Here is a 57,671-nt window from a genome sequence, read left to right as displayed (position 1 = left end):
GAAGTGAACCAAGTTTTAAAGTACAAATATCCTAATTAAAATCCTTATTGTATTACGTTTCGCTTAAAAAAAGAAAATGAATTAAGAACCAATAATCTTTTTATAAATTCATTAAACTTTTGTTAAGTAATTACTTAAAAATTTGGCAAAACTAAAACATGAATTTGTTGGACTCCTGCCATTATTGGGCTAATGACAAACTGTTTATACGGTCCTGAATCCGTTTTAAAGCGGTTTCGTTCCTTTCTAATTCTTTTAAAATAGAAGTTCTGGTGTTCTCTAACAAGTTATTCATATGGTTAAATAACCCTTTGTAATATGCTATGCCCTCCTGCATATTATTTACAAATGTGTGTAAATACCTTTCTTCTTTTTTGTTGAACGTATGCTTTATTGTGTCTATTCTGTTTTTCAAAAAATCGATATAAATATTTAGTTCTTTGATAAACATATTGGGCCTGTCATTTCCTGAGATCATATTATCTCTTCCATAAATATGATCGGTAATATTTTTCAGGCTCATAATCCTAGAATAGTATGCCATATTTGGACCGGGGCAAATAGAAACGCCTTTCCCTTCAACTTTGGTATCTAAATCATAGGATAACAGTGCAGAAGTCCCTAAGCCTACACAAGTACAAGACTTTTCAGTTATCTTTTTAAACTGAACCTGATACACTTCTGATGGCAGGTTTTTTGATTTTAACTCTTTCAGTTTTAAATATTGATATTCCCTTGATGCTGTGCAAATACCCTTTTCGCTAAACTCTTTATTCAGAGCCACAAATTTTTTAGGGCAGGAACTGCCAGGTCTTCCCTTAATTATGTAATTTTCCTTTTCCACATCTTTGGTATTGCTTTTAAGGTTATTAAAAGGCACTCCCAGTGGTGAAATATCACTTAAATATAAATCCTCTTCCTTAGCTTTAGCCAGTTTTTCTAAGGTGTCTTTATCTACTGTTGTAGCTTCGGGAACCAGTAGAAATGGGCTCCCCCAGCCTACAGAATCTAAAGAGTACTCATCCATTAAAAATTCATGTTCCTGATGGGTGCCAACACCTCCCTGGGCAGAAATGGTTAGGTTAAGCGGCTCTTTAGGAACCACCCGTCCGGTTCGTTCCAATTCCTGAATTAGCAATTCATGAATTAAATCTCTTAAAGTTTCTCTTTTTTCTTTAAATTCTGCCAATACAGGCCCCAAAAGATAACCGTCTGTTGCGAAGGCATGACCTCCACAATTAAGCCCGGACTCAATTCTGTACTCAGACACCCATAATCCTTTTTTTGCCAAGAATTTTCCCTGTATTAAGGCCGATCTATAATCGCTTACTTTTAAAATAATCTTTTTATTAAAACCGCCATTTATGTCAGGATAAAAGTCATCAAACTCTGCCATATAAGCGAACAGCCTGGGATTCAATCCTGCCGAAAGAATAACCGAAGCATTCAACTTACTTTTTGCAAAACCTCTTAAAGCAGCATGGGCATCATTATATTCTGCAGGTAATTTTTCTTTTTTAGAATAATTGTCCTTGTCAACCTTAGTCATAATATTAACATCAATACTACCCTTTTTTAAATTTTTAAAGACCCAGTTTTTAATTTCAGAGGTATTAAGCCCATTTTCAGTGAGCCTTGTAAATTCCTCTTTCAGGGTTTCTCCATTTGGGAGCATATTTAAATAGGCCTTAATAGCTTCCCCTTTATCCATTGAAAAGCTTTTAAGCAATTCAAATTTCTTATCAACCAAATCGTGCATCAGATTCAAATAAGAAGTAATCCGTTTAGACCTAAAATCAGTTACTTTATTGGTAATTTCGGTATAAGGGATCTCAAATTTTTCACAATACATCTTTCTTAGCTTCTCCAATAAAATATCATCTACTAAAGAAATAACTGAATCTATACCGTATTGCGCCACTTTAAACGGCGTATCTATCGTAAACCCGATACCCATGACCGGTATATGAAAAGAGTGTGAATGTTTCATTTAAAAAGTTGCTTTTATAAAATGGCTAAACCAAAAAAGCGTAAATGTATACTTTGAACTTTTGCTACAATATGATATTTATCATGCGGATTGGGAAACGACCTCCTCGCTTAAACAAAAAAAATGACATGGAGAGGCAAAAACCGGTTATGAAAATTGAACGATATACACTGTTTCTTTAATTTTTCATAATTCCTTCTTGTTAAACTACAGAAATCCGTAAAATTTCAAGCCGCCTAGGGTCTTTGATAATCCTTTATTATTTTTACGGTCAATTTATATTTGAGCAAAGAATGTCTATAGAACCAAAATTAAAACGATTTAACCAAAGCGTATTGTCTAAATATCAAATATACAACAGTATATTTATGACATTGCCTTTTGACAGTGTTACCAAAACAGGGGTTTTACTTCCGTTATTTCATGAAACTTGTGTAAAAGGGTTTGCAAACGGAGATGACCCAACTACTATAGTGGATACCTTCTTTAAAAAGTACCAGGCCAGGCGTTCTGAGCCAAGTCAGATAAACTTGTTGTTCCGTTTCATTCAATATATTGAACGGCAAGTTGTATTATTTGACGCTATTGAAGATGCTGCTTTCTCCAGGGTAAATAATATGGAAGGTGTTGGTACCTTAAGGTATTTAAAGGGGTTTGCCAGGTCTAATAACCAACTGGATGAGCTTAAACAATATCTTGAAGAGTTTAAGGTACGTATTGTATTAACGGCACATCCAACACAGTTTTATCCCGGTTCAGTTTTAGGTATTATTACAGACTTAACTAAAGCTATAGAAGAAAACAACCTGTCTGAAATAAATAACCTGTTCGGGCAGTTAGGGAAAACACCTTTCTTTAAACGTAAAAAGCCAACGCCTTACTTTGAAGCAAAGAGCTTAATATGGTATTTAGAGAATGTGTTCTATCATTCGTTCAGTGACATATACAATTACATTCAGCAGAATATTTTTGACGACGGCAAAAAACATAACGACATCATCAATATTGGGTTCTGGCCAGGTGGTGACCGGGACGGAAATCCATTTGTAAAACCAAACACGACCTTAAAAGTGGCGAGAAAATTAAAGCAGGCCATTTTAAGAAAGTACTATGCCGATCTAAAATATTTAAGACGTAAACTCACTTTTAGAGGCGTTGAAGACAGGATCATCAAGTTAGAAACTATTATTTACAAATACAGTATCAACCTGGATGCTAAAGAAACTATTACTGCCAGAGAGCTTTTATTAGAGCTGTTAAGCATTAGAAAAGTCATAGTAAATGAGCACCAAAACCTGTATGTTAGTGAGATTAACGACTTGATAAACCGGGTGCATTTATTTGGATACTACTTCGCTACCCTGGATATCAGGCAGGACAGTAGAATACACCACTCTGTATTTACTACTGTTGTTGATTATTTAATTGAAAAAGGCAGTAAATCGATCCCGAAAAATTATCATGATCTGTCTGAGGCCGAACAGGTAAAAATACTTTCTGAAGTTAGCAATGAGCATATAGACTTTGAAGATTTTGAAGACGAAATGGTTTCAAACACTTTAAGAACTATTGAAGTTATTAAAGAAATTCAGGAATTCAATGGCGAAAAAGGCGCTAACCGATATATTATCAGTAACAACCAAACCGCATTAAATGTGATGCAACTGTTTGCCATGCTTAAAATGGTTGCTTTTGATGACGATTTAACGGTTGATATTGTTCCGCTTTTTGAAACTATTACCGACCTTGAAAATGCGCCTGCCGTTATGGAGCAATTGTACACGAATCCGGTCTACAAAGCGCATTTAGAGAAACGCGGAAACAGGCAAACCATTATGCTTGGTTTCTCAGACGGCACCAAAGACGGTGGTTATTTAATGGCTAACTGGGGTATTTTTAAAGCCAAAGAGCAATTAACGGAAATGTCCAGAAAATACGATATCACAGCTATTTTCTTTGATGGCAGAGGTGGACCACCAGCGCGTGGCGGTGGAAAAACACATAATTTCTATGCGTCTTTAGGCCCAACAGTTGAAGACAAAGAGGTACAGTTAACTATTCAGGGGCAAACGATCAGTTCTAATTTCGGAACAAAAAATTCATCGCAATTCAACCTGGAACAATTGATCAGTTCCGGAATTTTTAATAGAATAGGAGAAAGCGATAATGCTTTATCTGATGAAGACAGAGCGGTCATGAATGATCTGGCCGAAACCAGTTATCAAGCCTATAAAGACTTTAAGAGTCATGAGAAGTTCATCCCGTATTTAGAACACATGAGTACTTTAAAGTACTATGCTAAAACCAATATTGGCAGTAGGCCTTCAAAAAGAGGCAACTCTGATAAATTAGTATTCTCGGATCTTAGAGCCATTCCTTTTGTAGGATCGTGGAGCCAGTTAAAACAAAATGTTCCCGGATTCTATGGTGTTGGTACAGCCATAAAAAAGTATGAAGACAGAGGCGAATTTGATAAAGTACAGCAACTTTACAATAACTCTAAATTCTTTAAGACCTTATTGGAGAACAGTATGATGTCATTAACCAAATCGTTCTTCGATTTAACCAAGTATATGGCAAAAGATGAAGAGTTTGGTGAATTCTGGACTATTATTTATAACGAATACCTGGAAACAGAACGTTTATTATTAAAAGTAACGGGTTACGAAGAGTTGATGGAACATGAACCCGCGAGTAAAGCCTCTATTCAGGTCAGGGAATCTATTGTATTACCACTATTGACCATTCAGCAGTACGCCCTTAAAAGGGTACAGGAACTTAATAAAGAAGCAGTTAAAGACGAGGAGAAGATCAAGATCTTCGAAAAGATTGTGACCCGTTCTTTATTTGGTAATATCAACGCCAGTAGAAATTCGGCATAAGCCACTATAGATTACATTGCGCAATTATTCTTATCTTTTATGGGAATTAATTGCGCTTTGTAGTTTATTATGAAAATATTACCTCTTATTACATTTTTTCTGGGCATTGGAACATTAACTTCACAGACCAACCTTTCTCAGGAAACAAAGTCTTATGTATCTCACGAACGCGGGCTTTACGTCCTTCAAAACCTGACCATTGTTGATGGTACCGGAAATCCGCCCAAAACCAATCAGGATATTATTATTGAAGGCGAAACCATCAAATCCATCGGTACTGATCTAGCCATCCCCGAAGGCGCAACCGTAATAAATATGGAAGGCAAAAGTGCCACTCCTGGTCTGGTGATGCTTCATGAACATTTGTTTTACCCAAAAGCTACTCCGGATAAAAGGTTTGGTGTAAACCAAATGAGTTATTCATTTCCTAAACTGTATTTAGCCGGTGGCGTTACTACCATGCGAACCGCCGGCAGTATCATGCCTCAGGCCGATGTTAATCTTAAAAAAGCCATAACGAAAGGTATGCTTCCGGGCCCGAAAATGGATGTTACCAGTCCGTTTTTAGATAGAGAAGGCACAGGTTTACTTGAATTAGGCACCTTTTCATCCAGTGAACAAGCCTCCAATGCTGTAAACTTTTATGCCAACATGGGCATAACCTCTTTTAAAGTTTACAATTTCATAACTAAAGACGACCTGAAAGCCATTTGTGATGCAGCCCATGCCCGAGGCTTAAAAGTCACCGGGCATCTATGTTCCATTACTTATAAGGAAGCTGCCGATATAGGCATCGATAATCTGGAACATGGTTTTTTTACAAGCAGTGATTTTATAAAGGATAAAACGGAAAACGAATGCCAGCCTTTCGATATGAGAAAGTCGTTGCTGGAACTGCCGGTTGATTCAAAAGCCATGAAAGACCTTATTAGTTATTTGGTTAAAAAGAACGTGGCATTGACATCCACCATCAATGTATTTGAACCTTATACCGGTCGTGAGGTCGTTCCCGGAGGTGGTTTAGATGCTCTATATACTCAGGCTAAAGAAAAAGTTTATAACCGATGGGCCAGTAAACAAGGAAAAGATTCTTTGGATTATGTCATGTTCAATAAATCCAAAGTTTGGGAAAAAGCTTTTTATGATGCCGGAGGCCTTTTAGTTGCCGGCACCGACCCAACTTATGACGGAAGAATCGTTGCAGGTTATGCTAATATGAGATTAGTGGAACTATTTGTTGAAATGGGTTTCACAATTCCCGAAGCTGTGAAAATTTGCACCCTAAATGGAGCCATATATTTAGAGCAGGATGATTCCATAGGAACATTAGCCCCTGATAAAACAGCTGACTTAATTATTTTAAATAAGGATATTAGTCAGGATATTTCTGCCATTAGAACCATTGCAATTGTATTTAAAAACGGTATTGGTTATAATTCAAAAAAACTATTTAAAGCTGCTGAAGGTGTAGTAGGCATTCGATAGCATTTAAACCTCAATTATTGAGTAAACAATAACCCCCGGGCAAATGCCCGGGGGTTTTTAATACTTCTAGGTTAGGGATTAATTAAAAGTATTAAGAAGATCAAAAAAAAGGTGTCTTAATATGTTAAGACACCTTTTTTACTAACTATAAACTAATATTAATATTAGTGCTCATTCATACGGAAATCAGCATAAGCACTCATACCATGCTCATGACCGTCAAGTCCTTCCAATTCTTCTTTTTCAGAAACTCTAATTCCAACTGTTTTCTTCAATACGAATAGAATTAAGAACGAAGAAGCAATACATATGGCAGCATAAGAAGCCACACCTACTAACTGACTAATGAACTGATCCATTCCAGCTAATTCACCAAAGATTCCTACTGCTAAAGTTCCCCAGATACCACATGCTAAGTGAACAGCAATGGCACCTACAGGGTCATCTAATCTTAATCTATCAATAAAGCTAACAGCAAATACTATAATAACTCCTGCAATAGCACCTATAAGAACAGCATCTTCCGGGCTCATTTGGTCCGCTCCGGCAGTAATACCAACTAAACCTCCTAAAATACCATTTAAGAACATGGTTAAATCTAAGTTCTTGAACTTTATAAATGATACCAAAGCAGCAATAACACCACCAGCAGCCGCAGCCAAACAAGTAGTAACTAAAGTTAAAGATGTTAAAGATGGGTCAGCAGATAATACAGAACCACCGTTAAATCCGAACCATCCTAACCATAGGATTAAAACGCCGGCAGTAGCCATTGGTATGTTATGACCTGGTATAGCCTGAGGCTTACCTTCTTTAAACTTACCAATTCTGGCTCCAAGTAACCAAACAGCTACTAAGGCAGCCCAACCACCTACGGAGTGTACTAATGTAGAACCGGCAAAATCATAAAATGGAGTTTCTCTCATATCCAGGAATCCGCCACCCCATTTCCATGATCCGGCCAATGGGTAAATAATACCTACATATAAAACTACAAATATCATGAATGGTCCAATTTTAATTCGCTCAGCAACAGCTCCTGATACAATAGTGGCAGCAGTAGCGGCAAACATGCCCTGGAATAAGAAATCGGTCCACCAGGTATAGCCACCATCGGCATATTCCGGTGTCATTCCTCCTTCAGGAGGTGCAATTCCAAACCCGGCGAATTCAAAAAACCCTGAAGATCCTTCACCGAACCCTGGGTACATCAAGTTAAATCCTAAAATATAATATAATAAAAGACCAACTGTAATAATAAAGATATTCTTAAATAAAATATTGATTGTATTCTTTTGTCTTGTCAACCCAATTTCTAAGAATGCAAAACCAGTGTGCATGAAGAAAACGAGTGCAGTACAGACCATCATCCATACGTTATTTGCTGTAAATAATCCTTCCATAATTAAATAATTTTTTAAGTGTTATTATTTTAAAGTGTCTCCACCCTTTTCTCCTGTTCTTATTCTGTAACATTCTGAAATATCAGAAACAAAGATTTTTCCATCACCCACTTCGCCTGTAGCAGCAGAATCAAGAATCGCTTTAATTGTTACCTCTTCAAAATCATCATTTACAACGATTGATAAATATCTACGCTGAATGTCACTCGTACTATATGATACACCTCTGTACACATGGCCTTCTTTTTCATTCCCTAAACCGGTAACATCCCAGTAAGAGAAGAAGTTTACTCCAACAGCGTGAAGCGCTTCCTTCACAACACTGTATTTGGATTTTCTAATAATTGCTTCAACTTTTTTCATAATTGAAATATATTTTATTGGTTAGACATTAAACCAAAAGCATTGCTTAGGCAATGCTTTTGAATTTCTTTATTTATTTAAAATGCGTAGATTGCGGCTAAAGTAAAGGCTGCTAAATTATCTGCTGCAGCACCATCATTGTCTATATAGGGCATGCTGTTACTCCAGGAGTCTAATCTAACTTCTGGCTTGATAATTAAGTTATCAACAGTGAAGCTTCCTGTAAGTGTAGCAGCAAAAACATTTGGTAAATCATCTCCATCACCATGTAATCCAAAGTACTCACCTCTTAAACCTAAAGAAAAGCTATCAGAAGCAGCTACTTGAGGATAAAGTGCAGCACCATAGAAACCAGCACCATCATTATCATTGTATGCAGCATTGATTCCTAAGAAGAAAGAGTCAGATAGATCAAAACCACCTGTATAGTCAATTTCAAAACCTAAACCTCCATTGTTACCACTATCGTAGTATAAGTTCAGGTATTGACCGTAAAAACCTAACTGAGCTCCTAAACCATATTCACCGGTCATAGAAACGTTGTTGGTATCCCAAGGGTTGGTAATTGCTAACATTAAGCTAACATCATCAGATAAAGTGAAATCTGCTTTCAATCCAACATGAGAAAAAGGACCGTTAGAAAATAAATAAGAACAGCTATAGTTAAAGTTTGCTGCCGGAGCAATAACTTCATAACCTAAAAAAGTATTCCATCTACCAAGTGTTAAAGTAGTACCCTCAGAGACATTCCAGTAAACGTATGCCTGATTTACGATACCATCAACAATATCAGTGTTAAAGGTAGCGCCTGCACCTCTTGGTCCAGTTACTAAATCAATAACAGCACCTACTTTTTCACCTTCATAGCTGGCAATAATGTTAGCCATACCTAAAGCAAAACCTGTTTGGTCGGCAAAAGCAGTTCCAAAAGACACACCTTCATTATCCGGTGCAGTAAAGTATGTTTGGAAATAAGCATCTACAGAACCACTAATAGTCAATTTTTTAGATTCCTCTTCTTGTGCAAATAATGCAGTTGCTACAAAAAGCATTGTAAGAGTAAATAATTTTTTCATGATTGTTTTCAATTTTTAAGATTAATTTTTATTAGTTAATTTTCCTTAAGAATGAGCCAAAACTATGTTAAAAAGTTTTAACCCCCATAAAAAAAGGGGGTCATTGATTCATTTTTATAGATATTTTAATTTTTACCCTGTTTTTTTATAGGTATTCTGTTATTTTTTTGATTTTTTGATTTTTCAACAATGAAATTATTTGAATTATTGTCAGGTTTTTCAGTTTTTTCATGTTATTATTTTTAATAATTTCAACTTTTGTTATTATAAATTCAGATATCTGCATTTATCATTAAATTTTAGTGATTGAATATTTATTAAAAAACCCGGGGAATATTGATATATAATTATTTTTAGCTGCACTTCGTTTCTAAAATCGAAATAATGATTTGCCCATTATTATTAATTTAAAATCTATACCTATCTTCGCTTACTTAGTCACGTTTTAAACCAATATAATTAGTTGATTATGCTGAAGAAACAAGGAATGTATTCACCGGAATTTGAACACGCTAACTGTGGTGCCGGTTTTATTTGTAACCTTAAAGGGGAAAAGACAAATCAAATCATCCACGATGCATTAGAGATTCTGGTAAAGTTAGAACACCGGGGTGGTGTAAGTGCCGATGGAAAAACAGGTGATGGTGCTGGTTTATTAATTGATATCCCTCACGATTATTTTAAACGTGTTTGTGATTTTGAATTACCTGCTCCAAGAGCCTATGCTGTTGGTATGGTTTTCTTACCAAAAGTTGCAAACCAATACCAATATTGTAAAGACACTTTTGAGCGCGAAGTAAAGGCTCAGGGACTTACCATTTTAGGATGGAGAGAAGTGCCTGTAGACTCTTCGCAATTGGGAGACATTGCCAAGGCCTCAGAGCCTAATATAGAGCAATTATTTATTGGCAAAACAGATGATATAAGCGAAGCTGATTTTAAAGCAAAGCTGTATGCGGCCAGAAAAATAGCAGAACATGAAATCAGGCTATCTAAAATATCACAATGTGACTATTTTTATGTGCCTAGTTTATCTACAACTACCTTGATATATAAAGGTATTATTATGCCCGAAGATATTGGGCCGTATTATACCGATTTACAACAGAAAGATCTGGTTACCAGGTTAGCTTTGGTACACCAGCGTTTCTCTACAAACACCATGCCGGCATGGGAATTGGCACAACCGTTCCGCTTTATGTGTCAGAATGGGGAGATCAATACGCTACGTGGTAACGTGAGTAGAATGCGCGTACGTGAAGAGATTATGAAAAGTGATGTCTTTGGTCCGCAAATTGAAAAATTGTTTCCGATTGTTCTTCCCGGAAAATCCGATTCTGCCTCTATGGATATGGTGGTTGAATTATTAACACATACAGACCGTTCTTTACCTGAGATCATGATGATGATGATCCCTGAAGCCTGGGAAAAGCATAAAACCATGAGCGCGGAGAAGAAAGCATTCTATGAATACAACTGCTGTATTATGGAGCCCTGGGATGGCCCTGCCTCTATACCGTTTACAGATGGTGATTATATTGGTGCTTTATTAGACAGAAACGGTTTAAGACCATCCCGATACACTTTAACTAAAAGTGGTAAATTAATTATGTCTTCTGAAGTAGGTGTGGTTGATATTGATCCGGAAGATATTGAAATGCACGGTAGATTGGAACCTGGAAAAATGTTCCTGGTAGACATGAATGAAGGGCGTATTGTAGGTGATGAAGAAATTAAGAACAAAATAGTTTCCGAAAGACCCTATAAAGCCTGGTTAGATAAAACAAGACTGCACCTTAGAGATGTTCCTTATACCAACGAGACTTGTCCTATAGAGACCATCGATATTAAAACACGTCAGCGTTTATTCAACTATACTATTGAAGATATCCAGGAGGTTATCACACCAATGGCTCAAAAAGGGAAAGAAGCTCTTGGTTCCATGGGTATAGATACGCCTTTGGCTGTGTTGTCTGACAGACCACAATTAATTTCAAATTATTTCAAACAATTATTCGCTCAGGTAACCAATCCACCATTAGATGGTATCCGTGAGGAAATTGTAACTGACATTAGTTTGAATCTTGGTAAAGACCGCAATATTTTCAGTATCACAGAAAGACAATGCAGAAAACTACGTATTCAAAACCCTGTGATCTCTAATGCGGATCTTGAAAAGATCAGAACCATTCAAATAGAAAGTTTTAAGGCCGAAACCATCCATATGCTTTATCCAAAAGCACAAGGGTTAAATGGTTTGGAAGATGCTTTAGAAGATATAGTAAGACAGGTTGAAAAGGCTTTAGACAGAAAAACGAATATCATCATTTTATCCGATAGAGGGGTCAATAAAGATTTTGCTCCTATTCCGGCGCTTTTAGCTTGTTCCTATGTAAACCATCAATTGAACCGTTTGCGTAAGCGTTCTTATTTCGATATTATCATCGAATCTGCTGAGCCTCGTGAACCGCATCATTTCGCAACCTTATTTGGTTATGGTGCTTCAGCAATTAATCCATATATGGTGAATGAAATAATCAGAATGCAGGTGAAGGAAGGGTTCATTACAGGTATGGATGAGCAACAAGCAGTAACCAACTTTAATAGGGCAATTGGAAAAGGAATTTTAAAAATTATGAACAAGATTGGGATCTCAACATTGCACTCGTATAGAGGTTCTCAAATTTTCGAGATTGTTGGTTTCAACTCACAATTTGTTGAAAAATACTTCCCGTATACCGCTTCCAGAATTGAAGGTATCGGATTATACGAAATTGAAAAGGAAATTAACGAGCGTTATAAATACGCTTATCCCGATAAACAAATTAAAAACCGTTTAGGTCTGAACATTGGTGGTGATTACCGTTGGAGACGTAATGGCGAACGCCATATGTTTAACCCAACCACGGTTGCCAAGTTGCAACAAGCCGTTCGGTTAAGTGATCAGAAAAGCTACGATGTTTATGCAAAAACCATCAACGAACAATCTGAAAATTTAATGACCATCCGCGGGTTGTTTGAGTTTGATAACTTGGACCCCATTCCTATTGAAGAAGTAGAGCCCTGGACAGAAATTGTAAAGCGTTTTAAAACAGGTGCCATGTCTTACGGGTCTATCTCACGGGAAGCACACGAAAATCTTGCCATTGCCATGAACCGTATTGGAGGTAAATCCAATTCCGGTGAAGGTGGAGAAGACAGACGTCGTTTCCAAAAAGATGTGAATGGTGACAGCAGAAACTCGGCTATTAAGCAGGTGGCTTCAGGACGTTTTGGAGTAACATCGCATTACCTGACCAACTCTCAGGAGATACAAATTAAAATGGCCCAGGGTGCTAAACCGGGAGAAGGTGGACAATTACCGGGTGAAAAGGTATTGCCATGGATTGCAGATGCCAGAAACTCCACACCGTTTGTTGGTTTGATCTCGCCGCCACCTCATCACGATATATATTCTATTGAGGATTTGGCACAATTGATCTTCGATCTTAAAAATGCGAATCGCGATGCCAGAATCAACGTAAAATTAGTATCAGAAGTTGGTGTTGGTACTATTGCTGCCGGTGTTGCTAAAGCGAAAGCAGACGTAGTATTGATTTCCGGATTTGACGGTGGTACCGGAGCCTCGCCGTTAACCTCATTAAAACATGCCGGATTACCATGGGAGCTTGGTTTATCGGAAGCGCAACAAACACTGGTATTAAATGACTTAAGAAGTAGAATAGTTGTTGAATGTGACGGCCAGTTAAAAACCGGTCGTGATGTGGCTGTAGCGGCTTTATTAGGTGCCGAGGAATTCGGATTTGCAACAGCACCGTTAGTAGCTTCGGGTTGTATCATGATGCGTAAATGTCATCTGAATACTTGTCCGGTAGGAGTTGCCACACAAGACAAAGAGTTACGTAAAAACTTTAAAGGAACACCGGAACACGTTATTAATTTCTTCTACTATGTGGCAGAGGAATTAAGAGGTATTATGGCCCAGTTAGGGTTTAGAACGGTTGCCGAAATGATTGGTCAAACTCAGAAAATCAATGCCAATAAAGCTATAAAGCATTATAAGGCCAAAGGTCTTGATCTATCTAATATTTTACACAGACCCGCTGAATACCATCAGCTTACTATTAGAAATACGGAAGCGCAGGATCACAATTTAGATGAGGTGCTGGATTTCACAATTCTCAAAGACTCACACAGAGCTTTATACAGAAAAGAAAAGATGAATCTGGCCTATCCAATCAGTAATGTTGACAGAACTGTTGGTGCCATTGTAAGTAATGAGATTTCTAAGATCTACGGACATTTAGGCTTACCTGAAGATACCTTAAATATTAATTTTACCGGGTCTGCCGGACAAAGTTTTGGAGCTTTTGGAGCATATGGGTTAACCTTCACTTTGGAAGGAAATACCAATGATTACCTCGGTAAAGGTTTATCCGGTGCTAAATTAATTGTGAAGAAACCTGCTAAAGCCGATTTTGTTGCAGAAGATAACATCATTGTTGGTAATGTATGTTTATTTGGTGCCGTTCATGGTGAAGCTTACATAAACGGTATAGCCGGTGAACGTTTTGCAGTACGTAACTCAGGAGCTACAGCAGTAGTTGAAGGTGTGGGAGACCATTGTTGTGAATATATGACGGGTGGTAAAATTGTGGTTTTAGGAAAAACCGGAAGAAATTTTGCAGCCGGTATGAGTGGTGGCTATGCTTTTGTTTTGAATGAATCAGGACAATTCACTAATGGTTTATGTAACGAAGAAACTATTGATTTCGATCCGATCGACGAAGCTGATGAAGCAGAATTAAAAGGGTTGATTGCCAACCATGTAGCCTATACAAATAGTAACAGAGGTAAAGAAATTTTGGCCGACTGGAACAACTACCTCCCAAAATTCGTGAAGGTAATGCCTAAAGAATATAAAATAGCATTGGAAAGAATTGCTAACGAAGAACCAATGGTAGAAGAATTAACAATAGCATAATGTCATGGGAAAAGTAACAGGATTTAAAGAATTTGACAGACAGGATGAAGCTTACAAACCGGTTGAAGACCGCTTGAAGCACTATAAAGAGTTTACGGTTCCTTTATCTGAGGAAGAAATCACAAAACAGGGATCTCGTTGTATGGATTGTGGCATCCCGTTTTGTCATAGTGGTTGCCCGTTAGGGAACTTAATTCCGGATTTCAACCATATGGTACACCAGGGGGAATGGCAAAAAGCATCGTGGATATTACACTCTACCAATAACTTTCCGGAATTTACAGGACGCTTATGTCCTGCGCCTTGTGAACAATCGTGTGTTTTAGGTATTATTGAAGACCCTGTTTCTATTGAGAATATAGAGAAAAACATTGTGGAGCGTGCTTTTCAAGAAGGTTGGATAAAACCACAACCTCCAAAGGTAAGAACTGACAAAACCATTGCGGTTGTAGGTTCCGGGCCTGCAGGTTTGGCTGCAGCTCAACAATTAAACAGAGCCGGACATACCGTTACTGTCTTTGAAAGAGATGATGAGATCGGTGGTCTGTTACGTTATGGTATCCCTAACTTTAAAATGGAAAAGGAAATCATCGATCGAAGATTAGCCATTTTAGAAGCTGAAGGTATCACGTTTAAAACCAACGTAAATGTTGGCGTAAATTACGATGTTGAGCAGTTAAAAGCATTTGATGCTGTAGTGTTATGTGGTGGTGCTACCGAAAGACGTAGCTTACCAACTCCGGGGATTGATGCCGAGGGCGTAGTACAGGCTATGGATTTCTTAACCCAACAAACTAAAGTGTTGTTTGGTAAAGAGGTAAAAGACCAGGTTATGGCTACCGGGAAGGATGTGATTGTTATTGGCGGTGGTGATACAGGATCTGACTGTATTGGAACCTCAAACCGACATGGTGCAAAGTCAGTTACCAATTTTGAGATCATGCCTAAACCTCCGGGGCATCGTTCGCCTACCACACCATGGCCCTTCTGGCCATTGCAGTTAAAGACCTCTTCTTCTCATAAAGAAGGTTGTGACAGAAACTGGTTAATCAATACAAAGGAGTTTATTACCGATAAAAGCGGAAAACTGACGGCTTTAAAAACGGTTAATGTAGAATGGAAAATGGTTCCGGGTGAACGCCCGCAATTAATAGAAATTGAAGGTACCGAAAAAACATGGCCTTGTGATTTGGCTTTATTGGCTCTTGGGTTTACCGGACCGGAAAGCACCTTAGCTGACAAATTAGGTATTGAAAGAGATGCCCGTTCTAATTACAAAGCGGAGTACGGAAAATACCAAACCAATATTCCGAATATCTTCACTGCCGGTGATATGCGCCGCGGACAATCCCTAATTGTTTGGGCCATTTCCGAAGGTAGGGAAGCCGCCCGTCAGGTTGATATTTACTTAATGGGTAAATCAGATCTGCCTACAAAGAATGAAGCCGGCGATTTAGTGGCATTATAGAAAGAATAGACTTTTATGTATAAAAAAATGCGAACCAAAAGGTTCGCATTTTTATTATTTAATCTTCTCTATTGAGCATTCCTCATAAACTCTTCAGCCTTTTCAACCATATTTTTGCTCCCGCAAATAAAAGGCACGCGCTGGTGCAATTCGGTGGGTTCAACATCCAAAGTTCTTATAAATCCATCACTTGATTTCCCATTGGCCTGTTCTGCTAAAAATGCCATAGGATTACATTCATATAGTAAACGCAATTTACCATTAGGATTCTTAGAACTTTGAGGGTACAAATAAATCCCGCCTTTTATCATATTTCTATGGAAATCAGACACCAAAGAACCAATATACCTGGACGTATACGGCCGGTCTTCCTCTTCCAGCTGACAATATTTAATATAATCTTTTATCCCTTGCGGAAAGTGAATATAGTTGCCTTCGTTTACGGAATAGATGTTACCGTCTTCGGGAAACTCCATGTCAGGATGTGACAGATAAAAAGACCCTATAGCCGGATTTAAAGTAAATCCGTTCACGCCATGTCCGGTTGTATAAACCAGCATGGTAGATGTCCCATAAACCACATAACCAGCGGCTACTTGTTCACTGCCTTTTTGCAAAAAATCTTTAAGTTGAACCGGGGTTCCTATAGGTGTTACTCTTCGGTATATTGAAAAAATGGTTCCTACCGAAACATTCACATCAATATTTGACGACCCGTCCAAAGGGTCTATCAATACAACATATTTATTTTGGTGATTTTCATCCTGGCTGTTAATAGTTATGAAATCGTCTTCTTCTTCACTGGCAATCCCACAAACTATATTTCTTTTAGTAAGCGTTTGAATGAATTTTTCATTAGCATAGACATCCAGTTTTTGCTGATCTTCACCTTGTACATTGGTGTCACCAACCGCACCGATAATATCCACCAATCCTGCTTTGTTCACTTCATGGTTTACAACTTTTGCTGCCAGTCTGATGGAATTAAGAAGGCTTGATAATTCTCCTGAAGAATACTTAAAAGATGCCTGATTTTCAATAATAAACTCGCCTAAAGTTTGCTTTTTGTGGGCCATAAATAAGAAGTGTTTTAGTTTGTGCAAATATCCATAATTTTCAATGAACTACAACGTTTTCGTGAAAGAATATTAGGTAAAAATAATGTACTTTTGATGACACAATTAAAATTATGGATTTTACTATTAGAGAAGCCACTAAAGATGATATGCCAGAGGTGTTGGCATTAATTAAGCAATTGGCTGAATTTGAAAAAGAACCTCATGCGGTAGAGGTTACCGTAAGCGACCTGGAAAATGATGGTTTTGGAGAACATCCTGCCTTCTTTTGTTACGTTGCCGAAGTAAACTCGAAAGTAGAAGGTATTGCATTGGGGTATCACCGTTACTCCACCTGGAAAGGGAAAGCCATTCACCTTGAAGATCTAATTGTGAACAAACGCTTAAGAGGTTCCGGAATTGGCTCGGCATTGTTAGATGAGTTTATAAAACACGGGCATCGCTTAGGCGTTAAACGCATTAATTGGGAAGTGTTAGATTGGAATGAGCCTGCTATTACCTTTTATGAAAATAAAGGTGCCAACGTCATGCGAGATTGGGACGTGGTTCAAATGAATGAAGAAGGCATAAAAAACTATATAGCAAAACTTAACAATGCAGGTATTTAAGTTTGGCGGTGCTTCTATAAAAGATGCTGAAGGCGTAAAAAATTTAGCTTCGGTTTTAAAAACCATAGGCTATAAAAACACCCTGGTAGTGGTTTCTGCTATGGGTAAAACCACCAATGCTTTGGAGGTTGTTATTTCAAACTATTTTAATAATAAAGCAGAATTACAAAGTTCGCTTCAGGATGTCATTAAGTATCACAATGATATTCTATTCGATTTGTTCGAAAACGAAAATCATCCCGTATTCAAAAAAGTAAGATCTTTTTTTGATGAACTCAATGGCTTTTTAAAGATCAATAAATCGCCTGATCGCAATTTTGTTTACGATCAGATCGTTGGCTTTGGCGAATTGGTTTCAACAACCATCATTAGCGAATATTTAAATACTATTGGCATAACAAATCATTGGGTTGATTCCAGGGAATTCATTAAAACAGATAATTATTACAGGCGTGCGAATGTGAACTGGAAATCCACACAAACAGCCATTTCATCGTCCTTAAACACATCTGTTTTAAACATTACCCAAGGCTTTTTAGGAAGTGATTCCAATAACTTTACTACAACCCTGGGAAGGGAAGGAAGTGATTATACTGCTGCTATTTTTGCCTATTGTTTAAATGCCCAAAGTGTCACCATTTGGAAAGATGTACCCGGCGTGTTGAATGCTGATCCAAGGTATTTTGAAAATGCTCAATTACTTCATAAAATATCCTACAGAGAGGCTATTGAATTGGCTTTTTATGGGGCTTCGGTTATTCATCCAAAGACACTTCAACCTTTGCAGCATAAGGAAATTCCGTTACAGGTAAAATCGTTTTTAAATCCGAAAAAACCAGGTACAAAGGTTGGAAAAGGCATCCCTATCGAGCCTAACATTCCTTGTTTTATAGTGAAGAAGCATCAGGTATTGATCTCACTATCATCCTTAGACTTTTCATACATAGTAGAAGAAAACATTAGTGACATTTTCGGTTTGCTTCATACTTATAAAATGAAGGTAGATGTGATTCAGAATTCAGCCATTAGCTTTTCGGTATGCGTAGACAATATCTATAATAATTTAGAAAAGTTGCTTCAGCAATTAAAAGCTAAATTTAGTGTAACTTGCCATGAAAATGTATCGTTGTATACCATCAGGCATTATACCGAGGCCACTTTGAACCAATTAGAGCAGGATAAAACCGTATTACTGAAACAATTAACACAAGAAACCGTTCAAATAGTAACTAAGTAAAGTATTTAGTACATTTACGCTCATGAGCAAACAACAAGATTTAGGACTTGTAAGCGCCAAAGAAGTAGCTAAAGCCATTCAATTGGATAAATATGGCTTTATTGGTACGTTTATTGGCTGGATTTTGATGAAGGTGCTTAAAATTTCTACGCTCAACAAGATTTATAAACGCAATAAGCATTTAAGTGAACTTGCCTTTTTGAATGGTATTCTGGGTGATTTCCAGATTAAATTTGAAATCCCGGAAGCAGATTTAAAGCGCTTACCAAAAGATGGGGCTTACATTACGGTTTCTAACCATCCGCTTGGAGGTATTGACGGTATTTTACTTTTAAAATTAATGTTGGAACAACGCCATGATTTTAAGATCATCGCCAACTTTTTACTGCACAGGATAGAGCCTTTAAAGCCTTATATCATGCCGGTAAACCCTTTTGAGGACAGAAAGGATGCTGCTTCCAGTATTTCCGGCTTTAAAAATTCCATTTTGCATTTACGCGAAGGGCATCCGCTTGGTATTTTCCCTGCTGGAGAAGTATCTACTTACCGGGACGGAAAATTAGTGGTAGATAAACCCTGGGAAGAAGCTGCCATGAAACTGGTTAAAAAAGCCGAAGTACCAGTAGTACCGATATACTTTCACGCCAAGAACAGCAAACTTTTTTATAAGCTTTCTAAAATTAGCGATACGTTCAGAACTGCTAAGTTACCTTCGGAGTTGCTTACCCAAAAACGCAGAACCATAAAGGTCAGGATTGGAAAACCTATTTCGGTAAAGGACCAAAAGGAGCATGATTCACTTGAAGATTTTTCGGAATTCATCAGGAAGAAGACCTATATGCTTTCCAATTCTTTTGAAAAGAAATCCAAAATACTGGATAATCTTTCTTCAACTTTAAAAACGCCTAAGCCGCCCAAACGTATCGTGACTCCTATTGAAACCTGCGTTATGGAAAGCGAGGTTGAAGTTTTGAGAAAAGAAGATTCAAGATTGCTGGAAAGTAAGAATTACGAGGTGTTTTTGGCTGCAGCCGATAAGATCCCCAATATACTTCGGGAAATTGGTCGCCTACGTGAAATCACCTTTAGGGAAGTAGGTGAAGGCACCAATGAAGCTATAGATCTTGACACGTTTGACACTTACTATCACCATATGTTTTTATGGGATCGGGAAAGTAAGCTTATTGTCGGTGCCTACCGTATGGGGCTAGGGTCCAAAATATTTGCGCGCTATGGTATCAACGGGTTCTATTTACAGGATCTGTTCAGGTTTGAACCCGAACTTTATAAAATGATGAGCGAATCTATTGAAATGGGTCGTGCCTTTATTATTGGAGCTTATCAGCAAAAACCCATGCCCCTATTTTTACTTTGGAAAGGTATTGTTCATACGACCTTACGTTATCCTGAACACAATTATTTAATAGGTGGTGTGAGCATTAGTAACCAGTTCTCAAACTTCTCCAAGTCACTTATGATCGAGTTTATGAAATCGCATTACTACGATCCCTATTTGGCGCAATATGTTCGCCCTAAAAAAGAGTTTAAAGTGAAGCTTAAGGATGCCGATAAAGATTTTGTTTTTGATAAAACCGAAGCGGATCTGAATAAATTCGACAAAATTATCGATGAAATAGAACCTGGGGCTTTACGCTTACCGGTACTTCTTAAAAAATATATCAAACAAAATGCCCGTTTAGTGGCCTTTAATGTAGACCCGCTGTTTAATAATGCCGTAGACGGGTTGATGTATATTAAAATAGCAGACTTACCCGAAAGCACCGTTCGTCCCGTTATGGAAGAGTTTCAGGCAGAATTGGAAGCCAAATTTTCGGCTACTAAAAACGGTTAATTACTTTATTCAAAACCATCACCAATAGGCGCTCTTTCTTTTCTATTTACTTCAATCAAAAGCTTATCAAAATTTGTTTATATTTGCCAGATAATAATTACAAATAAATAACGTTATAATAAGACATTTAATGTAAGAAAAGTTTTTGTTTTGGCATGCTTTTTGATAAATGTTTTTGATAAAACTAATTAATACTCCCCCTATGAAACTATTTAAAATCTTAACCCCAAAAATTATCCTGTATCTAATATTAATACTAACCGCGTTTACTTATTATTCATTTGTTGGTGTAGATGCAGAAAACGAGACTGATTTCCTTATTACTTTGATTGTGATAGCTATTTTGTGTGTATTTGCTATCCATGATATAAAAGACAAAATTAAATTTTTGAAAGGACAAAAAGACAGCCTTTAAGGCTTTATTTCCGGTCAACAGTAATGAAGGGATTATATTTATCTTAAAAAATTATTGGGCATTTTGAGTAAAATGCATAAGCATTAATAAAGTATAATCCTTTTTTAAATTTCAGACAAAGAGATAAACCATAATATCCTATTTCAAATCAGAAAACACAAACTTCATCTCAGTAGCTATTTCCAAACTTCTGTTAAAATAGGTTTCTGTTTGTTGTGATGTCCCATCGGATTTCTTAGGATCTTCATAGGTGATGGCGATACGTTTATCACAACCAAAAACCATGGGACAACCTTCATCTGCCGATGAACAGGTCATAATGGCTGCAAATTCTGAAGCTGGGTTAAAATCATCACCATATTGTTTTGAAAAAGCAATAATTGAAGGGTCATTATCCGAATACCTAATACTATAAACCGGGTTATTTCCTTCAGATAATTTAGCCATTTTGAACCCTTGGTTAACTAAAGTCTCACCCACTTTGCGAAACATAGCTGTAGCTTCGGTTCCTCCTGAATAACAAGACACATTTTCAATATTAAAATAAGCCGCCATGGTTTGTGCCCAAATTTGAGATAAATGACTTCTTCTTGAATTATGTGTACAGATAAAATTTAATCTGACGGGTGCTCTAGCCTCAATCTTCTCTTTTAAATAATCTACCAAAGGATTAAGAACCTCTTTTCTTTCTTCTGAAATAGTATTTGTTTTTAAAGATTCAATCGTCTTATTTATTTCTTCAAACAATGTTCTATTCATTTTTTTATTTGAGGTTGAATTCTATAGTTAAAAAAGTAATGCTTTGTCAGCCTGAAACGGGTTCAGGTTGACAGCTTTTGATACTTTTTAGACAGCCTTCTATTTTTAATTTACCAATTCTTAATGGATCCCTGCCAACATGGGAATGACAAATTTTAACAGCAATTTCCGTCCGGAGAACAACAGGGTTCACCTCCTGCTAAAGCAAGTTCTTTTTCTGCAGAAACAGTTTTATTAAGCTCTGTCGAAATACCACATGTTTCCTTTGCTTTACAATTGGTTTTTTCAACGGCTAACTTAAAGATTAAATTGTTGTTTCGTATTTCGAAATCGTTAACAAATAACTGAGCCGTATGAAATGCTGCATTACTGTATTCAAACTTCACTTCAGCCTCTAAATGATATGGCTTCATCTTACCTACTTTTTTAAGAATGCCTAAAGCCTTATAAACTGACATGTAATCTGTTTTACCCGTTTCTTCCGGGCTTTCCCACAATTGAATAATAGTTTCATTCCAGCTATCGGTTTTTGAGCCACAATCCACAGATTCAACGGCTAAATGCTTTACTTCGGTTATATGATAATTGGCCCCGACAAATAAATCAGGGGCGTATTCAAATAGTAACGATTTATCCCGGTGTTGTTCCAGTATATTAAATAATTCTTGTGTTTTCATAAGTTTAAATTTTAATAATTATTCTCCCTAGTTTTCCGTTTGAATGAGATATTTAAATCCCCGTTATAGGATGTGGTCAGCAACAATTCGCTTTGGTTGTGTTAAAGAATACGTTTAGTTCATCCTGAATGTCTGTCCAACGATCCACGTTAATACAATAACACATGCTCTTACCTTCAACTTCACCCTTGATCAACCCTACACTTTTTAGTTCTTTTAAATGCTGGGATATGGTAGCCTGAGCTAACCCGATCTCATCAACCAGATCATTACAGATACAAGCATTCTGATTACTTATATATTGAAGTATTGCTACTCTTGCCGGATGCCCTAATACTTTAAAAAACTGAGCCAGGTCATTTTGCTTTTGGGTAAATATTTGTGATTTGGTAATTCCCATAATTTTATATTTATATATTGCAATATTACGATATTAAACTTAAATAAAAAAGTCAAAACGCACTTATTTTGACTTTTTTATCTTTTTATATATTAAAACCAGGCTTTTTTACCGGCCTGATAAGTGTTATAAAATTCCTCATCCGACTTTGTTAAATAGATGATTCCTTCCACTACGCCAATCACCCAGGCAATTCCCGAAGTTATTCCACAAGTAAAAATACCTAATATGGCCATAACCAGAAATATGATACCTTCTTTATTATATCCTAAAATAAATTTGTGAATTCCGATGGTACCTAATAACAGGGCCAAAATCCCGGCAAGCACCTTTTTATTATCTCCGGTAGCTTTATCAAAGGCTTCTTTAGCTTCATCGGCAAACTCAGAAGCAGCTTCCTTGGCTTCTTCTGCAAACTCTTTGGCTTTTTCTTTAGCTTCTCCGGCTATTTCCCCTGCTTTATCGGCAGCTTTTTTTGCTCCTTCTTTGGCGTCTCCTAACATATCGTTTAGGTCGTCGCTTAAACTTTTTTCGTCAGACATTGTATTTTATTTATGGTTAGACTATAAAATTAAAAATTTAAATTCACTTTATATTATCTGTCTTTTAAATTTCAATTCCGTTACAGTTTAATAACATCTTCCTATCGGAATAACATGATGATCCCCCCAATAGCTGTAACTATTATTATAAAACGCCTGTAGTTTGAATTAGAAATAAGCTTTATCACTTTTGCTCCTACAAAAAAGCCCATAACCACTGCCGGAAACAGGGTCAAATTAAGAACTAAAGTATCTTTTGAAACCGTTTTCCAAACAAAAAAATGAAATGGCAGTTTGAATACATTCACAATGAAGAATAACCATGCTGCCGTACCTATAAACTCATTTTTCGGTAATCGCATAGCGAGAAAGTAAATGTTTGCTATTGGTCCCGCCAGGTTACCTATCATGGTAGCAAATCCAGCCAAAAATCCTGTGGAGTACGAAAAGGTCTTATTATGTGGTACGGATGTGGATTTACGACGTTCAAAATACCACATGATAAGGATGCTACCAATAATGATAATGGCCATAACCCGTTTAAAGACAACTTCAGAAATAGCATCACCTACCCAAACACCAAACAAAACCCCAACAACCATCCAGGGTAAAAGCATTCTGATAAATTTCCATTGGGTATGCCTGTTATAATAACTTACTGCCAGAATATCGGCACTTATAAGCATAGGTAACAGTATTCCGGTAGAAGCTTTTTCTCCAAAAACAAAGGCTAAGATCAAAATAATGACAATACCAATGCCCTTGATACCGGATTTGGATATACCCAAAACAAAAGCAGCTATACCAATGGCTACCCATTTAAAAAGCGATAAATTATGTGATTGAAGGATTTCGGTTATTCCCAAAGTATGTTATTTAAAAGCCGCATCAACCGGTTCCCAGAGTTCTATCTTATTGCCGTCGTTATCTAAAATCCAACCGAATTTACCATAGTCATATTCTTCAATATCACCAACCACAGTCACGCCCTCTTCTTTTAACGTTGTAATCAATTCGTGTAAATTCTCCACACGGTAATTGAACATAAAATCCTTTTTTGACGGCTCATAATAGGACGTATTTTCAGAAAAAGGACTCCATTGTGTAGAACAATCGTTGCCTTCCTTATCTTTCCACCAAAAGGTGCAACCGTAATCATCCGTATTAAAACCCAAGTACTTTTTGTACCAATCTTTAGTGGCCTTAGGGTCTTTTGTTTTAAAAAACAACCCGCCTATTCCTGTTACTCGTTTGTTCATTTTTTTCTGTTTTTAATGGAATCTTCATAAATCTGTATCCACTCTTCAGTACTTATTTTACCGGTAAGTTCCCCGATAAGTTCATAAGGAATATCATCCATCCGTTTTAACCGAATACAACTTTTCCCCATATCCAGTTTATACCTGCATCTCTTTGCGTATTCTGAAGTAAACCAGTCATACAATCCTTTTTTCGCATAAATGGTCATACTGTAAACCCCTATAAAGTTTTTTTGCGATGCCAAATTCATAAATGGCAGCGGAAGCTCAGGCGTACAGTGGTAGCCCTCCGGATACACCGAATGCGGAATAACATATCCCAGCATTCCATAGCCCATTTGTTCTTCTATACCTTCGGGTAGATTATCTAAAATTTGTTGCCTTAATTTTAGTATTGGTTCTTTTCGGTCTTCCGATAATTCGTCTAAATATTGTTGGGGCGTCGTAGCTTCAGATCTCATAACAGTACTATTTACGTTGTAATATTAAACCCGAAATTAAAGATATAATAAATCCGATAACCGTGACCAAAGAAAACATAAATATGCCGGCCGTAAGGCTTGTCATTTCCATGATCTCATCTTCTTTACCGGCATCACGCATCATTTTATAATAATTTTCAAACCATTCCGGGTTAATAAATTGGGTATAAATAAAATCGGCCAGAGCAATACCAATAGCTACCAAAACTGAAATTAACACCCCTATTAAAAGTGCTTTCCCAAAAGATACCGCCCCGTTATTTACTTTATCCCGGTAATGCTTAATACCAAAGAACACAAACGATAAGGATATAAAAATAGAGATATACCCTAAAATCTCGTTGGTTGAATAACTCAGATCCTTCCCTAATGTCAGGTGAAGTAAAAAAATAATTAAACCGGTTAACAAACCGTAAAAACCATACTTTAAAATTGTTGATTGCATAAATATTCGTTTTTAAAGATTAACAATTCAAAAGTAGGCAGCAACGGCATTTTAGGGGTCATACTAAAGTACCAAAGCCCTGGTACTTCAGTATAAAAGTACATGAATTTTTTAATTTGTAAATCTTTAAACCATATCCTGCAAGGTTTTGCAAACCTTGTAGGTATCCAAAACAAGTAAGTATACTTACAAGGTCCAAAAAAAGACCTTGGAGGTTTACCAAATGCCTTTAAATTATTTGATAATCCTTTGCAATTTGTAATGCTTGGGTGCGCCGTTTGGCATTTAATTTAACTAATAAGTTAGACACATGTGTTTTGATGGTGCTTTCCGAAAGGAACAATTTATCGGCTATTTCTTTATTGGATAAGCCTTCCGAAATGGCTTGAAGCACTTCATATTCGCGTTCGGTAATTTCTAATTCTGCAACCTTGTTGTGATTGATTTCGGTAGAAGGTGTTTGATTTTTATGCAAACTCTTTTTATTGATATAAATACCTATAATCAAGAATACAATGGCTATTACAGCAATGATGATCTCCATTTTTAAGCTCCCGGAAAGCACAGCATATTTACTTATTTGAAACAATAAGAGTATGGCAAAAATGAGAAGAGCAAAAACAAAAATAGTTTTCTTCATGTATTAAAAATAGGAAATATAATTATTTACTTTTCGATGCATCCCGATTAAAATCGGGATACTCTAAGTGACAAAACCCTTAGTTGGGTTGAAGAGATTCTTCAGTCGTTTCACTTCTTCTGAATGACAAAAGCTTTGATTTTATCTACAATAGTTTGTGCTAATTTTGCTTTACTTTCAATGGTCCATCCAGCCACATGGGGTGATAAAATTACATTTTCGGCTTGTATTAAATACTGAAACGCTTTCGGCATTTCAGTAGAAAACAAACTTTCAAATGATGCTTTTTCGTATTCCAATACATCTAATCCGGCACCCAAAATTTTACCGGTTTTTAAGGCGGAAACCAAATCTGAAGTTACCACACTTTTTCCCCTGGCCGTATTGATAAACCAAAATGGTTTTTTAAACGCATTAATAAAACTGGAATTTATCATTTTTAAGGTTAAGGGCGTTTGAGGGGTATGTAAACTGACCACATCTACCGTTTCCTGAAATTCTGATAAACTTACCTGAGTGGCATTGTCATCTCCAACACCGTCTTTAATGTCGAAACACAGCACCTCAACCTCAAAACCTCTCAGCTTTTTGGCAAAAGCCTTTCCCATATTGCCATAACCTATAATACCTACTGTCTTTCCATCAAGTTCAATGCCTCTGTTTTCTTCCCGTAGCCATTTACCTGTTCTAACCTCAGCATCTGCCTTATTTAATTTATTGAATAATGACAATACCATTCCCAAAGTGTGTTCTCCAACAGCATTTCTGTTACCTTCAGGTGCTGAAATCAAATAAATACCCTTTGATTCGGCATAATCACACTCTATATTTTCCAAACCGGCACCTACTCTGCCAATAAACTTTAAATTAGTTGCTGCATCTAAAAACTGTTTGTCTACGGTAAACCGACTTCGGATAACGATACCATCATATTCTGAGATTTTAGCTTCCACTGCTTCTTTTGAAGATGTGTAATCTTCATGATTCGTGAATCCTAAATCGTTAAGTTGATTGATTAATAGTTCTTGATTGGTATCTAAGTGAAGGACTTTCATATACAATAATTATCGGGCAAAATTACGAAGTTTTGCGTTAGTGATTGCAGTGGAAATCCTTTTGTTTTTCAAAAGATTGCAACGGAAAGCACGGCCCGCAGGGGAACGCCCAAATATTAAATTCCAAGAATGAGTTTAGCTATCCAGAAATAAAGTAAAATACCTAAAATATCATTGCTGGTAGTTATGAAAGGCCCGGTGGCTATGGCCGGATCTATACCGCGTTTATCTAAAAAAAGCGGTACAAAAGTCCCTATTAAGCCCGCTATGATAATAACGGCTACTAACGATACTGAAATGGCCAGAGCTTTGGTCAAATTACCATCATAACTCCATACAAATAGAAATAAGAATATAGCCAGAATAAACCCATTGAGTGTTGCTAACAGCATTTCTTTTAAGAGCCTGCTATTGATGCTTCCTTTAACGTCATCATTCGCCAACCCCTGCACTATGATGGCACTGGATTGTACCCCAACATTTCCAGCCATGGCAGCTATGAGTGGCGTAAAAAAGAACAGTACGGCATATTGTTTAAAGGCTTCCTGAAACCCTTCCATGATCAAAAAGGCACCTACACCACCAATTAAGCCTAAAAACAGCCAGGGTAAACGGGCTCGTGTGAGCTCTATGATACTGTCATCAGAATCTACATCACCGGTAATACCTGCCGCTAACTGATAGTCCTTTTCGGCTTCTTCCTTTAATACATCTACAATATCATCAATAGTAATTCTACCTAAAAGTGTTTTGTTCTCGTCTACTACCGGAATGGCTTCCAAATCATATTTTGCCATGACCTTGGCAACTTCTTCGGCATCTTCATCAACAGTCACATAGTCTACATTAGAAATATAGATATCGGCTATTTTCTGATCGTTCCTTGCAACAATCAAATCTTTTAAAGATAAACGACCAATTAGTTTTTCTTCTTTTGTCACAACGTAGATCGAATGCACTCTGGTAACCTCCTCCGCTTGCCCTCTGATCCGGCGCAGGCATCCTGCAACCGTCCAGGTTTCATATACTTTGACCAACTCCTTGGCCATTAATCCCCCGGCAGTATCTTCGTCATAAGTAAGAAGTTCTTTAATTTCTTCCTTATGCTCTTCATCCTCAATTTTTGCAATGACTTCCTGCCGACGTTCCTCAGGAAGTTCTGCAATCATATCAGCAGCATCATCGGTATCAAGTTCCTCAATCTCCTCAGCAATTTCTTTAGCCGATAGATTTTTTAATACTTTTTCCCGATTGTCTTCATCGAGCTCCATCAACACATCTGAAGTAGTTTCGGAATCCAGAAGTTTAATCACATAAATAGCCTCTTCCAGATTAAGTTCATCCAGAATTTCGGCTATATCGGCATAATGAAACTCCTTTAAAAGCTTTTGTAATGCTTTGTCGGTTTGTTCTTCGACAAGTAATCTTACCTGCTCTAAAAGTTCATCTGTAAGCTCAAACTGTTGTATGTTTTCTTTTTCTTCAGACAAATGTGAAAACTTTAAAAGATTCAAGCGTCCTTTTCAATCCTCAAAGTAAGTTCTATGAACTCAGGAACACTTAATTGTTCCGGACGCTTGCCAAATATACTATTTGCTTTTAAATTATCTGATAAATTGAATGTTTTTAAACTGTTACGAAGTGTTTTTCTACGCTGCTGAAATGCTGTTTTAACCACTTTGAAGAATAATGTCTCGTCACAAGGTAATTTATAATCTGTTTTTCTAATAAGTCTTAAAACGCCTGAGTCCACTTTAGGCGGTGGATTAAAAACTGATGGTGGCACCGTGAATAAATAGTCCGCATCATAAAATGCCTGGGTTAATACAGATAGAATACCATATACTTTACTACCTTCTTTTGAACAGATACGCTGTGCCACTTCTTTCTGAAACATCCCGGTGAACTCCGGAATCTGATGGCGCCATTCTAATGCTTTGAAAACTATTTGTGACGAAATGTTATATGGAAAGTTTCCGGTTATGGCAAAAGATTCGTCATTAAACACCTGGCCTAGGTCATATTTCAGGAAATCCTTTTCAATGATCCGCGATGCCAAATTAAGGAAATTGGCCTGCAGGTATGCTACAGATTCGGTATCAATTTCAATCACATAGGTTTCAACATCTTTTTGTAACAGGTATTTGGTGAGCACGCCCATGCCCGGGCCAATTTCCAACACTTTTTTGTACCCGTTCAAAGTAAGTGTATCACCTATTTTCCTGGCAATATTTTCATCTTTTAAAAAATGCTGGCCCAGATGTTTTTTTGCCTTTACCTGATGTTGGTTAGAATTACTAGCCACGAATTATTGATGCTTTAATTTATTTTTTCCCAAAATATCTATAGACATTGGTTGCCCTTTTTTTAAAGCCTAACTTTTGATATAGATTGTTAGCAGCAATACGCTCCGGGCTTGATGTTAAATCTATTTTATTGACACCTTTACTAATGGCATAGTCTACGGCAAATTGGGTTAAGCTTTTACCAATGCCCTTGCCCCTGGATTTATCACTAACTACTACATCCTCTATCCAAGCTTTTTCTCCCGTTGGTATTTTGTTGAAAACCAGGGTTAATGTTCCTATGATGTCATGGCCTTCTTTAGCAATAAAAAGTTTTGTGTTGTCTGAATAGACTATAGTTTCCAAATCTTTTCTTGTGGGTAATGCACATGTAGAAGCGAGTAAAGGGATTAAATTTTTAAAAGCATTTAAGACCTCATCATTTACGCTTTCTAATTCTCTTATATCCATAGGTTCCGTTTCAAAAGTGTATTAATTAGGGTTAATGTCTACGAAATACTCGTCTATTAACTCCAGTTCTGTTCTAAAAGCCACCATTTTATCGGCAAATCGTTTTATGGCGTCAGCCCGCATTCTTTGGGCATCTTCTTCATAGTAGGCGTCTAACGCTTCTCTTGAATGGGCTCTATATTGAATGGAATATGTAACACCACCCATATCTTCTTTTACCAAAACTCTTGTTAATGTAGCTTTATTAAATTTTCCGGTTGATAAAACCTCCGGAATATGATCTTTGATCCATGCCAGCCATTCGCCATGAATAGATTCATCAATATTTGCTGTTACGTTATATATTATCATAATCTAGTAAAATTTAAAACTCAAGCACTAAATTCCAAAGCCAAAATATTCGAATTTGAGATCTAATTTATAGCATCACCACGTAATGCTCTATATCGTTTTCTAGCCTCCACAAAATAAATGCTATCGGCATGATTGAAAATGATCTGCTCATACAACGGTTTTGCCTTTTCCGGTTGATTTAATGCTTTTTCATACAAAAGCCCTAAATTAAAATACGCATCATCAACCAAAATACCATCTCTATAGTTTTCAATGAGCAGCTCAAAGTTGGTTACCGCTTTATCCAAAGCGCCTTGTTCCTTAAATAATTGCCCCTGCTTAAACAGCGTTTGAGCTATGATTGGTTCCGTTTTATGTTCGTTTAAAATTTTGTTCAATAATGAAATGGCTTCGTCCTTTTTATTCTGAAATGCCAGCAGATCTGCTTTGGCATAAAGCTTTAAAGCGGTTTGAGTTGAGTCCTCATACTTATTGTCAGAAATAAGGAGTTTTAAATCTAACGCATCGTTGGCTATCAATTGTGATGTTGATGATTTTAAAACTTTAAGTTGTGATTCCGCCCACTTAAAATCGCCTTTATAATAACTGGTTTTTGCTACCCTAAATCGGGCTTCCTGAGATACCGTACTATTCTTCAAATTACGCTGAATTTGGGTATAATAAATTAATGCCTGATTGAATTTCTCCTGCAAAACCAAAATATCACCCAGTTCTAATTTTACCTGGGCTTTTTGCAATTCTGATAAGGGCAATTGCAATGTTTTTTCTAAAAATTTAGAAGCTTCATTGGTTTTATTCATATAAAAAGCCAAAAAATGACCATAGGCTATTTGCAAGTTTAAAGTCTGTGAAAAGGTTCCAAATTCTTCAAAAAGAGTTAAGTATTTTTCATTTATGATGTCATAATTTTCGGCAGAACTTTCTTTGGTCTCAATCTGAATCAAATTATAATGGGCTCTTAGTTTAGTGTCCAGATCCTGTGCCGTATCAATGATATAATTGAAAATTTCTTTAGCTATATCATTTTTATTTTCATTGGCCGAAATTAAAGCCAATTCTTTAATTCTTTCTAAACCTTCCGGTTGTCTGTTAAAAATGGCTTTTTCCTGAATAAAGGCTTTTTTAAAATCTTTTTGTTGGATGAATAACCAACTTAGCATTTGGTTCCAAAGTAAGTTGGGTTTTTGCTGCATTTTTTTTAGCAAAATTTTTCTGAACAGCACATTATTTTCGTTGTCGCCATTATCACTTAAAAATCCGTTTATTCTCCGTTTTATATCGGGTAGAGCCACCTGGTTAGATTCGGCAAAATTCAAATAGCTGTTCAGCATCTTTTCAATTTTGCCTTGTTCTCCGTATAACTGGGCCAATTGAATGTTAAAATTATAATCCGGATTTAATTGCATGGCTTTTTCATAGGCAATAACCGCTTCATTTAAAAGCGAATGACTTTGAAAAGCTCTGGCTATAGCGAACACGTTACTTGGCCTTAAATCTATATGATCCAATGCCTTTTTATAGTTTAAGTTAGCTTGTTCCAAATCATTTTTAAGCTGATAATTAAATCCTAACTCAACATAAAATGCCGGGTAATTTATTCTTGCAACAAGTTTTTGAAGAAATGCTTCTGCTTCATCATATTGTTCCAATTGCTGATGTGAAGCTACGATCTGATTGATGTAATTTATGTTTGAAGCACTTTGGGCATACAACTTCTTATACTCATGGAGTGCCTTTTCATACTCGCCCCTTTTAAAATAATCCATGGCCAAGTTAGCATCTTGTGCAAATAGATTAACCGATAAGAGTAAACATAAAACGAAAAGCAATCTCATGATGTAAATATAACAAATGTGCGAAGTAGTCATTCTAAATATTATGATAAAAAAATGCCCGAAATAAATTTCGGGCACACTAACCAACCAAAAATAAATGTTCCATTAACTACCGTTAAATTTAAAAACGATGGTATTATTCAGATTGGGGACAACTTTTTTAATAAGGAAAAAACCTTAAATCTTTAACAAAGGATTCCTTAAATGATATAAATCCCTATTTGCTCACAATAGCAGTTGAGTTATCTTCGGACTTTACAATTTGAAAGTCTGAAAACAACACCTTACCTGCGAAAAAAATGAGTGCAATTAAAATAATAAGGCGCTTTAAATTTTTCATGGTTAGTAGGTTTGATAGATTTGGTGAGGCTAACATCTAAAATAAAACCACAAAAACAAAGAAAATTGAATTAATTTCGTTGAACAGCGTTAATAACTTGCACTTTATCGATTAAAATAATAAAACCCTACAGATTTGTAAGGTTTTATTTTCGCGATATATATGTTATAAAATGCTTATGACCCGTTTTTTGTCATAATATAGATTTTCTGTCATGCTGAACTTGTTTATTCACGAGTATTAGATCATAAATTAAAAAGAGTTCATGAATTTTCAATTTCAGCATCGCATAATAACTTTAAATCAATATTATGAGACCCTGAAATGAATTCAGGGTGACACTAGGGTTATAATTGATTATGGACATTCAAAAAATGCTTTAATCTATGATTTTAAAGCCTGTATAAGACTGTAAAACTTCAGGCACTACAATACCTTCCTTTGTCTGATAATTTTCTAAAATTCCGGCTAATACTCTTGGTAATGCTAATGAACTTCCATTTAAGGTATGCGCCAATTCGTTTTTACCATTACTGTTTTTAAAACGAAGCTTTAACCGGTTAGCTTGAAAGGTTTCAAAATTAGAAACAGAGGATATTTCCAACCATCTGTCCTGGGCCGTTGAAAATACTTCAAAATCATACGTTAGAGCTGATGTAAAGCCTAAATCGCCGCCACACAGTCTTAATATTCTATATGGCAATTTTAATTCCTGTAAAATGGTTTTAACGTGAGCCACCATACCATCTAAAGCATCATAAGATTTGGAAGGGTGTTCTACCCGTAATATTTCAACTTTATCAAACTGATGCAATCTGTTCAAGCCTCTTACATGCGCTCCGTAACTTCCGGCTTCACGGCGAAAACAAGGGGTGTATCCCGTAATGGCCAAAGGCAGTTCGCTTTCGCTTAAAACAACATCTCTGAAAATATTGGTTCCGGGGACCTCAGCTGTTGGTATCAAATACAAATTGTCGGCCGTGACATGGTACATTTGCCCTTCTTTATCCGGCAGTTGCCCTGTTCCAAAACCTGACGCTTCGTTCACCAAATGCGGTAACTGGAATTCTGTATAACCTGCTTCGGTATTCTTATCTAAAAAATAGGTTATTAAAGCCCGTTGCAGTTTGGCTCCTTTCCCTTTATAAACCGGAAATCCGGCTCCTGTTATTTTGTTCCCAAGCTCAAAATCTATGATGTCATACTTTTTAGCCAACTCCCAATGCGGTAAGGCACCCTCCTCTAAAACGGGGATATCCCCTTCTCTAAAAACCTCTTCGTTATCATCTTCAGTATTTCCTGCCGGAACAATATCGTTGGGAACATTTGGGATTTTATAAAGCAATTCATTTAACGCATTGGTCTTATTATTAAGATCTTCAGAAAGTTTTTTAGAAGCTTCTTTTAACTCACCTGTTTTCGCTTTTATAAGATTCGCTTTTTCAACCTCACCGGACTTGAACAACATACCAATTTCTTTTGAAAGTGCATTAGACTCTGCCAAGGTATTATCCAACTCCGCCTGAATACGTCTCCTGTCTTCATCAAAAGCAATTACCTGGTTAATATCCTCGGTAGCATCCATGTTTCGCTTTGCTAAACGGGCTATCACCAAATCCTTATTGTCTCTAATAAAAGGTACTTGTAACATGTCTTGAAAATTTGAGCGACAAAAGTACATGATTTTTTATAATCAATCTGCTTTTGAAGGCAAAATCCACTTACTATGTTTGAAAGTTTCCCAGGCTACATTAGCCAAATCCACATCCGGGTTTGTTAGCTGTTTATAAGGCTTTCCATTTACACTTACGCTACAGTTTACAAACACTGAGATCTCCTGGTTGTTTTCTTTAAACTTTTCTTTTAACCGTTGTGCAAACTGCCAAATAACATCCGGTTTGGTACTGGCTCCTCTTTGCTGCTTTTTGCTTAAATAGTCATCCAGTTTTATAACTATTTTACTCCCGGTTTCTTTTACCTGAACGATATAAGTCGCAGATCCGCTTTTGGCCCTGAGCATCATGCGCCATGAAAGCCTGTGCCCTTCTTCGGTCCATAACACATCGTCTTCAATAATATGATGCCGCAATGGTAACAGTATTTGAAACACAAAGTAAATCCCAAAAAGCGTGATAAACGGTGCTTTATAATTAGGTACTATGATGTCTTCTGAGTTATAAAAAGGTTTCCTTTTAAGGAAGATCCTGTGAATAGTTTCAGGTTCAAAAAAGAACAAAGAAAACGCTAATGACAAATACGGAAAGATACCTATTTGAAAGATAAACGAATTGAATAAATGGAAGAAGATCGAAGCAAAAAACGCATATTTCCTGGTGGGCTTAAACAATAGTAACGGAATGATTAAGCCGTCAAAAAGAATACCGCCATAGGCTAAAAAATGATGCACCCATTTTTGTTGAAGCAAGTCGCCTACCAAAAAATAATCGGCCTTTGGTTTCATGAGCAATTCTATAACCGTCGTGTCTAACCAATCCGGATATAGTTTTGCAACCGATGCGTAGGTGTAAACTATAAAAAGTTGTAGCACAAATACCCATTTACACCAATATGGCATTGATAAACTTTTTAAACTTGAGTTTCGTTTTGCATCAATAGAAGCGTATCTGTTTGCCGGCATAAAAGTCATTATGCCACATAAAAGCATGAGCAAATAGTAGTGATTGTTGTATGACGACTTTTGCATTAAATAGGTTGCTGACCACATAAGTCCGAAAGCTATGATACTGAACCTGTATTTATACCCCAGCATCACGAACAAGCCAAAAACTCCCATAACGGCATAATATACATACATCCAATAGCCGGGCAGGGGTTGTAACCATTCAAAGCCAACAAAACTAAATGTAAACTCAGGATCTATTAATGTTCTTTTTATCCAACCTGTAAAAATGGCTCCCACCGATTCCAAAAAACAAAGGAGCCCGAAAATAATCCGGAAAACTACCAGTGCAGAATTATCAATATGTTTGAACAACCACTTATTGACCATGCTGGTTGGCTATATAAGTAAGTGCGGTGCCTTTATCTTTTTTAAGTTGATCTTTTAAAACAGCAACCGATTCAAATTTTTCCTCATCACGAATACGCTTTAGAAGTTCTATTTGAACATTTTGATTATAAATATCCTCTTTGAAGTTAAAAAAATGCACCTCAATAGTTTCTTTTTGCCCATTAACTGTTGGGTTTATGCCTATGTTCATCATACCATAAACAGTATTACCCTCAATAATTGCTTTTACAATATAAGCGCCTTGTTTAGGTATTAATTTATAATCTTCTTCAATAGTAATATTTGCTGTTGGAAACCCTATTTGCCTTCCCAGGCCTTTGCCTTTTGTAACAGTTCCGGTTAGCATAAAATTATAACCTAAATATGCGTTGGCTTTGGTGATATCTCCCTTATTTAATGCATTTCTGATTTTAGTAGAACTCACTGCCACATCATCAATATCCTGGGCCGAAATTTCTTCCACTTCAAACCCATAAACCGCTCCAAACGTTTTTAGGTCTTCAATATCGGCATTTCTGTTTCTTCCAAATCGGTGATCATAACCAATGATCACTTTTTTGGCTCTTAGCTTATCAACCAAAAGTTCTTTTACAAAATCTTCTGCAGTCAATCTGGAAAACTCATGGGTGAATTCTTTTATCAGCAAAAAATCCAACCCGACCGACTCTAAAATCTGGCGTCTTTCATTAATCGTATTGATCAATTTAATATTGGAATCTTTTTGAAGCACCATTCGCGGATGCGGAAAAAACGTAAGTATTACAGATTTTAAGCCTTCTTGCCTTCCCGTATTTACAAGGCGATTAATAATTTTTCTATGCCCTATATGAACGCCATCAAAAGTGCCGATGGTAACCACCGTAGGTTTAACAGATTTATATGCTGTAATGTTTTTTACACTACTCATTTAGTACGCTAAATTGTTAAATTAATTTAAAAAAGTTAGATTTGTTATAAAATTGCCCTGAAAATCTTTATGAAAACAAAACTACATTATGTTTTTTCAATAGCAATGCTTTTGGTTACATTTTCAAGTATTGCTCAAAATTCTTCTTGGAAAAAAATAGAAACCGTTGAAAATTTTGAAAGGATCTCTAAGTTTGAAATAGATCAAAATAAAGTGCATCTATTTAAGCTGGATAAAGCTTTATTTAAAAGGCATACTGCCTCTGTAGCTTTGAGGAATTCAAAAGAAAAAGGCGAACATACAATCATATCACTTCCCGGTATTGAAGGCACCATGGAGCGCTTTAATATTTATGAAGCCCCCGTTTTTTCCCCGGAACTTGCGGCAAAATTCCCGGATATAAAATCGTATATAGGGTTTAGTTTAGACCATCCCGGAGTCCGGTTAAGAATGAGCGTGTCACCTGAAGGCGTCCAAACTATGATTTCATATCCGGATAAACCAAACGTGTTTATGCAACCTCTTGAAAGCGGATCTGACACTTATGTTTTATATGATAAAAGCGACAGGCATGGTCATGATGATCTAGATTGTAAAACAATGGAGTCATTAAACGAAACCTTAAAAAATAACAATTCAACTTTAAAAGTTGATGAAGGCGGGGCTAATAATCAAACCCTGCAAAAGTTTAGAATTGCCATTTCCGTTACAGGTGAATATACTAATTACCATGGTGGTACGGTTGCCGGAGCTTTAGCCGCTGTAAATGCTACGCTGAGTAGAGTCAATGAAGTTTTTGAAACCGATATGGCCGTTACCTTTGAACTCGTAGCTAATAATGATTTAATTATCTATACAGATCCCGCTACGGACCCGTATTCTGATGCCGGTACAGGCTCAGGTGGAGCCTGGACTAATGAAGTTCAGACAACAATAACAAATATTATTGGTGAAACCAATTACGACATCGGACACCTCTTTGGTGCTTCCGGTGGTGGTGGGAATGCCGGTTGTATTGGTTGTGTTTGTACTAATAACTCGAAAGGAAGCGCTTATACTTCGCCCTCAAATGGTGTTCCTCAAGGTGATTTATTCGATATTGATTTTGTAGCTCATGAAATCGGGCATCAAATGGGTGCCAATCATACTTTTGCTTTTGAAAGTGAAGGCACCGGAGTTAATTCTGAGCCTGGTAGTGGTACTACTATAATGGCTTATGCCGGTCTTCAAGGTGCTGATAATGTGGAATTGAATGGCGATGATTATTTTCATTATCACAGTATCAAACAAATATTGGATAATCTAACAGGGAAAAGCTGTCAAACTACCGAAGCCATTACTAATAATCCGCCAAGTGCCGATGCCGGTAATGATTATACAATTCCTAAAGGAACCGCTTATGTTTTAAAAGGATCCGCTACTGATACCGATAGCGGAGACAACCTTACCTATTGCTGGGAACAAATTGATAGCGGCGTTACAAACGCCTTGAACTTCGGCCCAGCATTGACCACAGGACCGATGAACAGGTCATTACCACCTTCAAGCACTTCAGATAGATATATCCCAAGATTCAGTAGTGTTTTGGCAGGAAACACAACCCAAACCAACCCTACCCTGGGCAGTGATTGGGAAACCGTAGCAACCGTTGGAAGAACATTAGATTGGGCATTAACCGTAAGAGACCGGTCTCCAAGCACGTCATCCGGTGGGCAATCCAGTTATGACACTATGCGGATAACCGTTGAAGATGTGACGCCTTTTACAGTTGAAAACCCTGTTTCCTGGCCACAAGGAAGCAATCAGGCCATCACCTGGGTTGTGGGGCAAACCACCAATGGTACCATTAACTGCCAGAACGTGAATATCCTGCTATCAACCGACGGTGGTTTAACATTCCCAACTACCATTGCATCCAACACACCTAATGATGGTTCTTTTACATATACTGTTCCGGCCATAGCAGATACCAATCAAGCCAGAATCCTTGTTGAAGCTGCTGATAATATTTTTTATGATGTGTCTGATTTTGACTTCTCCATTTCTTCGGATCCGGACTTTTTTATAGTAAACGAAACCTTAACACCAATAGGATGTGGAGAAACTACAGCTACTTTTACATTTGATTATGAAGCGGTTAATGGTTTTTCTGAAACCACAACATTCAGTGCTTCAGGAAATCCATCTGGTTCAACGGTTACATTTTCACCAACTAATATGAACTCTTCCGGAAGTGTGACTATGACAGTTTCCAATCTAGGTAGTGTTCCCCAAGGTGATTATACCATTGTGGTTACCGGAACTTCAACATCAATAACCAAAAACAAAAATATAGACCTGCCGTTTTACAATGGTATATGCCCGTCTGTAGCCAATACGGAATATAACACAAGTACTACTTTAGTTCAGTTCAATACTATCAATAGGTCCTCCGGCAAGCCATCCGGGTATAGTGATTATACTTCAACCTCTACAGATGTAAATAGAAATATTGCTTATGATCTAACGGTTCACGTAAACACTGATGGTAACTTTACAACGAATACCCAGGTTTGGATTGACTGGAACCAAAATTGTAGTTTTGATGATGCCGGTGAAGCATACAATTTAGGTGATGCTACTAATGTTGCCAATGGCGCAACAGCAAGTTCACCGCTTTCAATCATGGTTCCTGCCAGTGCGGTTACCGGTACAACAACTATGAGGGTTTCAACAAAATATAAAGATGACGGCATAGTTACCGCTTGTGAAAATGGTTTTGATGGTGAGGTTGAAGATTATTCCATAAATGTTGTATCTAATACATCGTTCGACACATCCATAACTTTAGTAGCATTTAATACGATCAATAATGCATCGGGAAAAGTTTCTGATTATTCTGACTACTCTTCCATTTCAACAGACATTAACAGAGATAGTAGCTATGATTTAAATGTTAATGTAAGTACCGAAGGTAATTTTACAACCGACACTATGGTTTGGATTGATTGGAACCAAAATGGTGTTTTCACCGATCCGGGTGAGGCGTATGATCTGGGTGAAGCCACCAATGCTTCTAACCAGGCAACCGGTAATTCACCTTTATCTATACATGTTCCTGTTGATGCTGTTTTAGGGAATACCGTTATGAGGATAGTTACCGGATACGATGGTGGCCAACCCCTGGCACCTACTACAAATGGTGGTGATGGTGAAGTTGAAGATTACACCCTAAACATTTTACCTACCGAAAGTATTGAGCAATTCGGTTTTGAGAATTTTATAGTATATCCAAATCCCAACAATGGGGAATTCACCATCAAATTAAATGGCTCTTTAACAAGAGACATTACTGTTGAGATCTTTGATTCCAGGGGTAGATTTCTATTTAAGGAAACTTTTGGGGCTACCGGTGATTTTGAAGAGGACATGACATTACATTTCGTGCAATCCGGTATGTACATTTTAAATGTCAGCGACGGGTTGAAAAAATCTACTAAAAAGATCATTGTAAAGTAGAGATTCTTCACTTCCTGCCTTTTCCAGCAGGTAGTTGCTCAGAATGACATTTTAATTTTATTTGCCGTTAAAGGTGTTCATAGTATTACTGACACCTGCCAGAACAAACGACTTTATTAACTCTACGGATTTATCCAAGCGCTCTTCCAGTTTTTGAGTTTCTTCTTCATTCCATGTCCCCAGAACATAATCAACCTGCCTGCCCTTGCTAAACGTATCACTTATTCCAAACCTGAAGCGGTTATACTTGGTAGTGTTTAGTTTGTCCTGAATATCTTTTAGTCCGTTATGCCCGCCGTCACTTCCTTTGGTCTTTAATCTAATACTCCCGAAAGGTAAATTCAAATCATCTGTAACTATAAGTAAATTTTCCAACGGGACCTTTTCTTTTGTTAACCAGTACAACACAGCTTTCCCGCTTAGGTTCATAAAGGTATTTGGTTTTAAAAGGATAAAGGTTCTTCCTTTTAATTTATAGGTAGTTAAATCTCCCAGTTTTTGCGTTTCAAAGGTTATAGCTTCTTTTTTGGCAAAATGGTCCAATATTTTAAATCCAATATTATGGCGTGTGTTCTGGTACTTTTCTCCAATATTTCCTAAACCGACAATTAAGAATTTTTTCATAGGATTTTCTTCTTCTGCATTAAAAGACCTGGTATGTGTTTTAAATAAATTCCAAATAAACTTACACATTGTTTGTTACAATTTGTGTAAAAATAAAAAAGCATCCCGAATACAGGATGCTTTTTCTATTAATTAAGATTATGCTTATTCTTGAGCTGCTTCAGCCGCAGGAGCCGCATCAGCTCCTTCCGCTGCCGGTGCTTCAGCTCCTTCTTCTAACTCTTCTTCATCTTCTTCATCTTCAATCGCTACTCTAGAGGTTCTAACCTGACAGACAACATTATTATCCGGATGCAAAATGGTGTATTTATCATTTTGCAAATCTCCTACATTAATTTTGTCTCCAATTTTTAAAGGGCTAATATCAACCTCTATAAAATCCGGTAAATTAGCAGGAAGTGCTTTGACACGTAATTTTCTGTATGGTCTTCTTAAAACACCACCATTTTTAACACCTCTTGAGTTACCTACAAGATTTACAGGAATATTTAAAGCAATTTCTTTATCCTCAAATAACTGATAGAAATCTACATGTAATATTCTATCGGTTACAGGGTGAAATTGAATATCCTGTAATACGGCATTAAAAGTTTCACCACCTTCTAAATTAATTACAACTGTATGCGCATTAGGCGTATAAACCAGTTTAGAGAAGGCTAATTCAGTTGCTGAGAAATGCACCGGTTTGTCTCCTCCGTATAATACGCAAGGAACCTGTCCAGCATTACGTAAGGCCTTTGTTGCTTTCTTGCCCACGCTTTCTCTTTGAGATCCGTTGATTGTAATTGACTTCATTTTTCTATTTAAATTTAATTATGAATTTACATTATGAATTTTGAACTTATGGAGTGATTGTTGTGCACACGCTCCATAACTTCAGCAAATAATTCGGCACAACTTAATACTCTGATCTTATCACTTTTTTGTGATAACGGAATAGAGTCTGTTACTATAAGTTCTTCTAATTTTGAGTTTTCTAAATTCTCGTAAGCGTTTCCGGATAGAATAGGATGCGTACAAATAGCCCTAACACTTAAGGCGCCGCGTTCCATCATTAAATCCGCTGCTTTGGTCAGAGTGCCCGCTGTATCAACCATATCATCTACAAGCACTACATTTTTACCGGTAACATCACCAATTAATTCCATATGAGAAATTACGTTGGCCTTGGCACGTTGCTTATAACATATGACCACATCGCTTTCTAAAGCCTTTGAATACGCATAAGCTCTTTTTGAACCTCCCATATCCGGTGATGCTATAGTAAGGTTATCAAGATTCAAACTTCTTAAATATGGTAGGAAAATGGTTGATGCAAATAAATGGTCAACCGGTTTTTCAAAGAATCCCTGGATCTGGTCTGCATGCAGGTCCATGGTAATGATACGTGTCGCGCCTGCCGATTCTAACATTTTAGCAACCAATTTAGCCGCAATAGGGACTCTTGGCTTATCTTTTCTGTCTTGCCTGGCCCAACCAAAATATGGTAATACCGCTGTAATATGCCTTGCAGAAGCACGTTTCGCAGCATCGATCATTAACAACATTTCCATTAAATTTTCCGGACCGGGGTTAGTTGACCCAATAATGAAAATCCTTGTACCACGTATGGATTCTTCATATGATGGTTGAAACTCACCATCACTATACGTGGATGTAATTACATTACCTAATTCGGCACCAAAAGCATTAGCTATTTTTTCACCAAGCTCTTTACTTTGGGTACAAGCAAAAATTTTAGCTTCTGTAATTACTATAGGCATCGTTAATGTGTTGTTTTATAGTGGTTAAGACCTGCTTTTTTAAACGAGGTGCAAATTTATACATTTATTTTTACCTAAAAAGTATATTAGCTAGTATTTTTATGCTTAATCTGGAAAAAATATATATTTTTGCTGTCCTGAAATGCTCAAGTGGTGGAATTGGTAGACACGTTGGATTCAAAATCCAATGCTTTCGAGCGTGTGGGTTCGAGTCCCACCTTGAGTACTTGATAAAACCGTAATAATCTTAAAAACAGATTATTACGGTTTTTTTATTTTGTTTTTTGCCGATAATAAGACGAAAAAATTAGTGTAATTAATTAGTAATGAACCTTTCAAATCAAAAAAAATGAACTCAAAAAACGAAGAATCTGGACAAAGAGGAGAAATTAGGGAAGCTATAAAAGGATTTAAAGCACGTATTTCTGAGCAAGAACAAGAAAAACTTGTGCATGCTTTTGATTTTATAAATCAATTCAAAACTGATTTAGAAGAAATAGAGTTTCTGCAAGATAAACAACGTCATATCCGACTAATTGAATTAAAAAACGACTTGGTTGAGCAATTAATTAGGAGTTCAATATATGTTGTATTTCTGGATAAAGAGTATAGAGAAATAGTTTATTCTGAAATAAAAAGCATCTATAATTTAGAATAACCATAATCTGAGCTAAAAAATCAGATTTATGATTTTTCGATTTGATTAAAAGATAAGAGCAATCTAAACAAAGCTGCAACAACTCAATATTAGGGTTTACACTTCTTTTCAAACGTTTTTAGACTACCATTATAGTTAACAACAACACTGCAACAAGAAATCAACAATTGTTGCAACAGCAAATCAACAGTTGATGCAACGATTATTTTAACATAAAACGTATGCTTTTTAGGAAACTTAAAACTACATTATGATAAAGATATTATTTGTGAGGTTCAGAATTGATGTAAGGCAAAGAATCATTCGCCTTGATTTGGTTGGATGTTGAAATACTATCTGCGATATGTATTATTTCATCTTTTGATAATAGTTTATTTTTTGTATTGTTTGTTGGTTTGAAGTACGCTAAACACGCTACAAACAAACTGGCAAAAGATATAAAATACGGTAGGTATTTAGACTTTGCATGAAATTTAGAAATTTTATAATCAAACTCTTCTTTTTTATGTCTTTTTTCTTCTTTAGTTTGTTCTAATTCTAAATACTTAGTCCAACTTCCACAATCTAGCACTTGCATTCCTTTTAAAGTAATAGTGAACTGCGTATCACCAACATGCTCTATAAGCCCTCTTTTAACTAATATATTCCAACCTACCTGGTCTTTGTATTCATAATTGGTTAAAATAACTATTTTATTTTTCTTAAACCTTAATAAAAATTGATTTGCATATCTTTCGTTTACATCCATATAATTCTTACGATATTCTAGTTTAGAAGAAAAATACACTAAACAATTCATTTTTAGTGTAAATTACTACTGTATTTTTATGTTTAACAAAGAAGTAAAATCTGTTTTGGACCTTATACAAACTTTACTAACAGAACAAAATTGTATTGACCAGAAATATTATGTTCAAGCTGTAATGTTATAAACCCTTTTGGTTCAACTTCCAAAGTAGCATTTACATACAATTTAGATTACATAATACCATTAATACTGTATTCAATTTTTTATTTTATTTTTTCGTTTATTCTTCCGTGAGTTAATAATTAAAGCGATGATTATCATTATGAAAATTGCAGAAAAATATATTACAATATATGAATAGAGGTAAAGTTGTTTCTTAAACAAAAAGGACATTGAGTACACAATAAAAAGAAGAATAACTTTCCAAAGCCAGAGCATAGAGACACTAAATACTGCTACTAATATAAAATCGGGTGGTTTTTTTGGGTTATCTAATAAAGCTGCAATGCTCAGCGTAAAAGCAAATGAAGAAACACTTAAAACAAAAGATATAGTTAATAGAATGGTAAAATTACTATTCGTATATAAGCTATGGTTAACAAGAAATATAGTTAAATACCAGAAAGGCATCAATAATAGGCTTAAAGCAAGGCCCTTTAGAGTATCGGGAGATTCTTGTATGTCTTTTAAGTACGACATAAATTAAATTTGGTTTTATCAAATATAAGATTATTCCTAATAAGGTTAAAACAAAGGATAAAACCTACAGTGTTGCAACAACTCAATTAAAGTTAGCATCTGTTTTCAAGTATTTTTCGACTATTATTACAGTCAGCAACGTCGCTGCAACAAGAAATTACTATTTAATAAGATGAATCATTTATCCGTAAAATTATGGATGTCAGATACTATCCATAAAAAGGATGATATTCCCTAGTGAATATTCAGGAAGTCATCCACAAAAAAAGAGATACTGCAGCTAGAATTAAGGTTAATTTGCAAGGGTAGAAGGATGTGTTTTTAATGAATCATTTCTTTTGGTTTGCGAGGAATCATTTAACCTCTTTAATGTTGGTTTTGATGACAATTTTTCCTTTTAAAAAATATACATATATGTATATAATATCCCAAGAAACACTGAGCCAAAAAATAAATTTATATTTTTCTTTCGATATTTAATCAAGATTTACAAAATATGAATACCCGAGCTACGTTGATTTGCTGTTGCAACAATTGTTGATTTCTTGTTGCTGTGTTGTTGCTGTGACCACACATCTAATCAAAAATCATAATAAATAACCATTATTGGACACAGCAACAGTAGCAAGAGCGTTGCCTTTTGTTGTGTCGTTATTTTGTTTATCGATTAACTAGTTTAGGAAAACTTGATTATGAATCTATGAATATGTGATTGACCCTATTTTGCTTTATATAGAAATTGTAGTATAACCCCTCATTTTCGTATAGAAAAAAATTTAAACTAAAAGGGTTAACTCTCCAAAAACAGTAATTATAATAACAGTTGTTGGTTGTTATGTAAATATAATAATGTAAGTTATCAATTAATTTTTTGGAAAAAACAGTCTTTTTTCTAAGAAAATTGTGTTTGCAGGATGTGAATTTAGAAATTCATAAGAGCTAGAATCTTCATTTTCATAGTATCGCCAAACAAAGTTAGAGTACCAATCAGCAAACCAAATCATTTTATTCTTGCTACTATCAACAAAACTACAATCTATGTTTACATTATGTCCATCACCCCAAACCTGAGTTTTAATATAATCAGGAAAGCTTTCTCCATGACTAACTTTTATTGTTCTCTTATCAATAAAAATCTCAATTGAATCGTAATTAATAACATGACTCCTAAGAAGTAAGCCTAAAACATAATTATAAAAAATATTATTATCTCTTCTTAAAGCGTCAAATACATTAGGCTTATAAACAGTTATAGATATAATTCTAAAACTTTTACTTTTTTTTATTATTCTGTTAAGTTGTGAAGTAATAAATCTAGCGTGTTCTGAAACAAAATTAGCCCCTTTTTTTTCAATGCCTGGTGTTAAGTTGTATTTTTTATATATATCAGATAAAAACCTTGTAACATATTTATGATCTTCATCAGAGATTAAAACACCTGACATGGTTATATAGCGGCTTGAACCACCATTTCTATTAGGCCTATCAAAGACCCATCCTAAATCCCCGCTTTCGTCTAAATATAATTTCATATAAAAAAAGAGCCAATAAAGGCTCTTAATTTGTTTTTTAAAAACAGACCCTGAAAGCGATGTATTTACAATACATTTATGGTAGATGTTTCACCGCCACACTCGACTCAGGAATTACCTGTTTACTTTGCAAATATACACATTTTATACCAAAAAAGGCAATATTTTAATAAAATTAACAGGTTTTGTCGATTATTCAAACCATATTAGTTGTTGAAAATCAACATATTAGACGAATAAAAAATAAAAACATTACAAATTATTAAAACATTTATAAATTGTTAATAATTTTAACTCATAAGTCTTTTATAACTCAATTTACTTTCACGCCCACCAAAAATTTTTCAAATAGTTATTGGACAGATAACCTGTGAGTATTAAAACGTGCGCAATATGATAGATGCCGTAAAAAATATTTAAAACGTACGCGGTCAAAAAATATACATATTTGTATATGGATACCCGAGCATCATAGCTCGGGATTTTCAACTTTTAAAATCCAATTTTAGCACCCTCAAAAAATTCAAAGTTTCCTGGTTTGAAACTAGACGATTTTGGTCATCTACATTTTCGACTAATTGCGTTAATTTTTTCTTCATTCTAGAACGTTCTTGTGGATTTTCATAAGTGTTTAGAACAGAATAGATAGATTGTTTGTCGGCTCCATTAGAAATATATTTATTAATGAAATATAGAATCATTCTATCTGTTGGAGACAAGTCTTTATATTCAAATAGAATTGTTTTTTTATCAATATAACTCAACACTCCAGAGAAAATAATTCGCTCCAAAACATTCATGTCAATATTTAATAAGTCATTAAGACATCTTAAACCAACACCTAAATGCTTTTGATGTTTAGAGTTTTTAATGCAGTATTCAAGTCTGCCAATATTTTCATAGTTCTGGGTTTTTAAATACGTATTAGCAAAATCACAGCTCTTATACTGCAACTCTAAAGTTTTATGATATATTTTACAATAGGGTTTAGCGGGTGTTGCTTTTTCCCTAATATTAAACTGTAAACCGGTATTAGTTTTTTTTGCAAACGGATTGCCCACAAACTTGTACATACTGGGAAGAATATTTCTATAAATCTCTCTATTAGCCTCCCTCATCGCTTCAGGTGAAACCACGACGTCATAACACACATCAATATCCGAGATATACGCTAACAAAAAATCCTCAAAACTAACAGATATAATGTTTAAATCCATTATGTAATGATATACATCCTTTATGGTATTTTTATTTATTCCTAAAAAGTAATTTCCCCTTAGTTGTTTTGCATTACATTGAATAACAATTTGTTCTTCACACATCGTCCCCTGTACCGCATGAAAAACAGCTATTCTCGTTGTTATACCATTTGAAACGTCAACTTTATGTTTATCCAGGTTAATATGCTCATCTATTAATCCGGAATCTTCATAAACTTTAACATACTCAGCAGCAAAAGTAGGATCGACATAAGTAACCTTATATTTTGGTATTCGCAATTTTAAACTATCTATTTTCACTACATTAAGCATTATTTAGTTATATTTGTAGTGTAGGCAATGCCTGAAGAGACAACCTACACTCAGTGCGAAAGCAAGAAATAAAGAGGCTTCTGTTAATCGGAAGCTTTTTTATTGAGGGTTTTACCCTCAAACTCCCAAAGTTCTACCCCTCTTGCGTAAGATTTATTTAATTAAGTTTCTAAAAAGAAGAGGCTAAAATTTATTCATTTGTTTTAGAGCAAGAAGAATTTCACTCTTTTTGTACCTTACCTTAGAACCAATGCGATATGCCGGAATTATATCCTCTTTTGTATATTTCCAAAGTGTAACCAGGCTTATTGAGAGCATTTTAGCTGCTTCTTCTCTAGTTAATAAGACTTCGTGGTCATTTGAAACATTATTATGCTTGTTTAATAAGTCCTGGAACCCTTTTAGAATTTTAGGAATAAATTCTGATGATTCTGTGTTTTCTATTTGAAGAATTTGCTTTACCATTTTAAGTGTCTTTTAATTACTCTAACATGGTAAAATTGAATAATGTTAATCTAACTTTATGTCATAGTTTTGTCAAAAAACCATGTAAAAAACTCGTTAGAGGTTGTTATTGTTAAAATTGTCAACCATTGATGAAAATTTATTTTTATGACGAATGAAACGAGAAAGGTGTTTATCATATTTATCCGAGGATAGATTTTTTCTAATTCTAATCATATTCAATCCATAAACATTATTAACAAAGTCAAAGTAATGAGACAATTGCATGTTTTTCCTAAATAAGTTTTGATTATCAAATAATTCATAATAATATGAAAAGAGAATCTCTTGATACGATGAAAGAAAACTAAGAGAATACAAAAATAATTCACAACTATATGCATTATTAAACACATAAGGAAACCTATTAGTATCGTCAGCAACATTGACGATAGAGTAATTAGATCCGGAAGCTCCTTTTAAGGACTCAACTTGATGCTTTATTTTTTTTAACTCACCCTTAAAATACTCAATAAGACTTAGCATATCATAAGCTAACACAAACATGTTGGCAGACTCATAATTAGTTATGCTAATGTCACCGCACCTGAAGCTTGTTAAGTGTGCAACGACGTCCGTCTTTACTTGACTTAAATCATCGGCAAACCTGTCATGTATTCTTTCCTCAATTACTACAGTTTCCTCGTTTACATAAGAAAAGAAGTCGTCCTCAACCGAGTTTAATTCCGGCATTAAATAAATATAATAGCATGTGACAAGGTCTTTCAAATGTCCTTTATCTGTTATAGTTTTATCCTTTAAAAATTCAAAATCGCAATAGTTACACAAGTGGTATAACTCCTTCGCTGTATGCTTTAAATACTTTTTAATCAATTTCTTTTTATCCTTAACACCCGAGCAAGTAATTAAAAGAGAATTATATTCCTCTTCAATTCTAAAACCTAATGGTGTACTACCTGTCTTATATTTACTTAAGCTTGAAACAACAAACTCCCCCATTTCCACCAAGACTTCATTTTTAATCTTAATACCCGGAAGTTGGGCAATTTCCATTGAAAAATCGATTGTATTATATTCTGATCTTGACCAAGATTCATATTCAAAATTTTGTTTTCCTTTTTCCTGATTATAGAATTTGTTTCCTAAAGGATTAAGTTTTTCAATATCAAAATGACTTATAGAATGAACTTTTTCAATGAACAAATCCCAATCACTTTCGAATACATAATAGACATCATTTTCTAGTAAGGAGTTTAATAATTCTATAAAGGACACCTCATAATAACCCTCAGGACCTATTTTATTAAGATATTTCATTATCCAAAGCTTTTATTCTGATTTTCCCAATATTCACTTAGTTTCTTTATATGTTCATCTTGAGAAAGCTTTATATATTTAATAAATTGTGTTTCTGATTTATGGCCAGTAGCTTTCATAATAACCGAAGTATCAAATCCTGCGGCGTAAAGATTACTTGCAAAGGATCTTCTACAACAATGAGAAGTAATCAACTCATGTTTTTCAAACAATTTTGTTTCTTTTCTCTTAGTTTTTTTATTCATTTTTGACCCGTATGTCATTGCCTTTAATCCAACTTCTTTACAAACTTCCTTGATATACTTATTGAACTTCTGTTCCGAAATCTTCCTTGGAAACTGTCCATTTCGTTTTTCCAGAACAGACTGAAATTGAGGGTGGATAGGAATAGTGAGATTTTGTCCAGTTTTAGTAGTAGTAATATTAATAACACTATTATCTAAAATATTCTCTGATGTAACCCGTAAAAAGTCTGAAACTCGCAACCCAGTTCTTAGTCCTATTACAAATAAGTCCCGGGCATTATCCAATTTTTCATTATGGCTAAAATCATGATTGAATATGGCGTCAATTTCATGATCATTTAAATAAGTATCATAAGTTTCGCTTTTAGGAGCATAAAACTGTTTACTACGCCATTGAGGACTAACAGGAAGCCCTTCCATTTCTATTTCAGAACAAAAGGTTCTTATTCTGTAAATAATATTGCCAATAGCATTTTCAGAGAGTTTATCTGCATCCCTACAAAATTTGATAAACTCCTCATGAAATTTCAAATCAATATCCTTAAATAGATACCTTTTGTTTGAATGACTTTCAAAGGACCTTAATTTATTTAGTGCTCCTTGATAGTTTTTTACGGAATTAGGCTTTATCGGCCTTCCTTTATGAAGTCTCCCTGGAGCCTGATCAACAAACCTTTCAACCCATGAAACAAAGTAAACTTTATACTCATCATCTCTATCAACTTTTTGGAAACAATCAGCCACAGTATCTCTAAGCCATGTTTTAGTAATCCCGTTCCCAGAAGTATTATCTAAATTGTACTTATTGATTATATATTCCTCTAGTCTTTTCAGTTTTGAATTGAGAAAATCTGCATTATTATTGGAGGTAGGTTTAACCTTAATTCTTTGCTTTTTAAAAGACCAATCGTCATATACAACATGAATCCCCGTTTTGGTTTTTTGATCTACTCTTTTACTGTCCCAGAACCGTACATAAATACTTAAATATTTCTTTTTACCTTTAACAATAAAGTATTTTAAATTCACTATTTAATAATATTTTGCCGATTTGTTGCCGAAAAATAGTTAATTTTATTTAATTTAGATTAATATCTCTTAAGTATTTTTTAAACAATTTTATCTTAAACTTGTTTAAAATAAAGGGATTACGACGGTTTTATTGAATAAATATAAAATTAAGGATTAAATATTATAGACTCCCACCTTGAGTACAAATAAAACCGGAATCTTAAAAGGTTCCGGTTTTTTTATGATAGGATTTCTATTTCGACAGGATGAACTGATCGTAGAGTTTATTTACTGAGCCGGGTTCTCCTACAATTGTGAGCACATCATTTTCAAGAAGTACGGTATATCCATTTGGAACGAAGGGTGCATTATTTCGATCTATAAATACGACCAATACATCTCGTGGCAGGCCGGCATCCATTAGTTTCTTATTTATGAGAACATTTGACGGTTCATTTGCCCTTATCGCAAAAGATATATGCCGTTTATCATGCAACAAATATTCGATAACCTCCTTTTCAGTCTGAGAAGAAAAAATATCCTTGATAAAGTGGTCGCGTTCTGCCAAATTTATTAGATTGGATAGCATACGGAGCTGCTGTTTGGGATCGTTCACATCGTTAACAAGGAAAAAGAACATCTTAATTCTTTCCCTGCTGGATTTATCAGGTTGTTCAGCTGGTTTTTCTATGCCCTTTTCACAAAGTGCAATATGGAGTACCGGATGATTTATATCAGGCTTTTTAGAATAAAGCAATGAAACTTCCGGAATTACCAACGCAGAATCTATCGGAGTGGTTTTCAAAAATTCCTCGTTTAATTGATTGCTATCAGAATTTAATTCCGTGGCAATCGAATTTGACACCTGCTGAACTGTTTCTTCAAATGTCGTATGATCGATCCTATGAATTCTTGAGCGTACAATCGTCTGGTTAAACAGATCATCCTGGGCCAAACCTTTCTCTCGTAAGATCATCATAAACTCACCTTCCAGTTCATCGTGCTGATGCTTACCCAACAAAGCAAACCAGTGATAAATAGCACCCTCTCTTTTTACTTTTGAGCGAACGAAAAACCGATACCATAAATACGAAAGAAAAATGGTAGCCAAAGTAAATGCCAATGCGCCCCATCCCATATAGAACATGAGAGCCAGAGAAGTAATAATACCAAATATTTGCATCCACGGATATAATGGCGAATGATAACCCGGATGATAAGAGGCTATTTTACTATTCCGAAAAACAATGACCGAAAAATTGATAGCTATAAATATGAACAATTGAAACGTACTCGCGAGTTTAACAATGCCCTCTTCGGTAAGAACTATGATACATAAGATAATCAATGCCACGGTAAGGAGAATTGCCGGAACCGGTGTTCCCCTACGGCTAATAATGCTGAATTTTTTTGGGAAAATCTTATCTCTGCCCATAGCCAGCGGATAACGTGATGTTGCCAGCATACCCGCATTTCCGGTAGAGGCGAATGCAAATAAAGCAGCAATAACGATGATATGCAGTCCCGTTTTTGAAGGTAACCAGCTGAACAACTTCTCACCGGCAGTAGCTGCAGGAGAAAGATCTTGAGAAAGCACTTCCATGTCAATGACCGACACCATAACAAAAACTCCAAGCACATAGATCAGTCCGGTAATTAACAACGACAATGCCATTCCTAAGGGAATATTTCGTTCAGGATTTTTAATTTCTTCAGCGACACTTGCTATTTTCGTCAACCCCAAATAAGACACAAAAACGAATCCGGTTGTAAAAATCAGCCCTTCAATTCCCCCTGTAAAGAAAGGCGTATAATGGTCCTTTTTGAAATCTAAAGTAGCATTGTTTCCCGAGAAAATATTCCAGAAACCATCGATGACAAATGCTCCTAATACGACAATCAAACCCATCACAAGTACTTTTTGAATACCGGAAGATTTACTTGTTCCTAATATATTGAGTAATGCAAATATTATTGCAAAGGCAACAGCAGTTTCTTTAATTGGAATATCAAAAAAAATGGTACCATAAGCTCCAATACCCACAAGAGCAAATGCTGTCTTTAGCAAAAGGGTAATGTATGTTCCAATTCCGCCTATAACTCCCATCATGGGCCCAAAACTTCGGTCCAGAAGAAAATATGCTCCGCCCGACCGTGGCAGGGCTGTAGATATTTCGGCAATGCTAAACATGGCGGGCATGATCAAGAATCCGGCAAATAAGTAGGCCAAAATAACCGATGGCCCTGTATGTTGAGCGGCCAGTCCGGGCAAAAGAAAAAAGCCGGAACTAAACATGGCCCCAGTACTTACTGCGAAAACATCAAATAACCCTAATTCTTTCTTCAGTTTCATAGGTCACTTTTCTTTGGCTTAAATATTGCCTTCGTAATTGCACTGGCCATGATGGCAAAAAACGACGGTTTTGTTTAAAGTTACGAAAATACGGGGAAGTTCGAAAGACCTGACTTAATGGACTAATTTAGCTATCTATAGCTATCTCCTATAGTTAGTCCTAATAAATGCCATATTTATTAAACAAGGCTTCATTCTGCTTCCCCAGGGGACTCGAATTTACAACTTGCTGAACTAACTCATTCCAATCTCTTTGAATGGGTTCGATAATTTGACCACCTTGAGTACAAAGGCCTTTATCTTTTTTAAGATGAAGACTTTTTGTTTTTCTGATGTTCATTAAAATAAAACTTGTTAGCCTATAACACTACTAAGCTTGAACATTGGCAAGTACATGGCAATTAAAATAACGCCAACAAATATTCCAACTATAACTATAATAAGGGGTTCCATAATGGTTGATAACATTTTAGATTGTTGCTGCACCCGGGTGTTGTATTGCATATTGAGGCGTTCAAAAATAAATTCGGTTTGGTTGGTTTCTTCGGCAACCTTAACAAGGGCGATCATTTTATCTCCAAATAATTTATGCTCACTTAAACTTACACTTAATGCATTACCTTTTAAGATCTGTTGTTCAACTGATTCCAGAGCCTGCTGCAAAGGATAAAAATTGATCATTTGCTTTACCAATTGTATACTGTTTACAACAGGTATTTTAGAAGCCGTTAACAAAGCGACTGCCTGCGTAAATTGAGATAAATAAACGGTTTTAACAAAATTGCCGATAAAAGGGAGTTTTAAAATAAACTGGTCCTTTAACTGTTTAAAATGTTTGTTTTTATTTAAAAAAGCTTTTGAGGCTAGCAGCGCTACAATGATAAAAAATAATAACCAGCCATAGCTTTGCATAAACCCGGAAAGGCTTATTATAAACTTCGTAATGCCTGGTAAAGCCACATTTTGTTGTTTAAAAATATCCTGGAACATAGGCACGACAAACTGTAACATAAACGCCACCACTAAAACGGCCGTACTTAAAATAATAACCGGATAGGTAAGCGCACTAACAAGGTTCCTGTGTTGTTCATTCTTTCTGTAATAAAACGCGCCCAACTGTTCCGCAACTCGGAATAAAGTGCCTGTTTCCTCGCCTATTTTAACGGAGAAATACTCATAATCTGAAAATTGTTTTTGAGATTTTAATACTTCCGATAAACTTTCCCCCTTAACTACAGCCTGTAATATTTTATTTAAAACGGCTTTGTTTTGTCTTTTCTTTTGAGATTTCCCCAGCAACTCCAGGGCATCTTTTAAAGTGATGCCGGCTTTTAATAATACCCCCAGCTCCGTATAAAAATCCTCCTTTACTTTATTATTAAAGGCTTTGTTAAACAACGTAATTTCTTTTTGTAATAAAGACACATTTTCCTTTGCCACTCCTTTTGAAGCAGGGACCTCTCTGACTATATTATCTAAATTAAATGCCATGATTTATAAAATGGGTGGCGTCATTGGTTTTAAAAATAAAAAGTGTTCTGTGCTTATTTTCTTTTGATGCAGTGAGTTTTAAGGCATCAATATTTCCATTGGATACTTTACTTCCTTTAAAGAACAAATCTTTGTTATGCCACAGGATATTAAACGTATCCGGCTCTTTGATAATACCATTCTCCTTAAACCAATAGGTTGTTGAATCTATGTCGCTTTTAAACGTTAGTTTTTCTTCAAAAGCATCGAATTCTATATCAGGGTATCGATTAAAATCTAAATACAAGACTTGCTCCAGTTTTTGAAATGTCGCTTTTTTATTGAAATTCTGTTGGATGCCCATCATGTGTTTTTGTACTAAATTCAAGACCGAAAAAGCTAACCCAACAACTATGGATGTTATAATTAATACCACGACCATTTCACTTACAGTAAAAGCTTGTATTCTTTTATGGATTGACATAAATTTCTCTTGAATAGGTTTTATTGGTGCGCTGATTAACAGCCTCGAATGAGAGCAGGTCTTCATTAAAGTTCTTAACGGCCTTAACCGTTATATCCCATGATTCAAAGGCATCATGAAAGGGCAATAACAGTTTTTCATTTTTATATAAATATTCTAATTCAGCAATATAAGTTTCAATGTCCCCGGTATCATTTTTTATGGTATTCGAAAATATATTGTTCAATATCATGCCTGCCATCATAAAAACTATAACAATGAGTACTGAAGCTACCAGTGTTTCCATTAAGGTAGACGCTTTTATTTTTTTTAATATAGCCACTTTGCGATTCCTTTTTTGGTGCCTTCAAATAATAATCCAACATATTCCACAGGTAAATGATCAACATTTATTTCCCCGTTATAAATATGATTTTGATAGGCTGATCCGGATTGATTAGCAATAAAATTGGAAGTAAATACACTACCTTTTACCGTGCCCAGTAATTCTAAATTCTTATTACAGTATACCTCACCTATGACCCCGGCAGCCTCATCAATAAAAATTTGAGGTTTGTAGTTCTTAGTCTTTCCCACATAAGCGACAACACCTTTTACAGTAGAGCCACTTCCTACTGAGATAAAAGGGGTATGTTTTACTTTGTCTTTTTCACTATCAGCGTTATTGTCATTCACATATAAAGCTGATGGATAATCAAGTTCACAATGCGCACCAACCGTAAGGTTCTTTCCGGCTATGGCCTGAAAAGCGCCTTTACAATAGGACTTAATTTCTATCTCAGGTGCTATTAAAATAATATCCTTCAGTGTGGCACCAGCATCTACAACAATTTTTGTTTCTGACTGTACCAGAATATGCCCTGTTAGTGATACGCCGGACAATAACATATCCTTGGTACTATAAATTACCTGAAGAGGATCATAAAAAGAGTTTTGATGACTCTTTTTAGAGTTTAAATCAATAAACTGGTCCGGATGAATCTCTTTTATTTTGGTTTCAAGTTGCTTTAACTCATTAATCCATTCGTTTGAAAGCTCAGGAAGGTTTGATTGGCTGTTTTTTATTTTTCCATAAACAAGTGCTTTGCCATAATACGAATGCCCTGATATATTACCGGTTCTAACACCCTGTTTTGGTAAATAAGTCGTCCCCTGAATATGTGAATTCCCAACTACTACCAGGGGCCTGTTATTATCTTTAACATATAGCGCAGTTCGTTCTTGTTTGGGTTGTATAGTACCCACCAAAGCTATCTTTTTAAAGGTATTATGCTTAATTTTTGAAATGGAAGTTACCTTTTCAAAAAAACCCCAATGGTCTTTGTGTACTTTAAGGGTTTTATAATCCTGATCTTTTAAATTAACTGTAAGGGTATCATTTAAATTCAATTGACTTTGTAACGTATAATTTATGCCTTTTTCCGCATTATTAACGGCCTCTTTTACCAATTGCGCCCGGATATCAAATCTTTTATGGGTATGGATAAAAAGAACAAATCCGGATAACAATAAGGCCACTACCACTACTATATACATGGTTAACTGTAAGGCACCTGCTTTCACCCGATGATCGAGATTTAATTTTCTGAAGTCAACTTTTATAAATCTCATGTTTTAGGAATGGTTTTTCTAATGCCCTTATAGTTAACTTTAATTCCATTGCTGCTCCCGTTTATTAGCTTAACACTATCAATGGTTTGTCCCAACTTCATTAAAAATTGTTTATTATTTATGGAGACCACAAATACTTTATTCTTACCCGTTTTGTTGGTAACACATCCATGATATGTAATTGGCATCCAAACTATGTCAAGTGGTTTCAGCTTTTTAGCAACTGCTTTCTTTTTGGTATAAAGGTTGCCTAAAAACGGATCCCGGTCTACAGCTTGAATGTTAAAGGATTCCAACTCAGTATTTAATTTTGGAGAAAAAGACACTTCAAAATCATTGTTTGAAGTTTCAGGGGCTTTGGGATTAACAGCAGACATGATCTTATAACCAATAACACCCCATATCCCTAAAACCAATGTCAATAACACATATGTCTTTGTTTTGCTTTTCATGATCATTCTGATACCGTGAAACCGTTTATGGTGTATTGGGTTTGATACCCTGAATTTTCTGCACGCAGGCGCCATTCATAAGTGCCGGGAGCCAAAGTTTTAATAAAAGAGGTGTTGGCTAACGTGGAATCCACCACTATTTGCACGGCATTTTCAAAATCGGGGGTTGCTATTTGCAATTTATAACTTTCGGCATCTTCAAGGGCATTCCATGTAAAAGACACCGATGTGGCGTCAATAACACTATTATTAGTTGGTGCCAATATCTCAACTGTTTTATCAGATATATCTGCAACCTCAATAATTTCGTCACAGGACAATACATTCATAAATACCAAAAACAATAATAGCTTTTTCATGATCAAAGTTTATAAAAATTCATTTTCTCCTGGGCATTATTTGCAGAACATGCATTGCCACATAAAATTCCTATAAATGTATTTTTTTTATATCAAAGAAAAGTAAGGTTTTCCCTTGCTTTTGGTAAGGTCTTTAAATCCATTATCCCCAAAAATAGATTCTCAAATGGGCTTCAAGGTGTTTTTCGTTTTTTGAAAAACAAATCGTTTTTCTACTTAGTCTTTTAATATGAGTACGCCATGTTAAATTATTCCGTTCAATCTTATTGGTACAATACCGGAACTGTTTGTGAATTGCTTTTGGAATTATACTTGGGTAAATATTCAATCTGTCCGTATAAATGTTTCTCGGTGCTAATAACAATAATTTGTTTATCAGTGGCCTGATATTTTCTGTTGTCTTTCTTCCTAATATAAAGTCAACAACGCCCTTTGTTTCTCTTTCCAACGCATAAGTAATCCAGGTAACATTACCTTTATTACCTGTAAAAGTCCAAAGTTCATCCACTTCAAATTTACAGCCCAACTT

General features: G+C 35.8%; 52 protein-coding genes and 1 tRNA gene. 11 read left to right on the top strand and 42 right to left on the bottom strand.

Annotated elements, in window-relative coordinates; translation table 11 throughout:
* Positions 1 to 181: 181 nt before the first annotated feature.
* Entirely contained in the window at positions 182 to 1,990 is a 1,809-nt protein-coding gene (locus Q0983_RS03180; protein WP_299548599.1) for a hypothetical protein, read from the bottom strand.
* Positions 1,991 to 2,283: 293 nt separating this feature from the next.
* Here Q0983_RS03180 and Q0983_RS03175 point away from each other — a divergent pair, with 293 nt between their 5' ends.
* Both Q0983_RS03175 and Q0983_RS03170 read left to right on the top strand, forming a co-directional pair.
* Positions 2,284 to 4,872, top strand: coding sequence for a phosphoenolpyruvate carboxylase (locus Q0983_RS03175; RefSeq protein ID WP_299548595.1), 2,589 nt, complete (start codon positions 2,284 to 2,286; stop codon positions 4,870 to 4,872).
* A gap of 69 nt (positions 4,873 to 4,941) precedes the next feature.
* The gene (locus Q0983_RS03170) at positions 4,942 to 6,357 is read left to right on the top strand and encodes an amidohydrolase family protein (RefSeq protein WP_299548592.1); all 1,416 of its coding nucleotides are present in this window, start codon (positions 4,942 to 4,944) and stop codon (positions 6,355 to 6,357) included.
* Positions 6,358 to 6,521: 164 nt separating this feature from the next.
* Here Q0983_RS03170 and amt read toward each other — a convergent pair whose 3' ends face one another.
* From amt to Q0983_RS03155, 3 genes are all read right to left on the bottom strand, one after another.
* A complete protein-coding gene (amt, locus tag Q0983_RS03165; RefSeq protein WP_299548589.1) occupies positions 6,522 to 7,760 on the bottom strand; it encodes an ammonium transporter in 1,239 nt (412 codons plus the stop codon).
* Between the two features lie 24 nt (positions 7,761 to 7,784).
* Entirely contained in the window at positions 7,785 to 8,123 is a 339-nt protein-coding gene (locus Q0983_RS03160) for a P-II family nitrogen regulator (protein ID WP_299548586.1), read from the bottom strand.
* Positions 8,124 to 8,200: 77 nt separating this feature from the next.
* A complete protein-coding gene (locus Q0983_RS03155; protein ID WP_299548584.1) occupies positions 8,201 to 9,199 on the bottom strand; it encodes an outer membrane beta-barrel protein in 999 nt (332 codons plus the stop codon).
* A gap of 469 nt (positions 9,200 to 9,668) precedes the next feature.
* Here Q0983_RS03155 and gltB point away from each other — a divergent pair, with 469 nt between their 5' ends.
* Positions 9,669 to 14,183 (top strand): glutamate synthase large subunit, encoded by a 4,515-nt coding sequence (gene gltB / locus Q0983_RS03150; protein WP_299548581.1) that lies wholly within the window; start codon positions 9,669 to 9,671, stop codon positions 14,181 to 14,183.
* 4 nt (positions 14,184 to 14,187) lie between these two features.
* Complete coding sequence (locus tag Q0983_RS03145; protein WP_299548578.1) at positions 14,188 to 15,651, top strand: glutamate synthase subunit beta; 1,464 nt, start codon at positions 14,188 to 14,190, stop codon at positions 15,649 to 15,651.
* 68 nt (positions 15,652 to 15,719) lie between these two features.
* Here the strand turns inward: Q0983_RS03145 and fbp are convergent, their stop codons facing one another.
* Positions 15,720 to 16,727 (bottom strand): class 1 fructose-bisphosphatase, encoded by a 1,008-nt coding sequence (fbp, locus tag Q0983_RS03140; protein ID WP_299548576.1) that lies wholly within the window; start codon positions 16,725 to 16,727, stop codon positions 15,720 to 15,722.
* Between the two features lie 113 nt (positions 16,728 to 16,840).
* Between fbp and Q0983_RS03135 the strand changes: the two genes are divergently transcribed.
* From Q0983_RS03135 to Q0983_RS03125, 3 genes are read left to right on the top strand one after another with little or no spacing between them, the layout of a single operon-like run.
* Positions 16,841 to 17,335 carry a GNAT family N-acetyltransferase gene (locus Q0983_RS03135; protein WP_299548573.1) on the top strand — a complete coding sequence of 165 codons (495 nt, stop codon included), beginning with the start codon at positions 16,841 to 16,843 and terminating at the stop codon, positions 17,333 to 17,335.
* Entirely contained in the window at positions 17,322 to 18,572 is a 1,251-nt protein-coding gene (locus Q0983_RS03130) for an aspartate kinase (RefSeq protein ID WP_299548570.1), read from the top strand. Before Q0983_RS03135 ends, Q0983_RS03130 begins: the two co-directional genes overlap by 14 nt.
* 22 nt (positions 18,573 to 18,594) lie before the next feature.
* Positions 18,595 to 20,424, top strand: a complete 1,830-nt coding sequence (locus Q0983_RS03125) for a lysophospholipid acyltransferase family protein (protein WP_299548568.1) — start codon at positions 18,595 to 18,597, stop codon at positions 20,422 to 20,424.
* A gap of 553 nt (positions 20,425 to 20,977) precedes the next feature.
* Here the strand turns inward: Q0983_RS03125 and Q0983_RS03120 are convergent.
* The 19 genes from Q0983_RS03120 to Q0983_RS03030 form a co-directional block, all read right to left on the bottom strand.
* The gene (locus tag Q0983_RS03120; protein WP_299548565.1) at positions 20,978 to 21,598 is read right to left on the bottom strand and encodes a protein-tyrosine-phosphatase; all 621 of its coding nucleotides are present in this window, start codon (positions 21,596 to 21,598) and stop codon (positions 20,978 to 20,980) included.
* Between the two features lie 155 nt (positions 21,599 to 21,753).
* Complete coding sequence (locus tag Q0983_RS03115) at positions 21,754 to 22,275, bottom strand: DUF6428 family protein (RefSeq protein ID WP_299548563.1); 522 nt, start codon at positions 22,273 to 22,275, stop codon at positions 21,754 to 21,756.
* A 76-nt stretch (positions 22,276 to 22,351) separates the two neighbouring features.
* Entirely contained in the window at positions 22,352 to 22,675 is a 324-nt protein-coding gene (locus Q0983_RS03110; protein WP_299548560.1) for a metalloregulator ArsR/SmtB family transcription factor, read from the bottom strand.
* A gap of 92 nt (positions 22,676 to 22,767) precedes the next feature.
* Positions 22,768 to 23,217, bottom strand: a complete 450-nt coding sequence (locus Q0983_RS03105; RefSeq protein ID WP_299548558.1) for an NINE protein — start codon at positions 23,215 to 23,217, stop codon at positions 22,768 to 22,770.
* Positions 23,218 to 23,318: 101 nt separating this feature from the next.
* Positions 23,319 to 24,083, bottom strand: coding sequence for a sulfite exporter TauE/SafE family protein (locus Q0983_RS03100; RefSeq protein ID WP_299548555.1), 765 nt, complete (start codon positions 24,081 to 24,083; stop codon positions 23,319 to 23,321).
* Positions 24,084 to 24,089: 6 nt separating this feature from the next.
* Positions 24,090 to 24,476 carry a VOC family protein gene (locus Q0983_RS03095; RefSeq protein WP_299548552.1) on the bottom strand — a complete coding sequence of 129 codons (387 nt, stop codon included), beginning with the start codon at positions 24,474 to 24,476 and terminating at the stop codon, positions 24,090 to 24,092.
* Positions 24,473 to 24,937, bottom strand: coding sequence for a DUF1801 domain-containing protein (locus tag Q0983_RS03090; RefSeq protein WP_299548549.1), 465 nt, complete (start codon positions 24,935 to 24,937; stop codon positions 24,473 to 24,475). Before Q0983_RS03090 ends, Q0983_RS03095 begins: the two co-directional genes overlap by 4 nt.
* Positions 24,938 to 24,944: 7 nt before the next feature.
* Positions 24,945 to 25,403: a DUF4199 domain-containing protein gene (locus Q0983_RS03085; protein ID WP_299548546.1), complete on the bottom strand. Its 459-nt coding sequence runs from the start codon at positions 25,401 to 25,403 to the stop codon at positions 24,945 to 24,947.
* A 229-nt stretch (positions 25,404 to 25,632) separates the two neighbouring features.
* Entirely contained in the window at positions 25,633 to 26,043 is a 411-nt protein-coding gene (locus tag Q0983_RS03080) for a response regulator transcription factor (RefSeq protein ID WP_299548543.1), read from the bottom strand.
* 110 nt (positions 26,044 to 26,153) lie between these two features.
* Positions 26,154 to 27,098: a 2-hydroxyacid dehydrogenase gene (locus tag Q0983_RS03075; RefSeq protein ID WP_299548540.1), complete on the bottom strand. Its 945-nt coding sequence runs from the start codon at positions 27,096 to 27,098 to the stop codon at positions 26,154 to 26,156.
* Between the two features lie 116 nt (positions 27,099 to 27,214).
* The gene (mgtE, locus tag Q0983_RS03070; protein ID WP_299548538.1) at positions 27,215 to 28,588 is read right to left on the bottom strand and encodes a magnesium transporter; all 1,374 of its coding nucleotides are present in this window, start codon (positions 28,586 to 28,588) and stop codon (positions 27,215 to 27,217) included.
* A gap of 20 nt (positions 28,589 to 28,608) precedes the next feature.
* Positions 28,609 to 29,403, bottom strand: coding sequence for a 16S rRNA (adenine(1518)-N(6)/adenine(1519)-N(6))-dimethyltransferase RsmA (rsmA, locus tag Q0983_RS03065; protein ID WP_299548535.1), 795 nt, complete (start codon positions 29,401 to 29,403; stop codon positions 28,609 to 28,611).
* 19 nt (positions 29,404 to 29,422) lie between these two features.
* Positions 29,423 to 29,854, bottom strand: coding sequence for a GNAT family N-acetyltransferase (locus Q0983_RS03060; protein ID WP_299548532.1), 432 nt, complete (start codon positions 29,852 to 29,854; stop codon positions 29,423 to 29,425).
* Between the two features lie 21 nt (positions 29,855 to 29,875).
* The gene (locus tag Q0983_RS03055) at positions 29,876 to 30,205 is read right to left on the bottom strand and encodes a DUF4286 family protein (protein WP_299548530.1); all 330 of its coding nucleotides are present in this window, start codon (positions 30,203 to 30,205) and stop codon (positions 29,876 to 29,878) included.
* Positions 30,206 to 30,267: 62 nt separating this feature from the next.
* Complete coding sequence (locus Q0983_RS03050; RefSeq protein WP_299548528.1) at positions 30,268 to 32,043, bottom strand: tetratricopeptide repeat protein; 1,776 nt, start codon at positions 32,041 to 32,043, stop codon at positions 30,268 to 30,270.
* 217 nt (positions 32,044 to 32,260) lie between these two features.
* On the bottom strand, positions 32,261 to 32,383 hold the full coding sequence (locus tag Q0983_RS03045; RefSeq protein ID WP_299548526.1) for a hypothetical protein: 123 nt from the start codon (positions 32,381 to 32,383) through the stop codon (positions 32,261 to 32,263).
* Positions 32,384 to 32,762: 379 nt separating this feature from the next.
* Entirely contained in the window at positions 32,763 to 34,034 is a 1,272-nt protein-coding gene (serS, locus tag Q0983_RS03040; RefSeq protein WP_299548524.1) for a serine--tRNA ligase, read from the bottom strand.
* Positions 34,035 to 34,076: 42 nt separating this feature from the next.
* Complete coding sequence (locus Q0983_RS03035; RefSeq protein WP_299548522.1) at positions 34,077 to 35,393, bottom strand: HTTM domain-containing protein; 1,317 nt, start codon at positions 35,391 to 35,393, stop codon at positions 34,077 to 34,079.
* Positions 35,383 to 36,321, bottom strand: a complete 939-nt coding sequence (locus tag Q0983_RS03030) for a bifunctional riboflavin kinase/FAD synthetase (protein WP_299548520.1) — start codon at positions 36,319 to 36,321, stop codon at positions 35,383 to 35,385. Before Q0983_RS03030 ends, Q0983_RS03035 begins: the two co-directional genes overlap by 11 nt.
* A gap of 69 nt (positions 36,322 to 36,390) precedes the next feature.
* Between Q0983_RS03030 and Q0983_RS03025 the strand changes: the two genes are divergently transcribed.
* Complete coding sequence (locus Q0983_RS03025) at positions 36,391 to 39,819, top strand: reprolysin-like metallopeptidase (protein ID WP_299548518.1); 3,429 nt, start codon at positions 36,391 to 36,393, stop codon at positions 39,817 to 39,819.
* A gap of 57 nt (positions 39,820 to 39,876) precedes the next feature.
* On the opposite strand, the gene pth is transcribed toward Q0983_RS03025, so the two are convergent.
* From pth to Q0983_RS03010, 3 genes are all read right to left on the bottom strand, one after another.
* Positions 39,877 to 40,512 carry an aminoacyl-tRNA hydrolase gene (gene pth, locus Q0983_RS03020; RefSeq protein ID WP_299548516.1) on the bottom strand — a complete coding sequence of 212 codons (636 nt, stop codon included), beginning with the start codon at positions 40,510 to 40,512 and terminating at the stop codon, positions 39,877 to 39,879.
* A 75-nt stretch (positions 40,513 to 40,587) separates the two neighbouring features.
* Positions 40,588 to 41,238 (bottom strand): 50S ribosomal protein L25/general stress protein Ctc, encoded by a 651-nt coding sequence (locus tag Q0983_RS03015; RefSeq protein WP_299548514.1) that lies wholly within the window; start codon positions 41,236 to 41,238, stop codon positions 40,588 to 40,590.
* A 26-nt stretch (positions 41,239 to 41,264) separates the two neighbouring features.
* On the bottom strand, positions 41,265 to 42,206 hold the full coding sequence (locus Q0983_RS03010; RefSeq protein ID WP_299548512.1) for a ribose-phosphate pyrophosphokinase: 942 nt from the start codon (positions 42,204 to 42,206) through the stop codon (positions 41,265 to 41,267).
* 144 nt (positions 42,207 to 42,350) lie between these two features.
* Here Q0983_RS03010 and Q0983_RS03005 point away from each other — a divergent pair.
* Together Q0983_RS03005 and Q0983_RS03000 are read left to right on the top strand one after the other, a co-directional pair.
* Positions 42,351 to 42,432: transfer RNA gene (locus Q0983_RS03005), tRNA-Leu, on the top strand.
* A gap of 123 nt (positions 42,433 to 42,555) precedes the next feature.
* Positions 42,556 to 42,864 (top strand): hypothetical protein, encoded by a 309-nt coding sequence (locus Q0983_RS03000; RefSeq protein ID WP_299548510.1) that lies wholly within the window; start codon positions 42,556 to 42,558, stop codon positions 42,862 to 42,864.
* Positions 42,865 to 43,126: 262 nt separating this feature from the next.
* Here the strand turns inward: Q0983_RS03000 and Q0983_RS02995 are convergent, their stop codons facing one another.
* A complete protein-coding gene (locus Q0983_RS02995; RefSeq protein WP_299548508.1) occupies positions 43,127 to 43,612 on the bottom strand; it encodes a hypothetical protein in 486 nt (161 codons plus the stop codon).
* 505 nt (positions 43,613 to 44,117) lie between these two features.
* Between Q0983_RS02995 and Q0983_RS02990 the strand changes: the two genes are divergently transcribed.
* The gene (locus tag Q0983_RS02990) at positions 44,118 to 44,318 is read left to right on the top strand and encodes a hypothetical protein (RefSeq protein ID WP_299548495.1); all 201 of its coding nucleotides are present in this window, start codon (positions 44,118 to 44,120) and stop codon (positions 44,316 to 44,318) included.
* Between the two features lie 856 nt (positions 44,319 to 45,174).
* Here the strand turns inward: Q0983_RS02990 and Q0983_RS02985 are convergent.
* The 14 genes from Q0983_RS02985 to Q0983_RS02920 form a co-directional block, all read right to left on the bottom strand.
* Positions 45,175 to 45,843: a DUF3800 domain-containing protein gene (locus Q0983_RS02985; RefSeq protein ID WP_299548492.1), complete on the bottom strand. Its 669-nt coding sequence runs from the start codon at positions 45,841 to 45,843 to the stop codon at positions 45,175 to 45,177.
* Between the two features lie 485 nt (positions 45,844 to 46,328).
* A complete protein-coding gene (locus Q0983_RS02980) occupies positions 46,329 to 47,375 on the bottom strand; it encodes a hypothetical protein (RefSeq protein WP_299548489.1) in 1,047 nt (348 codons plus the stop codon).
* Between the two features lie 183 nt (positions 47,376 to 47,558).
* Positions 47,559 to 47,840: a helix-turn-helix domain-containing protein gene (locus tag Q0983_RS02975; protein WP_299548486.1), complete on the bottom strand. Its 282-nt coding sequence runs from the start codon at positions 47,838 to 47,840 to the stop codon at positions 47,559 to 47,561.
* A 96-nt stretch (positions 47,841 to 47,936) separates the two neighbouring features.
* A complete protein-coding gene (locus Q0983_RS02970; RefSeq protein ID WP_299548483.1) occupies positions 47,937 to 49,157 on the bottom strand; it encodes a hypothetical protein in 1,221 nt (406 codons plus the stop codon).
* Positions 49,157 to 50,431, bottom strand: coding sequence for a site-specific integrase (locus Q0983_RS02965; RefSeq protein ID WP_299548479.1), 1,275 nt, complete (start codon positions 50,429 to 50,431; stop codon positions 49,157 to 49,159). The genes Q0983_RS02970 and Q0983_RS02965 overlap by 1 nt, the downstream gene beginning before the upstream one ends.
* A 235-nt stretch (positions 50,432 to 50,666) precedes the next feature.
* A complete protein-coding gene (locus tag Q0983_RS02960; protein ID WP_299548476.1) occupies positions 50,667 to 52,766 on the bottom strand; it encodes an amino acid permease in 2,100 nt (699 codons plus the stop codon).
* 160 nt (positions 52,767 to 52,926) lie between these two features.
* The gene (locus Q0983_RS02955; protein ID WP_299548473.1) at positions 52,927 to 53,106 is read right to left on the bottom strand and encodes a hypothetical protein; all 180 of its coding nucleotides are present in this window, start codon (positions 53,104 to 53,106) and stop codon (positions 52,927 to 52,929) included.
* Positions 53,107 to 53,120: 14 nt separating this feature from the next.
* Positions 53,121 to 54,257, bottom strand: coding sequence for a type II secretion system F family protein (locus tag Q0983_RS02950; protein WP_299548470.1), 1,137 nt, complete (start codon positions 54,255 to 54,257; stop codon positions 53,121 to 53,123).
* Positions 54,247 to 54,720, bottom strand: coding sequence for a hypothetical protein (locus tag Q0983_RS02945; RefSeq protein WP_299548467.1), 474 nt, complete (start codon positions 54,718 to 54,720; stop codon positions 54,247 to 54,249). The genes Q0983_RS02950 and Q0983_RS02945 overlap by 11 nt, the downstream gene beginning before the upstream one ends.
* On the bottom strand, positions 54,707 to 55,006 hold the full coding sequence (locus Q0983_RS02940; protein WP_299548464.1) for a hypothetical protein: 300 nt from the start codon (positions 55,004 to 55,006) through the stop codon (positions 54,707 to 54,709). The genes Q0983_RS02945 and Q0983_RS02940 overlap by 14 nt, the downstream gene beginning before the upstream one ends.
* 23 nt (positions 55,007 to 55,029) lie before the next feature.
* A complete protein-coding gene (locus Q0983_RS02935; protein ID WP_299548461.1) occupies positions 55,030 to 56,331 on the bottom strand; it encodes a hypothetical protein in 1,302 nt (433 codons plus the stop codon).
* The gene (locus Q0983_RS02930) at positions 56,328 to 56,783 is read right to left on the bottom strand and encodes a hypothetical protein (RefSeq protein WP_299548458.1); all 456 of its coding nucleotides are present in this window, start codon (positions 56,781 to 56,783) and stop codon (positions 56,328 to 56,330) included. The genes Q0983_RS02935 and Q0983_RS02930 overlap by 4 nt, the downstream gene beginning before the upstream one ends.
* A 2-nt stretch (positions 56,784 to 56,785) precedes the next feature.
* Positions 56,786 to 57,142: a fibronectin type III domain-containing protein gene (locus tag Q0983_RS02925; RefSeq protein ID WP_299548455.1), complete on the bottom strand. Its 357-nt coding sequence runs from the start codon at positions 57,140 to 57,142 to the stop codon at positions 56,786 to 56,788.
* Between the two features lie 142 nt (positions 57,143 to 57,284).
* Positions 57,285 to 57,671, bottom strand: a 387-nt coding sequence (locus Q0983_RS02920; RefSeq protein WP_299548453.1) for an IS1 family transposase, incomplete at its 5' end; no start/stop codon positions are given.

The organism is Seonamhaeicola sp., assembly GCF_028281565.1.
In the GTDB taxonomy this organism is placed as follows: domain Bacteria; phylum Bacteroidota; class Bacteroidia; order Flavobacteriales; family Flavobacteriaceae; genus Seonamhaeicola.
The sequence above is the reverse complement of the archived record's forward strand: the minus strand, read 5'-3'. Positions and strand labels throughout refer to the sequence as shown.

What these genes read in the sequence shown, in the direction of transcription:
- Q0983_RS02925 (WP_299548455.1), bottom strand. Translation starts at nt 57,142, where the DNA reads ATGAAAAAGCTATTATTGTTTTTGGTATTTATGAATGTATTGTCCTGT.
- Q0983_RS03135 (WP_299548573.1), top strand. Translation starts at nt 16,841, where the DNA reads ATGGATTTTACTATTAGAGAAGCCACTAAAGATGATATGCCAGAGGTG.
- Q0983_RS03085 (WP_299548546.1), bottom strand. Translation starts at nt 25,403, where the DNA reads ATGCAATCAACAATTTTAAAGTATGGTTTTTACGGTTTGTTAACCGGT.
- Q0983_RS02995 (WP_299548508.1), bottom strand. Translation starts at nt 43,612, where the DNA reads ATGGATGTAAACGAAAGATATGCAAATCAATTTTTATTAAGGTTTAAG.
- Q0983_RS03080 (WP_299548543.1), bottom strand. Translation starts at nt 26,043, where the DNA reads ATGAAGAAAACTATTTTTGTTTTTGCTCTTCTCATTTTTGCCATACTC.
- Q0983_RS03090 (WP_299548549.1), bottom strand. Translation starts at nt 24,937, where the DNA reads ATGAGATCTGAAGCTACGACGCCCCAACAATATTTAGACGAATTATCG.
- Q0983_RS02930 (WP_299548458.1), bottom strand. Translation starts at nt 56,783, where the DNA reads ATGAAAAGCAAAACAAAGACATATGTGTTATTGACATTGGTTTTAGGG.
- Q0983_RS03170 (WP_299548592.1), top strand. Translation starts at nt 4,942, where the DNA reads ATGAAAATATTACCTCTTATTACATTTTTTCTGGGCATTGGAACATTA.
- Q0983_RS03120 (WP_299548565.1), bottom strand. Translation starts at nt 21,598, where the DNA reads ATGAATAGAACATTGTTTGAAGAAATAAATAAGACGATTGAATCTTTA.
- Q0983_RS02970 (WP_299548483.1), bottom strand. Translation starts at nt 49,157, where the DNA reads ATGAAATATCTTAATAAAATAGGTCCTGAGGGTTATTATGAGGTGTCC.
- Q0983_RS03035 (WP_299548522.1), bottom strand. Translation starts at nt 35,393, where the DNA reads ATGGTCAATAAGTGGTTGTTCAAACATATTGATAATTCTGCACTGGTA.
- Q0983_RS03175 (WP_299548595.1), top strand. Translation starts at nt 2,284, where the DNA reads ATGTCTATAGAACCAAAATTAAAACGATTTAACCAAAGCGTATTGTCT.
- Q0983_RS03055 (WP_299548530.1), bottom strand. Translation starts at nt 30,205, where the DNA reads ATGATAATATATAACGTAACAGCAAATATTGATGAATCTATTCATGGC.
- Q0983_RS03060 (WP_299548532.1), bottom strand. Translation starts at nt 29,854, where the DNA reads ATGGATATAAGAGAATTAGAAAGCGTAAATGATGAGGTCTTAAATGCT.
- Q0983_RS03050 (WP_299548528.1), bottom strand. Translation starts at nt 32,043, where the DNA reads ATGAGATTGCTTTTCGTTTTATGTTTACTCTTATCGGTTAATCTATTT.
- serS (WP_299548524.1), bottom strand. Translation starts at nt 34,034, where the DNA reads ATGTTACAAGTACCTTTTATTAGAGACAATAAGGATTTGGTGATAGCC.
- Q0983_RS02940 (WP_299548464.1), bottom strand. Translation starts at nt 55,006, where the DNA reads ATGGAAACACTGGTAGCTTCAGTACTCATTGTTATAGTTTTTATGATG.
- Q0983_RS03110 (WP_299548560.1), bottom strand. Translation starts at nt 22,675, where the DNA reads ATGGGAATTACCAAATCACAAATATTTACCCAAAAGCAAAATGACCTG.
- Q0983_RS02975 (WP_299548486.1), bottom strand. Translation starts at nt 47,840, where the DNA reads ATGGTAAAGCAAATTCTTCAAATAGAAAACACAGAATCATCAGAATTT.
- Q0983_RS03125 (WP_299548568.1), top strand. Translation starts at nt 18,595, where the DNA reads ATGAGCAAACAACAAGATTTAGGACTTGTAAGCGCCAAAGAAGTAGCT.
- Q0983_RS02985 (WP_299548492.1), bottom strand. Translation starts at nt 45,843, where the DNA reads ATGAAATTATATTTAGACGAAAGCGGGGATTTAGGATGGGTCTTTGAT.
- Q0983_RS03095 (WP_299548552.1), bottom strand. Translation starts at nt 24,476, where the DNA reads ATGAACAAACGAGTAACAGGAATAGGCGGGTTGTTTTTTAAAACAAAA.
- Q0983_RS03155 (WP_299548584.1), bottom strand. Translation starts at nt 9,199, where the DNA reads ATGAAAAAATTATTTACTCTTACAATGCTTTTTGTAGCAACTGCATTA.
- Q0983_RS02955 (WP_299548473.1), bottom strand. Translation starts at nt 53,106, where the DNA reads ATGAACATCAGAAAAACAAAAAGTCTTCATCTTAAAAAAGATAAAGGC.
- Q0983_RS02950 (WP_299548470.1), bottom strand. Translation starts at nt 54,257, where the DNA reads ATGGCATTTAATTTAGATAATATAGTCAGAGAGGTCCCTGCTTCAAAA.
- Q0983_RS02945 (WP_299548467.1), bottom strand. Translation starts at nt 54,720, where the DNA reads ATGTCAATCCATAAAAGAATACAAGCTTTTACTGTAAGTGAAATGGTC.
- Q0983_RS03105 (WP_299548558.1), bottom strand. Translation starts at nt 23,217, where the DNA reads ATGTCTGACGAAAAAAGTTTAAGCGACGACCTAAACGATATGTTAGGA.
- Q0983_RS03160 (WP_299548586.1), bottom strand. Translation starts at nt 8,123, where the DNA reads ATGAAAAAAGTTGAAGCAATTATTAGAAAATCCAAATACAGTGTTGTG.
- Q0983_RS03030 (WP_299548520.1), bottom strand. Translation starts at nt 36,321, where the DNA reads ATGAGTAGTGTAAAAAACATTACAGCATATAAATCTGTTAAACCTACG.
- Q0983_RS03115 (WP_299548563.1), bottom strand. Translation starts at nt 22,275, where the DNA reads ATGAAAACACAAGAATTATTTAATATACTGGAACAACACCGGGATAAA.
- Q0983_RS02990 (WP_299548495.1), top strand. Translation starts at nt 44,118, where the DNA reads ATGCTCAGCGTAAAAGCAAATGAAGAAACACTTAAAACAAAAGATATA.
- Q0983_RS02960 (WP_299548476.1), bottom strand. Translation starts at nt 52,766, where the DNA reads ATGAAACTGAAGAAAGAATTAGGGTTATTTGATGTTTTCGCAGTAAGT.
- gltB (WP_299548581.1), top strand. Translation starts at nt 9,669, where the DNA reads ATGCTGAAGAAACAAGGAATGTATTCACCGGAATTTGAACACGCTAAC.
- Q0983_RS03180 (WP_299548599.1), bottom strand. Translation starts at nt 1,990, where the DNA reads ATGAAACATTCACACTCTTTTCATATACCGGTCATGGGTATCGGGTTT.
- pth (WP_299548516.1), bottom strand. Translation starts at nt 40,512, where the DNA reads ATGTGTAAGTTTATTTGGAATTTATTTAAAACACATACCAGGTCTTTT.
- fbp (WP_299548576.1), bottom strand. Translation starts at nt 16,727, where the DNA reads ATGGCCCACAAAAAGCAAACTTTAGGCGAGTTTATTATTGAAAATCAG.
- Q0983_RS03130 (WP_299548570.1), top strand. Translation starts at nt 17,322, where the DNA reads ATGCAGGTATTTAAGTTTGGCGGTGCTTCTATAAAAGATGCTGAAGGC.
- Q0983_RS03045 (WP_299548526.1), bottom strand. Translation starts at nt 32,383, where the DNA reads ATGAAAAATTTAAAGCGCCTTATTATTTTAATTGCACTCATTTTTTTC.
- Q0983_RS02935 (WP_299548461.1), bottom strand. Translation starts at nt 56,331, where the DNA reads ATGAGATTTATAAAAGTTGACTTCAGAAAATTAAATCTCGATCATCGG.
- Q0983_RS03075 (WP_299548540.1), bottom strand. Translation starts at nt 27,098, where the DNA reads ATGAAAGTCCTTCACTTAGATACCAATCAAGAACTATTAATCAATCAA.
- Q0983_RS03145 (WP_299548578.1), top strand. Translation starts at nt 14,188, where the DNA reads ATGGGAAAAGTAACAGGATTTAAAGAATTTGACAGACAGGATGAAGCT.
- amt (WP_299548589.1), bottom strand. Translation starts at nt 7,760, where the DNA reads ATGGAAGGATTATTTACAGCAAATAACGTATGGATGATGGTCTGTACT.
- Q0983_RS03015 (WP_299548514.1), bottom strand. Translation starts at nt 41,238, where the DNA reads ATGAAGTCAATTACAATCAACGGATCTCAAAGAGAAAGCGTGGGCAAG.
- Q0983_RS03025 (WP_299548518.1), top strand. Translation starts at nt 36,391, where the DNA reads ATGAAAACAAAACTACATTATGTTTTTTCAATAGCAATGCTTTTGGTT.
- Q0983_RS02980 (WP_299548489.1), bottom strand. Translation starts at nt 47,375, where the DNA reads ATGCTTAATGTAGTGAAAATAGATAGTTTAAAATTGCGAATACCAAAA.
- Q0983_RS03000 (WP_299548510.1), top strand. Translation starts at nt 42,556, where the DNA reads ATGAACTCAAAAAACGAAGAATCTGGACAAAGAGGAGAAATTAGGGAA.
- Q0983_RS03010 (WP_299548512.1), bottom strand. Translation starts at nt 42,206, where the DNA reads ATGCCTATAGTAATTACAGAAGCTAAAATTTTTGCTTGTACCCAAAGT.